The 57,090-nt window shown below is 69.2% G+C and carries 47 protein-coding genes and 1 pseudogene (1 of these 48 only partly in view); 23 read left to right on the top strand and 25 right to left on the bottom strand.

Features of this window, described 5'->3' with window-relative positions; translation table 11 throughout:
* The 3 genes from F7Q96_RS09955 to F7Q96_RS09945 all read right to left on the bottom strand — a co-directional run.
* Position 1, bottom strand: a 1-nt sliver of a protein-coding gene (locus F7Q96_RS09955; protein WP_053822232.1) for a GatB/YqeY domain-containing protein. Its footprint begins 449 nt before the window's first position; just 1 of its 450 coding nucleotides falls inside the window; its start codon straddles the left edge of the window (only 1 of its three bases is visible, at position 1); the stop codon falls past the left edge of the window.
* Between the two features lie 152 nt (positions 2 to 153).
* Positions 154 to 366, bottom strand: a complete 213-nt coding sequence (gene rpsU / locus F7Q96_RS09950) for a 30S ribosomal protein S21 (RefSeq protein WP_006576196.1) — start codon at positions 364 to 366, stop codon at positions 154 to 156.
* 70 nt (positions 367 to 436) lie between these two features.
* A complete protein-coding gene (locus F7Q96_RS09945; protein WP_151022581.1) occupies positions 437 to 1,678 on the bottom strand; it encodes a BaiN/RdsA family NAD(P)/FAD-dependent oxidoreductase in 1,242 nt (413 codons plus the stop codon).
* Positions 1,679 to 1,908: 230 nt separating this feature from the next.
* Here F7Q96_RS09945 and tsaD point away from each other — a divergent pair, with 230 nt between their 5' ends.
* Entirely contained in the window at positions 1,909 to 2,943 is a 1,035-nt protein-coding gene (gene tsaD / locus F7Q96_RS09940; RefSeq protein ID WP_053822233.1) for a tRNA (adenosine(37)-N6)-threonylcarbamoyltransferase complex transferase subunit TsaD, read from the top strand.
* Positions 2,944 to 3,088: 145 nt separating this feature from the next.
* Here the strand turns inward: tsaD and folE2 are convergent, their stop codons facing one another.
* The gene (folE2, locus tag F7Q96_RS09935) at positions 3,089 to 3,892 is read right to left on the bottom strand and encodes a GTP cyclohydrolase FolE2 (protein ID WP_053822234.1); all 804 of its coding nucleotides are present in this window, start codon (positions 3,890 to 3,892) and stop codon (positions 3,089 to 3,091) included.
* On the opposite strand from folE2, the gene F7Q96_RS26800 reads away from it, so the two are divergent.
* A complete protein-coding gene (locus F7Q96_RS26800) occupies positions 3,891 to 4,031 on the top strand; it encodes a hypothetical protein (protein ID WP_158507263.1) in 141 nt (46 codons plus the stop codon). The two genes, folE2 and F7Q96_RS26800, sit on opposite strands and share 2 nt — an antisense overlap.
* Before the next feature lie 67 nt (positions 4,032 to 4,098).
* Here the strand turns inward: F7Q96_RS26800 and dxs are convergent, their stop codons facing one another.
* From dxs to F7Q96_RS09920, 3 genes are all read right to left on the bottom strand, one after another.
* Positions 4,099 to 6,036, bottom strand: coding sequence for a 1-deoxy-D-xylulose-5-phosphate synthase (dxs, locus tag F7Q96_RS09930; protein ID WP_053822235.1), 1,938 nt, complete (start codon positions 6,034 to 6,036; stop codon positions 4,099 to 4,101).
* A 71-nt stretch (positions 6,037 to 6,107) separates the two neighbouring features.
* Positions 6,108 to 6,992, bottom strand: a complete 885-nt coding sequence (locus tag F7Q96_RS09925; RefSeq protein WP_053822236.1) for a polyprenyl synthetase family protein — start codon at positions 6,990 to 6,992, stop codon at positions 6,108 to 6,110.
* Positions 6,989 to 7,273 carry an exodeoxyribonuclease VII small subunit gene (locus tag F7Q96_RS09920; RefSeq protein WP_053822237.1) on the bottom strand — a complete coding sequence of 95 codons (285 nt, stop codon included), beginning with the start codon at positions 7,271 to 7,273 and terminating at the stop codon, positions 6,989 to 6,991. The genes F7Q96_RS09925 and F7Q96_RS09920 overlap by 4 nt, the downstream gene beginning before the upstream one ends.
* Positions 7,274 to 7,610: 337 nt before the next feature.
* Between F7Q96_RS09920 and F7Q96_RS09915 the strand changes: the two genes are divergently transcribed.
* From F7Q96_RS09915 to F7Q96_RS09905, 3 genes are all read left to right on the top strand, one after another.
* Positions 7,611 to 8,714 (top strand): aromatic ring-hydroxylating oxygenase subunit alpha, encoded by a 1,104-nt coding sequence (locus tag F7Q96_RS09915; RefSeq protein ID WP_053822238.1) that lies wholly within the window; start codon positions 7,611 to 7,613, stop codon positions 8,712 to 8,714.
* Between the two features lie 276 nt (positions 8,715 to 8,990).
* Positions 8,991 to 9,911 (top strand): DMT family transporter, encoded by a 921-nt coding sequence (locus F7Q96_RS09910; RefSeq protein WP_151022579.1) that lies wholly within the window; start codon positions 8,991 to 8,993, stop codon positions 9,909 to 9,911.
* Positions 9,912 to 10,094: 183 nt separating this feature from the next.
* Complete coding sequence (locus F7Q96_RS09905; protein WP_053822239.1) at positions 10,095 to 10,973, top strand: sulfurtransferase; 879 nt, start codon at positions 10,095 to 10,097, stop codon at positions 10,971 to 10,973.
* Between the two features lie 64 nt (positions 10,974 to 11,037).
* Here F7Q96_RS09905 and F7Q96_RS09900 read toward each other — a convergent pair whose 3' ends face one another.
* From F7Q96_RS09900 to polA, 6 genes are all read right to left on the bottom strand, one after another.
* On the bottom strand, positions 11,038 to 11,883 hold the full coding sequence (locus F7Q96_RS09900) for a ZIP family metal transporter (RefSeq protein WP_151022622.1): 846 nt from the start codon (positions 11,881 to 11,883) through the stop codon (positions 11,038 to 11,040).
* A 166-nt stretch (positions 11,884 to 12,049) separates the two neighbouring features.
* Complete coding sequence (locus F7Q96_RS09895; protein WP_053822240.1) at positions 12,050 to 12,505, bottom strand: hypothetical protein; 456 nt, start codon at positions 12,503 to 12,505, stop codon at positions 12,050 to 12,052.
* The gene (locus tag F7Q96_RS09890; protein WP_053823158.1) at positions 12,489 to 13,046 is read right to left on the bottom strand and encodes a nucleotidyltransferase domain-containing protein; all 558 of its coding nucleotides are present in this window, start codon (positions 13,044 to 13,046) and stop codon (positions 12,489 to 12,491) included. Before F7Q96_RS09890 ends, F7Q96_RS09895 begins: the two co-directional genes overlap by 17 nt.
* Positions 13,047 to 13,151: 105 nt before the next feature.
* Complete coding sequence (locus F7Q96_RS09885; protein WP_053822241.1) at positions 13,152 to 14,027, bottom strand: dienelactone hydrolase family protein; 876 nt, start codon at positions 14,025 to 14,027, stop codon at positions 13,152 to 13,154.
* Between the two features lie 217 nt (positions 14,028 to 14,244).
* Complete coding sequence (locus F7Q96_RS09880; protein WP_053822242.1) at positions 14,245 to 15,573, bottom strand: NAD(P)/FAD-dependent oxidoreductase; 1,329 nt, start codon at positions 15,571 to 15,573, stop codon at positions 14,245 to 14,247.
* A 127-nt stretch (positions 15,574 to 15,700) separates the two neighbouring features.
* Entirely contained in the window at positions 15,701 to 18,514 is a 2,814-nt protein-coding gene (polA, locus tag F7Q96_RS09875) for a DNA polymerase I (RefSeq protein ID WP_053822243.1), read from the bottom strand.
* Between the two features lie 4 nt (positions 18,515 to 18,518).
* On the opposite strand from polA, the gene F7Q96_RS09870 reads away from it, so the two are divergent.
* The 4 genes from F7Q96_RS09870 (at position 18,519) to F7Q96_RS09855 (ending at position 22,128) form a co-directional block, all read left to right on the top strand.
* Positions 18,519 to 19,487: an LOG family protein gene (locus tag F7Q96_RS09870; protein ID WP_151022577.1), complete on the top strand. Its 969-nt coding sequence runs from the start codon at positions 18,519 to 18,521 to the stop codon at positions 19,485 to 19,487.
* A gap of 178 nt (positions 19,488 to 19,665) precedes the next feature.
* Positions 19,666 to 20,106, top strand: a complete 441-nt coding sequence (locus F7Q96_RS09865) for a hypothetical protein (protein ID WP_390884864.1) — start codon at positions 19,666 to 19,668, stop codon at positions 20,104 to 20,106.
* 179 nt (positions 20,107 to 20,285) lie between these two features.
* Positions 20,286 to 21,269, top strand: coding sequence for a homoserine kinase (locus F7Q96_RS09860; RefSeq protein ID WP_053822244.1), 984 nt, complete (start codon positions 20,286 to 20,288; stop codon positions 21,267 to 21,269).
* Positions 21,270 to 21,336: 67 nt separating this feature from the next.
* A complete protein-coding gene (locus F7Q96_RS09855) occupies positions 21,337 to 22,128 on the top strand; it encodes a BPSS1780 family membrane protein (protein ID WP_053823160.1) in 792 nt (263 codons plus the stop codon).
* A gap of 80 nt (positions 22,129 to 22,208) precedes the next feature.
* Here F7Q96_RS09855 and F7Q96_RS09850 read toward each other — a convergent pair whose 3' ends face one another.
* A complete protein-coding gene (locus F7Q96_RS09850; protein WP_053822245.1) occupies positions 22,209 to 24,569 on the bottom strand; it encodes a UvrD-helicase domain-containing protein in 2,361 nt (786 codons plus the stop codon).
* 100 nt (positions 24,570 to 24,669) lie between these two features.
* Complete coding sequence (locus F7Q96_RS09845) at positions 24,670 to 25,368, bottom strand: TetR/AcrR family transcriptional regulator (RefSeq protein WP_158507265.1); 699 nt, start codon at positions 25,366 to 25,368, stop codon at positions 24,670 to 24,672.
* 369 nt (positions 25,369 to 25,737) lie between these two features.
* On the opposite strand from F7Q96_RS09845, the gene F7Q96_RS09840 reads away from it, so the two are divergent.
* Positions 25,738 to 28,605: a valine--tRNA ligase gene (locus tag F7Q96_RS09840; protein WP_151022573.1), complete on the top strand. Its 2,868-nt coding sequence runs from the start codon at positions 25,738 to 25,740 to the stop codon at positions 28,603 to 28,605.
* Positions 28,606 to 28,751: 146 nt separating this feature from the next.
* The gene (gene galU / locus F7Q96_RS09835) at positions 28,752 to 29,621 is read left to right on the top strand and encodes a UTP--glucose-1-phosphate uridylyltransferase GalU (RefSeq protein WP_006578933.1); all 870 of its coding nucleotides are present in this window, start codon (positions 28,752 to 28,754) and stop codon (positions 29,619 to 29,621) included.
* A 208-nt stretch (positions 29,622 to 29,829) separates the two neighbouring features.
* Here galU and F7Q96_RS09830 read toward each other — a convergent pair whose 3' ends face one another.
* The 6 genes from F7Q96_RS09830 to F7Q96_RS09805 form a co-directional block, all read right to left on the bottom strand.
* Positions 29,830 to 30,057, bottom strand: coding sequence for a sulfurtransferase TusA family protein (locus F7Q96_RS09830; RefSeq protein ID WP_006578930.1), 228 nt, complete (start codon positions 30,055 to 30,057; stop codon positions 29,830 to 29,832).
* A gap of 55 nt (positions 30,058 to 30,112) precedes the next feature.
* Positions 30,113 to 30,700: an NUDIX domain-containing protein gene (locus F7Q96_RS09825; protein ID WP_053822247.1), complete on the bottom strand. Its 588-nt coding sequence runs from the start codon at positions 30,698 to 30,700 to the stop codon at positions 30,113 to 30,115.
* 68 nt (positions 30,701 to 30,768) lie between these two features.
* The gene (locus tag F7Q96_RS09820; RefSeq protein ID WP_053822248.1) at positions 30,769 to 31,800 is read right to left on the bottom strand and encodes a threonine aldolase family protein; all 1,032 of its coding nucleotides are present in this window, start codon (positions 31,798 to 31,800) and stop codon (positions 30,769 to 30,771) included.
* A gap of 88 nt (positions 31,801 to 31,888) precedes the next feature.
* Entirely contained in the window at positions 31,889 to 32,077 is a 189-nt protein-coding gene (locus F7Q96_RS09815; RefSeq protein WP_006578927.1) for a 4-oxalocrotonate tautomerase, read from the bottom strand.
* A 54-nt stretch (positions 32,078 to 32,131) separates the two neighbouring features.
* A complete protein-coding gene (locus tag F7Q96_RS09810) occupies positions 32,132 to 32,917 on the bottom strand; it encodes a class II aldolase/adducin family protein (protein WP_053822249.1) in 786 nt (261 codons plus the stop codon).
* A gap of 109 nt (positions 32,918 to 33,026) precedes the next feature.
* Positions 33,027 to 34,253, bottom strand: coding sequence for a YbfB/YjiJ family MFS transporter (locus tag F7Q96_RS09805; RefSeq protein ID WP_249041664.1), 1,227 nt, complete (start codon positions 34,251 to 34,253; stop codon positions 33,027 to 33,029).
* 361 nt (positions 34,254 to 34,614) lie between these two features.
* Here F7Q96_RS09805 and F7Q96_RS09800 point away from each other — a divergent pair, with 361 nt between their 5' ends.
* Together F7Q96_RS09800 and F7Q96_RS09795 are read left to right on the top strand one after the other, a co-directional pair.
* Positions 34,615 to 36,165: an NfeD family protein gene (locus F7Q96_RS09800; RefSeq protein WP_151022569.1), complete on the top strand. Its 1,551-nt coding sequence runs from the start codon at positions 34,615 to 34,617 to the stop codon at positions 36,163 to 36,165.
* Positions 36,162 to 36,896, top strand: a pseudogene (locus F7Q96_RS09795) (slipin family protein); the annotation flags it as partial. The gene F7Q96_RS09800 and the pseudogene F7Q96_RS09795, both read left to right, overlap by 4 nt.
* Positions 36,897 to 37,051: 155 nt before the next feature.
* Here the strand turns inward: F7Q96_RS09795 and F7Q96_RS27375 are convergent.
* On the bottom strand, positions 37,052 to 42,415 hold the full coding sequence (locus F7Q96_RS27375; protein ID WP_053822251.1) for a DUF294 nucleotidyltransferase-like domain-containing protein: 5,364 nt from the start codon (positions 42,413 to 42,415) through the stop codon (positions 37,052 to 37,054).
* A 291-nt stretch (positions 42,416 to 42,706) separates the two neighbouring features.
* On the opposite strand from F7Q96_RS27375, the gene F7Q96_RS09785 reads away from it, so the two are divergent.
* Positions 42,707 to 44,302 (top strand): ankyrin repeat domain-containing protein, encoded by a 1,596-nt coding sequence (locus F7Q96_RS09785; protein WP_053822252.1) that lies wholly within the window; start codon positions 42,707 to 42,709, stop codon positions 44,300 to 44,302.
* A gap of 42 nt (positions 44,303 to 44,344) precedes the next feature.
* On the opposite strand, the gene ppa is transcribed toward F7Q96_RS09785, so the two are convergent.
* A complete protein-coding gene (gene ppa, locus F7Q96_RS09780; RefSeq protein ID WP_006577062.1) occupies positions 44,345 to 44,872 on the bottom strand; it encodes an inorganic diphosphatase in 528 nt (175 codons plus the stop codon).
* Positions 44,873 to 45,078: 206 nt separating this feature from the next.
* Here ppa and F7Q96_RS09775 point away from each other — a divergent pair, with 206 nt between their 5' ends.
* Positions 45,079 to 46,515, top strand: coding sequence for an aldehyde dehydrogenase family protein (locus F7Q96_RS09775; protein ID WP_053823161.1), 1,437 nt, complete (start codon positions 45,079 to 45,081; stop codon positions 46,513 to 46,515).
* The gene (locus F7Q96_RS09770) at positions 46,508 to 46,750 is read left to right on the top strand and encodes a hypothetical protein (RefSeq protein ID WP_006577064.1); all 243 of its coding nucleotides are present in this window, start codon (positions 46,508 to 46,510) and stop codon (positions 46,748 to 46,750) included. The genes F7Q96_RS09775 and F7Q96_RS09770 overlap by 8 nt, the downstream gene beginning before the upstream one ends.
* Before the next feature lie 112 nt (positions 46,751 to 46,862).
* Here the strand turns inward: F7Q96_RS09770 and F7Q96_RS09765 are convergent, their stop codons facing one another.
* Complete coding sequence (locus tag F7Q96_RS09765; RefSeq protein WP_006577065.1) at positions 46,863 to 47,033, bottom strand: rubredoxin; 171 nt, start codon at positions 47,031 to 47,033, stop codon at positions 46,863 to 46,865.
* Between the two features lie 213 nt (positions 47,034 to 47,246).
* Between F7Q96_RS09765 and hemL the strand changes: the two genes are divergently transcribed.
* The 4 genes from hemL to F7Q96_RS09745 all read left to right on the top strand — a co-directional run bounded on the left by hemL (position 47,247) and on the right by F7Q96_RS09745 (position 50,759).
* The gene (gene hemL / locus F7Q96_RS09760) at positions 47,247 to 48,539 is read left to right on the top strand and encodes a glutamate-1-semialdehyde 2,1-aminomutase (protein ID WP_053822253.1); all 1,293 of its coding nucleotides are present in this window, start codon (positions 47,247 to 47,249) and stop codon (positions 48,537 to 48,539) included.
* Positions 48,540 to 48,649: 110 nt separating this feature from the next.
* Positions 48,650 to 49,294 carry a LemA family protein gene (locus F7Q96_RS09755; protein WP_053822254.1) on the top strand — a complete coding sequence of 215 codons (645 nt, stop codon included), beginning with the start codon at positions 48,650 to 48,652 and terminating at the stop codon, positions 49,292 to 49,294.
* A gap of 98 nt (positions 49,295 to 49,392) precedes the next feature.
* The gene (locus F7Q96_RS09750; protein ID WP_151022620.1) at positions 49,393 to 50,214 is read left to right on the top strand and encodes a TPM domain-containing protein; all 822 of its coding nucleotides are present in this window, start codon (positions 49,393 to 49,395) and stop codon (positions 50,212 to 50,214) included.
* 11 nt (positions 50,215 to 50,225) lie between these two features.
* Positions 50,226 to 50,759 (top strand): TPM domain-containing protein, encoded by a 534-nt coding sequence (locus tag F7Q96_RS09745; protein WP_053822257.1) that lies wholly within the window; start codon positions 50,226 to 50,228, stop codon positions 50,757 to 50,759.
* 14 nt (positions 50,760 to 50,773) lie between these two features.
* Here the strand turns inward: F7Q96_RS09745 and F7Q96_RS09740 are convergent, their stop codons facing one another.
* Positions 50,774 to 52,039, bottom strand: a complete 1,266-nt coding sequence (locus F7Q96_RS09740; protein WP_053822258.1) for an MFS transporter — start codon at positions 52,037 to 52,039, stop codon at positions 50,774 to 50,776.
* A gap of 134 nt (positions 52,040 to 52,173) precedes the next feature.
* Between F7Q96_RS09740 and F7Q96_RS09735 the strand changes: the two genes are divergently transcribed.
* The 3 genes from F7Q96_RS09735 to F7Q96_RS09725 all read left to right on the top strand — a co-directional run.
* Positions 52,174 to 53,106: a LysR substrate-binding domain-containing protein gene (locus F7Q96_RS09735; protein ID WP_053822259.1), complete on the top strand. Its 933-nt coding sequence runs from the start codon at positions 52,174 to 52,176 to the stop codon at positions 53,104 to 53,106.
* A 906-nt stretch (positions 53,107 to 54,012) separates the two neighbouring features.
* Positions 54,013 to 55,389, top strand: coding sequence for a sigma-54 dependent transcriptional regulator (locus F7Q96_RS09730; RefSeq protein ID WP_053822260.1), 1,377 nt, complete (start codon positions 54,013 to 54,015; stop codon positions 55,387 to 55,389).
* 53 nt (positions 55,390 to 55,442) lie between these two features.
* Positions 55,443 to 57,090, top strand: a 1,648-nt coding sequence (locus F7Q96_RS09725) for a GtrA family protein (RefSeq protein WP_151022567.1), incomplete at its 3' end; no start/stop codon positions are given.

The following is a 57,090-nucleotide window of genomic DNA, read 5'->3' as shown; positions in this document are numbered from 1 at the left end:
TGGCAATCTTTCCAGGTGGACTCGTCAGCACAAAACGGCAACGAGCGAGGGCGAACAGGGAGGCGGAGCACCAACACAAAAACCCGCCGGAGCGAGGCCCACAGCGGGTCTGGATGCTGACGCGGAAAGGCGTTCAGCCGATCGACCGGTCGATCAGTACAGCTTCTTCGGCAGCATCTGGCTGCGAATGCGCTTGTAGTGGCGCTTCACCGCCGCCGCCTTCTTGCGCTTCCGCTCTGCCGTCGGCTTTTCATAAAACTCGCGCGCCCGCAGTTCAGTAATCAAACCGTTCTTTTCGATGGTGCGCTTGAAGCGACGCATCGCAACTTCAAACGGCTCGTTTTCTTTGAGGCGAATCGTGGTCATGTGCCAAAAAAGGAGTTAGCGGTTTTACGAAGACTTGGAGTCTAGCACGAAATTCGTCAAGCGTGCCGGTTTACTTCTCCGGTTTACCACCGAGAACCGGCCGCGTCCCGGAAGCCTCGGCGTCGCTCCGGGCGTTCTGCGCGACCGCCTTTCCCGCGGCCACGCCGGACGCCCAGGCCCACTGGAAATTGTAGCCACCGAGCCACCCGGTGACATCGACGACCTCGCCGATGAAGTACAGGTTCGGCACCGAGCGCGCCATCATCGTGCTGGACGACAGCGCGCGCGTATCGACGCCGCCGCGCGTGACCTCGGCCTTGCGATAGCCCTCGGTACCGGAGGGCACCAGCTGCCAGCGGTTCAGCGCCTCGCCCAGCTTGCGCAGCGCCTTGTCCGGCAGATCGTGCGGCAACTTCGCCGCATCGAGTCCGGCGGCGCGGCACCAGGCGTCGGCGAGCCGCGCCGGCATGCGCGCGGCCAGCAGATTGCCCAGATGCTTGCGGGTGCCGTTCTTGGCCTCGAGCAGCCACGCCGCCGCATCCTCGCCCTCGAACAGATCGATCGTGATCGGCGTGCCGGGACGCCAATAGCTCGAGATCTGCAGCACCGCCGGGCCGGACAGCCCGCGGTGCGTCCACAGCAGGTCCTCGCGAAAGGCGCCGGCCTCCTTGCCCTTGCCGGTCGCGATATCGACCTCCCTGGACAACCCGGCCAGCGGTGCAAAGGGCTGCCAGGCAGCGCCATCGAAAGTCAGCGGCACCAGCGCGGGCCGGGTTTCGACCACCGGCAGGCCGAACTGGCGGGCGATCCGGTAGCCGAAATCGGTGGCGCCGATCTTGGGGATCGACAGCCCGCCGGTCGCGACGACCAGGGCGCCCGCCCGCACCGGGCCGTCGGGCGTCAGCAACAAGAAATCGTCCCCTTCGCGCCGGACCTCGGCAACCGTGCAGCCGATGCGCCAGTGCACCTGGCCCGCACCACACTCGGCACGCAGCATCTCGATGACCTGCTCGGCGCTGTCGTTGCAGAACAGCTGGCCGCGATGCTTTTCGTGCCAGTCGATCTGATGGCGCCGCATCAGCGCAAGGAAGTCCTGGGGCGTATAGCGCGCCAGCGCCGAGCGGCAGAAATGCGGGTTGTCGGACAGGTAATTGGCCGGACCGGCGTGCAGATTGGTGAAATTGCAGCGCCCGCCGCCGGAGATGCGGATCTTCTCGGCGAGCCGCGTGGCATGGTCGATCAGCACCACGCGGGCGCCCTGCTGGCCCGCCACCGCGGCACACATCATGCCCGCCGCCCCGGCGCCGAGCACGGCGACGTCGTAACGTCCGGCCCCGGACGATGACGACGACGGCGACGGCCGGCGCGATAATGGGTGCGCCGCGGGCTGCGCTGCTGAGTGCGACTCTGACATGACGATCCTGCTGAAGAATCGGCGATTGTAGCGAAAAGCGCGCCGCGGCCCGCTGTGCTACCCTCGCAGGCTTTGCGCCGCAGCCGCTTGCGCTGGACTTCGGCGCCGCTTCCATCCCGCTCCACACCATGCTCGTTCTCGGCATCGAATCCTCCTGTGACGAAACCGGCCTGGCCCTCTACGACACCGAGGCCGGCCTGCTCGCGCACGCGCTGCACTCGCAGATCGCGATGCATCGCGACTACGGCGGCGTGGTGCCGGAGCTCGCGTCGCGCGACCATATCCGCCGCGTGCTGCCGTTGCTGCAGCAGGTGCTGGACGAAGCCGGACGCCAGCGCGGCGATATCGACGCGATCGCCTTCACGCAGGGCCCGGGACTGGCCGGCGCACTGCTGGTCGGCGCCTCGGTAGCCAACGCGCTGGGATTCGCCCTCGATGTGCCGATGCTCGGCGTCCACCATCTGGAGGGCCATCTGCTGTCGCCGCTGCTGACGCCGAATCCGCCCGCCTTCCCCTTCGTTGCGCTGCTGGTATCGGGCGGCCACACGCAGCTGATGGAAGTGCGCGGCATCGGCGACTACGCGCTGCTCGGCGAGACGCTGGATGACGCGGCGGGCGAGGCCTTCGACAAGACCGCCAAGCTGCTCGGCCTGGGCTATCCGGGCGGGCCGGAAGTGTCTCGGCTGGCCGAGTTCGGCCTGCCGGGCGCGTACGAGCTGCCCCGGCCGATGCTGCATTCGGGCAATCTGGATTTCTCGTTCGCCGGCCTGAAGACCGCCGTGCTGACGCAGGCGCGCAAGCTGGGCAATATCTGCGAGCAGGACCGCGCCAACCTCGCGCGCGCCTTCGTCGACGCGATCGTCGACGTGCTCGCGGCCAAGTCGATGGCGGCGCTGAAGGCGACCGGCCACAAGCGGCTGGTGGTCGCCGGCGGCGTCGGCGCCAACCGGCAACTGCGCGAGCGGCTCGACGAACTGGCGGCCAGGCGCCGCGCGCAGGTCTTCTATCCGGACCTGGCCTTCTGCACCGACAACGGCGCGATGATCGCCTTTGCCGGCGCAATGCGGCTGCAGGCCGCGCCGCAACTGGCGCAGCGCGAGTACGGCTACGGCGTCACGCCGCGCTGGGACCTGGCGGATCTGCGGCTGCCGGCGGCACATTGATCCGCGCGCTGGACACCTGACTACGCGGGACAAAACTACGCGGGACAAAAAAAACGCCACCCATGGGGTGGCGTCGTCGTTCCCGCGCATGCGGTCGTTTGAAATCCCCGGGTCGCCGCGTGCGCGGGGACGACAGGTTCGGCAACTAGCTCAGCCGCTTGTCGCGCTCGATCACCGCATACGCGCTGTGGTTGTGGATCGACTCGAAGTTCTCCGCCTCGAGCACGTAGGCCACGATGCGCTCGTCGGCATTGAGCCGCATCGCGATATCGCGCACCAGGTCCTCGACGAACTTCGGGTTCTCGTAGGCGCGCTCCGTCACGTATTTCTCGTCCGGACGCTTGAGCAAACCCCACAGCTCGCACGAAGCCTCTTCCTCGGCCATCCGCACAAGCGTCTCCACCGGCAGATCGGCGGCCAGCTCGACGCACATCGTGATGTGCGAGCGCTGATTGTGCGCGCCGTACTGCGAGATCTTCTTCGAGCACGGGCACAGGCTGGTGACCGGCACCAGCGCCTTCAGCCAGACCTTGGTGACGCCATCGCGCGCTTCGCCGATCAGCGTGACTTCGTAGTCCATCAGCGAAGCGACGCCGGACACCGGCGCGATCTTGTTGATGAAATACGGGAACGTGACCTCGATGCGGCCGGCCTGCGCTTCGAGCCGCTGCAGCATCTTGCCCACCAACGCGCGGAACGCGGCCAGGTCCAGCGGCTCGCGCTCGTCCTCGAGCAGCGCGACGAAACGCGACATGTGGGTGCCCTTCTGGTCGGCGGGCAGATGCACGTCGAGATTGAAGGTGCCGACGGTCGGATGCACGCCGCCGGGAGTACGCATCGTGAGCGGATAGCGCACGCCGCGCACGCCCACGCGCTGGATCGGGATCTGGCGCGTGTCCAGGCTCGATTGCACATCGGGCATCACGAAGGCCGGATTGATGTCATTCATGACGGATTTCCTCGGTTTCCTTTACGGTCGCGGCATCTTCGCAGTCACCTTGCCGCGCAACGAGTGTGAAACCACGGGCGCGCCGGAAAACACGGCGGCGCCAGCCCGCAGCTGCGAACACGAAAACCAGCGATTCTAAGGGAATTCGGGTGATGCCGCCCGCACCGGGCTTGCAGCCGCCGGTGCGGGGGCGTGCGGACGACCGCTCAGGCGGCCTTGGTCGCCGCCGCGGATGCGGTGGAAGCGGGGGCGGCAGCGGGCGCCGTCAGGCCGAATCGCTCGCGCACCGAGCGTTCGATGCCGGCCGCATCGAGGCCGCATTGCGACAGCAGGAAGGCGGGATCGCCGTGGTCGATGAAGTGGTCGGGCAGACCCAGCTGCAGCACCGGGATCTCGATGCCGGCCGCGGCCAGCGCCTCGAGCACCGCGCTGCCGGCGCCGCCCATCACCACGCCCTCCTCCACCGTGACCAGGTAGTCGTGCTCGCGCGCCAGCGTCTTGACCAGCTCCACGTCGAGCGGCTTGACGAAGCGCATGTTGGCCACCGCGGCGTCGAGCCTGTCGGCCGCCCCCAGCGCGGGATGCAGCATCGAGCCGAAGGCCAGCACGGCGACCCGCTGGCCGGCGCGCGCGCCGCAGCTGCGCCGCATCTCGCCCTTGCCGACCGGCAGCGTCTCCAGCGAGGCCGCCGTGGCCACGCCCGGGCCGGCGCCGCGCGGATAGCGCACCGCGGTCGGGCAGTCCTGCGCGAAGGCCGTGCTCAGCAGCTGGCGGCACTCGTTCTCGTCCGCCGGCGTCATCACCATCATGTTGGGGATGCAGCGCAGGTAGGCAATATCGTAGGCACCCGCGTGCGTCGCGCCATCGGCGCCGACCAGTCCTGCGCGGTCCAGTGCGAACACCACCGGCAGGTTCTGCAGCGCGACGTCGTGGATCAGCTGGTCGTAACCGCGCTGCAGGAACGTCGAGTAGATCGCGACCACGGGCTTCAGGCCCTCGCACGCCATGCCGCCGGCGAAGGTCACCGCATGCTGCTCGGCGATGCCCACGTCGTAGTAGCGGTCCGGGAAACGCTGCTCGAACTCGACCAGCCCCGAGCCTTCGCGCATCGCCGGCGTGATGCCGATCAGCCGCGGATCGGCCGCGGCCTGGTCGCACAGCCATTCGCCGAATACCTGCGTATAGGTCTTGCGCGCCGGCTTGGCGGCCGGGCGGATGCCCTCGGCCGGATTGAACTTGCCCGGGCCGTGATAGAGGATCGGATCGGCCTCGGCCAGCTTGTAGCCCTGGCCCTTCTTGGTGACGACATGCAGGAACTGCGGGCCGGCGCCCTCGAGCGCGCGGCGCCGGATGTTCTGCAGCGTCGGCACCAGCGAATCGAGATCGTGGCCGTCGATCGGCCCGATGTAGTTGAAGCCGAACTCCTCGAACAGCGTCGCCGGCACCACCATGCCCTTGGCATGTTCCTCGAAGCGCTTGGCGAATTCGAGCACCGGCGGCGCGACCGACAGCACGCGCTCGATGCCCTTCTTGGTTGCCGCATAGAACTGGCCGCTGAGCAGGCGCGCCAGATGCCGGTTCAGCGCGCCGACCGGCGGCGAGATCGACATGTCGTTGTCGTTCAGCACCACCACCAGCGGCAGGTCCTTGTAGACGCCGGCGTTGTTCATCGCCTCGAACGCCATGCCGGCGGTCATCGCGCCGTCGCCGATCACCGCGATCGACACGCGCTGCTCGCCCAGCGTGCGGGCGCCCAGCGCCATGCCGAGCGCGGCCGAGATCGAGGTCGACGAGTGCGCGGTGCCGAAGGTGTCGTACTCGCTCTCGCTGCGGCGGGGAAAGCCCGAGATGCCATTCCACTGGCGCAGCGTGTTCATGCGCTCGCGCCGCCCGGTCAGGATCTTGTGCGGATAGCTTTGATGGCCGACGTCCCACACCAGCCGGTCCACCGGGGTGTCGAACACATAGTGCAGCGCGATCGTCAGCTCGACCGTGCCGAGATTCGACGACAGGTGGCCGCCGGTCTGCGAGACCGACTCCAGCACGAAGGCGCGCAGTTCGTCGGCCAGCGTGGTCAGCTGGCGGCGGTCGAGCTTGCGCAGGTCCGCGGGGTCGTCGATGGTATTGAGCAATGCGTAAGTCATGGTATCCGTCCTGCCGCCGGATTCTCCCGTCCGGCTCGTCGTTTTACGGCGATCGGTCGCGCGGCGCGCCGTCAATGCGTGCGCAGCACGATCAGGTCGGCCAGGTCCGCCAGCCTTGCCGCGCGGTCGCCGAATTCCGCCAGCGCCTTGCGGGCGTCGTCGCGCAGCCGGGCGGCCAGCTCGCGGGCCGGTTCCAGGCCCAGCAGCGACACATAGGTCGGCTTGTGCTGCTCGGCGTCCTTGCCGGCGGTCTTGCCCAGTGTGGCGGTATCGGCGGTAACGTCCAGAATATCGTCTACCACCTGGAACGCCAAACCGATCGCGGCGGCGTAGCGGTCCAGCGCCGCCAGTCCTGCCTCGTCGATGCGGCCGCACAGCGCACCCATGCGGATGCTGGCGCGCAGCAATGCGCCGGTCTTCATCCGATGCATCGTCTCGAGCTGATCCAGCGACATCGGCTGCCCGACATGCTGCAGATCGATGGCCTGGCCGCCGGCCATGCCGGCCGACCCCGAGGCGCGCGCCAGCTCGCCGACCAGCCGCAGCCGCGCCGCGGGCTCGAGCGTATCGGTCTCGGCCAGCACGATGAACGCCTGGGTCTGCAGCGCATCGCCGACCAGCAGCGCGGTGGCCTCGTCATAGGCCTTGTGCACGGTCGGCCGGCCACGGCGCAGGTCGTCGTCGTCCATGCACGGCATGTCGTCGTGCACCAGCGAATAGGCGTGGATCATCTCGACCGCGCAGGCCGCCGCATCGCAGGCGCTCGGGTCGGCGCCGCCGACCTCGCCGGCCGCATGGACCAGCAGCGGGCGCACCCGCTTGCCGCCGCCCATCGCCGCGTAGCGCATCGCCTCGTGCAGGCGCGCCGGCAGCCGCTCCGCCGCCGGCAACGCGGCCGCCAGCGCCGCCTCGGTACGGGCGGCGCGGTCCTGCATCCACTGCGCGAAGGCGGTCATTCGGTGTCTGCCTGGCTGGCCGGGTCGGCCAGGGGCTTGAGCGCATCGCCCTCCAGCACCTTGACCTGCTGCTCGATGCGTTCGAGCATCTGCTGGCAATACTTGACCAGTTCGGCACCGCGCCGGTAGGCCGCCAGCGATTCCTCGAGCGGCAGCGCCCCGCTTTCCATGCTGGTGACCAGCGCTTCGAGCTCGGCCATGGCGGCCTCGTACGAGGCCGGCGGCGCGCTGGCGGGAAGCTGGTCGCCGTCGCCGGCCGGCACGGTGGTTGTCTTTGGCATATGGGGTTTCGATCCAGAAACCGCGATTTTACGGCAAATCGCCCGGCCCAAGCCCGAACCGATGGAGGGGTCGGCGCGGCGGGGTCGGCACACCGGGCCGCACTCGCTCCGCATGAGGATAAAACGCCACTTTATAGCCGACCAATGTTTGCGGTCGCGCCAAAAAGGCAAAAAAATCAGGCCCTTATCCCCCGGCTGGGGTACAATCCCCGGTTCGTCAGCGGAAACCGGGGCACCATGCCCGCGGGCCACGGTCTGACCGTCTTTCCCATATCGATTTCAATTTCGATGGTTGGGTTGTTCACTGCTTTCGCCTGTTTATTAGGGAGTGGGGATAATGTCCAATCTCAGCACCGCGCTGAAGCTGGCGCCGGCTGATACACAGCTGCCCGTCCGTGCGTACTTCGACGAGGCCTTGCATCAACAGGAACTGGATCTGCTGTTCAAGAAGGGCCCCGCCTATGTCGGCCATGAGCTGATGGTGCCCGAAGTCGGCGACTACCATACGCTCGCCGCCGAGGAAGAGGGCCGCATGCTGGTGCGCAACCCGGAGGGCATCGAACTGATGTCCAACGTCTGCCGCCATCGTCAGGCCATCATGCTGAACGGCCGCGGCAACGCCTCCAATATCGTCTGCCCGCTGCACCGCTGGACCTACGATCTGAAGGGCGAGCTGCTCGGCGCCCCGCATTTCGCCCAGCAGCCCTGCCTGCACCTGAAACGTTCGCCGCTGCAGAACTGGAACGGCCTGCTGTTCGAGGGCGAGCGCGACGTGCGCGCCGATCTCGCGCGCCTGGGCGTCTCGCAGGACCTGAACTTCGACGGCTACATGCTGGACCACGTCGAGGTACACGACTGCGACTACAACTGGAAGACCTTCATCGAGGTCTACCTCGAGGACTACCACGTCGTGCCCTTCCACCCGGGCCTGGGCAGCTTCGTGTCCTGCGACGACCTGAAGTGGGAGTTCGGCGAACAGTACAGCGTGCAGACCGTGGGCCTGCACGCCGGCCTGAAGCGGCCCGGCAGCGCGACCTACCAGAAGTGGCACGACGCCGTGCTGCGCTTCAACAACGGCGAGCTGCCCAAGCATGGCGCGATCTGGCTGACCTACTACCCGAACGTGATGGTCGAGTGGTACCCGAACGTGCTGGTCATCTCGACGCTGCACCCGATGGGCCCGCGCAAGACCCGCAACGTCGTGGAGTTCTACTACCCCGAGGAAATCGTGCTGTTCGAGCGCGAGTTCGTCGAGGCCGAGCGGGCCGCCTATATGGAAACCTGCATCGAGGACGACGAGATCGCCGAGCGCATGGATGCCGGCCGCCTGGCGCTGATGAAGCGCGGCGAGAACGAGGTCGGCCCGTACCAGTCGCCGATGGAAGACGGCATGCAGCACTTCCACGAGTGGTATCGGCGCGCGATGGGGTCGGTGGCCTGAACGACCGGCGGGCTGTCCTGCCGCCGTGCCTGAATGAAGACGGACCGCCGCGGCGGTCCGTTTTTCATTGCCGCCGCCCGGGCGCCACCGCTTCGCACGCCGCCTTGCAAGCTGTTGGGCGATGACCGCCCATCGGGCTTTGGTGCATTGCATCAGCACTGCTACAATCGGCTCGCCAAGCGGCTGTCACCTCACTTGCCGCCCGGCACGCTGCCGCGCCCGACTGGCGCGGCGCCGCGGATACCGACTTCCCCGCCGTTCTCGCCTTCCCTCGCCATGCAATCGCTCTGGATGCTGTTCGCCGCCTTCTCGTTCTCGTTGATGGGGGTGGGCGTCAAGCTGGCTTCCGAGATGTACACCACCGGCGAGATCGTGTTCTACCGCAGCCTGATCAGCATGCTGATCATCTGGGCGATCCTCGCCTCCGGCGGCACCTCGGTGCGTACGCCGCATATGACCACACATATCAAGCGCAGCCTGTTCGGCGTGACCGCGCTGATGCTGTGGTTCACGTCGATCAGCCTGCTGCCGCTGGCCACGGCGATGACGCTGAACTACATGTCGCCGGTCTGGATCGCGCTGATCGTCGGCGCCGGCGCGGCGCTGGCCGGCACCGCCGGCGGCGCGGACCGCAAGCTGATCGGCGCGATCGTGATGTCGTTCGCCGGCGTCATCTGCCTGCTGCAGCCGTCGGTCGGCAAGGATCAGCTGACCGGCGGCCTGGTCGGGCTGATCTCGGGCATGTTCACCGCGCTGGCCTATGTCGAGGTCAGGCAGCTGGGCCAGCTGGGCGAGCCCGAGGGCCGCATCGTGTTCTATTTCTCGCTGGTCGGCACGCTGGCCGGAGTGGTCTGGATGATGTTCTCGGGCGTCAGCAGCCATACCTGGCAAGGCGCCGGCCTGCTGCTGGGGATCGGCATCCTGGCCACCCTCGGCCAGACCGCGATGACGCGCGCCTACAAGCGCGGCAACACGCTGCTGACCGCCAACCTGCAATACGCCGGCATCGTGTTCTCGAGCCTGTGGGGCATGATCATCTGGAACGATGCGCTGAACTGGCTGTCGTGGCTCGGCATGGGCCTGATCATCGCCAGCGGCATCGCCACCACGCTGACCCGCGCGCGCGAAAGCACCAGCCAGCCGACGGCGGCGACGCCGGTCAAGTCGGCCGAGGCGGAGGTCCACCCCGAGGTGTAGGCCCCAGGGCCCTGGAACTCCCCTCTCCCGCAAGCGGGAAAGGGGGAACACCAGGCCGGCACCGGCGGCACGGCGCGCCACCAGAACCCGCCCCGCGTCAGCCTCGCTCCGATGGCGGCAGGCGCCACTTTCGGCGATCATCGAGATTCCTCGACGATCCGTCGCCACTAGACAGGTTTTACGATGCCCCAAGCCGTTTGGACCACGCTGATCTCGTGCCCCGACCTGCATGCGCTGCGCCAGGACACGGGCCGGCACAGCGTGCTGATCGATTGCTCCTTCGACCTGGCCGATCCGGCCGCCGGCCGCGCGGCCTACCATCAGAGCCATCTGCCCGGCGCCTTCTACCTGCATCTGGACAACGAGCTGTCGGGCGAGAAGACCGGCCGCAACGGCCGTCATCCGCTGCCCGATCCCGACGCGCTGACCGCGCGCCTGCGCGCGCTGGGCGTCAACGACGACAGCCAGGTGGTGGTCTACGACGCGCAGGGCGGCATGTATGCGGCCCGTGCCTGGTGGCTGCTGCGCTGGATCGGCCACGAAGCGGTGGCCGTGCTCGACGGCGGCAAGCAGGCGTGGATCGCCGCCGGCCTGCCGCTGGAGAGCGGCACCACGCCGGAGCCCGAAGCCCATGCCGGCGGCAACCTGACCCGGCGCCCTTCGCTGGTCGGCACCGTCGACGCGGATACGCTGATGGCCAATCTGCAGTCGCCGTCGCGGCTGGTCGTCGATGCCCGCGCGCCGGATCGCTTCCGCGGCGAGAACGAAACGCTGGACCCGGTCGGCGGCCATATTCCCGGCGCGGTCAACCGCTGCTTCAAGGACAATCTGCAGCCCGACGGCCGCTTCAAGCCTGCCGCGGCGCTGCGCGGCGAATTCGGCGGCGTGCTGGGTGCGACGCCGGCCGAGCGCGCGGTGATGCAGTGCGGCTCCGGTGTCACCGCCTGCCACAACCTGCTGGCGCTGGAAGTCGCGGGACTCTCGGGCGCGGCGCTTTATCCCGGCTCGTGGAGCGAGTGGTGCGCCGATCCGGCGCGGCCGGTCGCGACCGGGGACCGGTAGACCGCAGGCGGCAGGCCGCCGCTGGCGCAATCAGCCGCCCGCGTGGCGCCGCGGCCGGTTCCACTCAATGGTCGGCGTGCGCATGCGCATGGCCGGCCCCGCCATGGCCGGCCTCGCCGTGGCCGTGGTGATCGTGGACGCCGTCGGTCACCCAGACGATCGCCGCGATGCCGGCGGCCACCAGCACCACCTGCACGATCGACTCGCGCCAGCGCGGCTTGCGCTGCATCTGCGGCATCAGGTCGCTGACCGCGATATAGAGGAAGCTGCTGGCGGCGATCACCAGCACATACGGTACCCAGCCGCTCATCTCGTCGAGCAGGAAGTACCCCACCAGACCGCCGGCCACCGCGGCCAGGCTCGACAGCAGATTGAAGGCAAACGCGCGCGCCTTCGAGAATCCGGCGTTGAGCAGCACGATGAAGTCGCCCACTTCCTGCGGGATCTCGTGCGCGGCGATCGCCAGCGCGGTGACGATGCCGATCTTGGGATCGGCCAGGAACGCCGCGGCGATCACGATGCCGTCGGCGAAATTATGGAAGGTGTCGCCGACCAGGATCGTCAGGCCGCTGCGGCCGGCCTCCTCGCGATCATGCCCGTGATGGTGATGATGGCCGTCGCCCTCGTGGTGGTGCGAATGGCGCAGCAGCGAGATCTTCTCCAGCAGGAAGAAGCCGAGCAGGCCCGCCAGCAGCGTGCCGAACAGCGCGCGCGGGTCGGCGCCCGAGGCGAACGCCTCCGGCAGCGAGTGCAGCAAGGCGGTCGCCAGCAGCACGCCGACCGAAAAACTGACCATGCGCTCCACCGCGCGCGACGCCGCGGTCAGCGACAGCAAGGCGGCACCGAGAATGCTGCCCACGCCGGAAATCGTGGTGGCCAGCAGGATCAAGACGAGCGTGGAAAAGATGATGGGCTCCCGGAGGGTTCGCCCCTGCCTGTGTCGTCGCCGGCCACGCGGCCAGGCCGCATCCGTCCGTATAAACGCAACACTGTTGCAAGAGGCGCAAAGCCCGCATTGTACGGAGGTCGGGGGATTTTGCAATGGGCCTGCGGCACGCTGGCAGTTCGTCGCCTCGCTATTGCTGTGCACCCCCCGCTGTGCCGGTCAAGCGCTGGGCCGCTTTCAAGTACTTGTCGAGTATCGACAGCAGGGCTGTTGCCTGACTCGCCGAAATGGGAGGAAAGGGAGAGGTATAGCTGGTGCCATTGCGCCGCATGTGGGCGTTGACCACGAAAGCGAATTCAGCGTTGGTCATTCCCAGGTCCGCACAGACGCGCTGAATCGCCATATTGCGACCGGCATCGCGAATCCGTACCTCGTGGAATTCCAGCACTGCCTGGACTACCTGGAAAAACCCTTCGTATGCGATGGAAAAGACCGGCATGGGCGCTTCGTCGGCATCCAGTTGCCGGCCGGCAGCCAAATAAGCACGTGCATTGGCCAAATAGGCCTCGAGCGCGCCCGGCGTTCGCGGTTGTTCGGCAAAGCAGTTGAGACGAATCAGATTTTGATATTCATGTGGCCGGGACATCAGGGAGCACCCTCACGATCGAACCGGCGGCAATTCGCGCAACGACGGGGTCCTTGCTCACGAGATCCGCCCATTCGGCAGGAGAGTACGCATTCAGATGTACAGGGCGACCAAGTTCCACCTCGATTTTCAGCATTGCGTCCATTAGCGCCATCATCGGCGCCGTCCCAATCACCATCAGATCGATATCGCTGCGATGGCTGTCCTCTTGCCGCGCTACGGAGCCAAAGAGGAAGGCTTCCGCGATTTCGCCGGCTAACGGCCGCAAGGCAGCCCGTATCGGTTCGACCAGGCCAAACGACTTGCTGCAGATGCTCTGCAGCTCGGGATAGAGCGCAAACGCGGTATTGGCGCGAATGACCCGTTGGTTGCCGCGTCTTGGCTGCTCCGACAGCACGCCGGCATCGATCAGCCGCTGGACGTGGCGCTGGCTGTTGCCGCGCCCTCCTCCGGCATGCTCGATCAGTTCACTGAGTGTGAAAGTGCGTGTCGGCTCGCCGTACACACGTGCCAACACCCGCTGAACCGCGGGTGCGAACATGAAATCGGCCAGTCCCACTATATCCCCAATTTAGGTACGATCGTACCCATTATAGGGATTCGCGAGCGAAGCGTCGCGCCGAAGGCGAGATGCCTGGCCTATGCGCTACGCCACCCCATGCTCCTTGAACCAGGCCAGGCACTTCTGCCATCCGTCCTTCGCGTCCGCCTCGCGATAGCTCGGGCGGTAGTCGGCATGGAAGGCGTGGCCGGACTCGGGATAGACGATGAACTGCGAGGCGCGGGCGGCCGGATTGTTGGCCGCCGCCAGCGCCGTCTTCATCTTGTGGACGGCTTCGAGCGGGATGCCGGTGTCCTTGCCGCCGTACAGGCCAAGCACAGGCGCCTTCAGCTGCGCGGCGATATCGAGCGGATGGCGGGGCTGCAGCGGCGTGGTGTCGCCGCTGAGCCGGCCGTACCAGGCGACGCCCGCCTTCAGCTGCGTGCTGTGCGCGGCGTAGAGCCAGACGATGCGCCCGCCCCAGCAGAAGCCGGTGATGCCGAGCTTGCCGACATTGCCGCCATTGGCGCCGGCCCATGCGACCGCCGCATCGAGGTCGCCCAGCACCTCGCTGTCCGGCGTCTTGGCGATGATCTCGCGCTGCAGTTCCTGGATCGTGCCGAAGCTGGTCGGATCGCCCTGGCGCGCGAACAGCTCCGGCGCGACCGCCAGATAGCCCTGCTTGGCCAGGCGCCGGCAGGTGTCGGCGATGTACTCGTGCACGCCGAAGATCTCGCTGATCACCAGCACCACCGGCAGATCGCGCTTGCCTTGCGGCATCGCGCGGTAGATCGGCATCTTGAAGTCGCCGGACGGGATCGTGACTTCGCCCGCCGTCAGCCCTTCGAAATCGGTCTTGATCGCCTGCGCGGTGACCGGCAGCGCAGCGGCGGCGAAGGCAGAGCCGAGGGCGGTCTTGACGAAGCTGCGCCGGTCGAACGTCTGGCCGGGTACGAGGCTTTCCACTTCGGGCTTGAGCATGCGGGTCTCCTGATGTTGGCGAACGGACGGACGCTGCGCCAGCGGACGAGCCGGAGCATCAGGAAGGCGATTCTAAGCAAACATGGTGTCCAGCGCACGCTGCAGGGCGGCGGCCCGCGGGAGCCGCGCCGTCGCCTCGCTGTGCCTTGTCGCGCCTTGTCGCGCCTTGTCGCCCTGCCGCACCCCGCCGCACCTTGGCCAAGCGGCGGCGAATCGCTCAGTGCAGCTTCACGCGCGGATGGGTCTTGCTGCGCAGCCAGTGGGCCACCGTATCGAGCGCCATGCGCACGGCGCCATGCAGCGCCATCACATGCATCCGATACAGCGAGGTGTACATCAGCCGCGCCATCAGCCCCTCGATGAACATCGAGCCGCCGATCAGCCCGCCCATCAGATTGCCGACCGCGGTAAAGCGGCCCAGCGACACCAGCGAGCCGAGATCCTTGAACTGGAATTCCGGCAATGGCCGCCCTTCCAGCCGCGCGCGCAGCGCGTCGTACAGGAAGCTGGCCTGCTGGTGCGCGGCCTGCGCGCGCGGCGGCACCGTGGTCTGCTTGGCGGGCCACGGGCAGCTGGCGCAATCGCCGAACGCAAAGATGTCCGGGTCGCCCTCGCTCTGCAGCGTCTGCTTGACGACGATCTGGCCCTGCCGGCTCAACGGCAGGTCGAGCGTCTTCAGCACCGGCGGCGCCGTGATGCCCGCCGCCCAGACCGTCAGCTCGGCGGGGATCCGCTTGCCGCTGGCCGTCAGTACCGCATCGGGCGCGATCTCGGTGACACGCTCGCCGACCAGCATGCGCACGTCCAGCTTGCCCAGCAGCTCGGCGGTTTCCTTCGACACCCGCTCGGACAGCGCCGGCAGGATGCGCGGGCCGCCCTCTATCAGCGTGATATGGATGTCGCGGCGCGGGTCCAGACGATGCAGCCCGTAGGCGTTCAGCACCTGCGCGGTATTGCGCAGCTCGGCGGACAGCTCGACCCCGGTCGCGCCGGCGCCAACGATCACGACATCGACGTCGGGGCGTCCATCGCCATCGTCGTCGTCCCGCGCCAGCCCGTTCTGGGCCCGCACGCAGGCGGAAATCAGCCGGCGGCGGAAGCGCTCCGCCTGCTCGACGGTATCGAGCGCGATCGCATGCTCGGCCGCGCCCGGCGTGCCGAAGAAATGCGTGATCGATCCGATGGCCAGCACCAGCGTGTCATACGGAATCTCGCGCGCGGGCAGCAGTTCGATGCCGTCCTGATCGACGCAGGCGGCCACCGAGATAGTCTTGCGCGCGCGATCCAGGCCCGTCAGTTCGCCCTGCTGGAACTCGAAATGGTGCCAGAGCGCCTGCGCGGCATATTCGAGCTGGTGGGTGTTCTGATCCATGCTGCCGGCGGCGACCTCGTGCAGCAGCGGCTTCCAGATGTGCGTGGGCGAACGGTCCACCAGCGTGACATGGGCGGCGCCGCGCTTGCCCAGCTTGTCGCCGAGACGCGTTACCAGTTCCAGCCCACCTGCTCCACCGCCGACTACGACAATCCGATGCGCGCTTGTTTGCATGTTCTATCCGTTCTGGATGGTCGGACCGCCGGCTCGCCGGCGGGTACTGCCGCTTGCATTCTTCTGCGTCAGTTTGCTGCAATGCAGCAAACTTGGCAAGACGGGGCCGGGGTGAGGCCCCTTTCGCTCAGTGCGCTTCTTCCCAGTTCGCGCCGACACCGGTCTCGGCGACCAGCGGCACGCGCAGCTCGGCCACGCCGCACATCAGTTCCGGCAGGCGCGTGCGCACCAGCTCCAGTTCGGCGGTCGGCACCTCCAGCACCAGTTCGTCGTGCACCTGCATGATCTGGCGCGTGCCGAGCGACTCGCGTTCGATCCAGTCCTGCACGGCGATCATCGACAGCTTGATCAGGTCGGCCGCCGTGCCCTGCATCGGCGCGTTGATCGCCGCGCGCTCGGCGGCCTGGCGGCGCGGGCCGTTGCCGCCGTTGATGTCCGGCAGCCACAGGCGGCGGCCGAACACGGTCTCGACATAGCCCTGCTCGCGCGCCGTCTGCCGGGTTTCTTCCATGTAGCGCGCCACGCCCGGATAGCGCATGAAATAGCGGTCGATATAGTGCTTGGCCGCCTCGCGTTCGATGCCGAGATTGCTCGCCAGTCCGAACGCGCTCATGCCGTAGATCAGGCCGAAGTTGATGACCTTGGCATAGCGGCGCTGCTCGCTGCTGACCGCATCGGCCGCCACGCCGAAGATCTCGGCCGCGGTGGCGCGGTGGATGTCGTCGCCGCGCGCGAAGGCGCCGAGCAGGTTCTCGTCGCCCGAGATATGGGCCATGATGCGCAGCTCGATCTGCGAATAGTCGGCCGACACGATCGCATGGTCCGGCGACGCGATGAAGGCCTCGCGAATGCGCCTGCCCTCTTCGGTACGCACCGGGATGTTCTGCAGGTTCGGCTCGGTCGATGCCAGACGGCCGGTCACCGCGGTGGCCTGGCCGTAGCTGGTATGCACGCGGCCGGTGGCCGGATTGACCATGCGCGGCAGCTTGTCGGTGTAGGTCGACTTCAGCTTGGACAGCGCGCGATAGTCGAGCAGCAGCCGCGGCAGCGGATAGTCCTCGGCCAGCTTCTGCAGCACCTCTTCGTCGGTCGACGGTGCGCCGCTGCTGGTCTTCTTGACGACCGGCAGCTGCATCCGCCCGAACAGGATCTCGCCGATCTGCTTCGGCGAGCCCAGATTGAACGGCTGGCCGGCGGCCTCGTAGGCGCGCTGCTCCAGTTCCATCATGCGCTGACCCAATTCGGCGCTCTGCGCGGCGAGGCGCGGCGCGTCGATCAGCACGCCGTTGCGCTCGATCTTCTGCAGCACCACCGACACCGGCATCTCGATGCGCTCGTAGACGTAGCGCAGGCCGTCGGCCGCCTCCAGCTGCGGATACATCTTGCGATGCAGGCGCAGCGTCACGTCGGCGTCCTCGGCCGCGTACTCGGTCGCGCGCGCCAGATCGATCTGGTCGAAGCACAGCTGGTTGACGCCCTTGCCGCAGACCTCTTCGTAGGTCAGCGTCTTCAGGTTCAGCAGCCGTTCGGCGAGGCTGTCCATGCCGTGATTGCGGTGCGAGGCCAGCACGTAGCTCTGCAGCATCGTGTCATGGCGAATGCCGCGCAGCGCGATGCCGTGGTTGGCGAACACATGGACGTCGTACTTCAGATGCTGGCCGACCTTGTAGCGCGCCGGATCTTCCAGCCACGCGCGCAGCCGCGCCAGCACGACGTCGCGCGGCAGCTGGCCGCGGCCTTCCATGCCGGCCACGTCGGGCCCCTGGTGCGCGACCGGGATATAGCAGGCGATGCCGGGCTCGACCGACAGCGAGATGCCGACCAGCTGCGCCTGCATCGGATCGATCGACGTGGTCTCGGTATCGATGCAGGTCAGCTCGGCGCGTTCGATGCGGCGCGCCCATTCCTCGAGCGCCGATTCGGTGACCACGGTCTCGTAGCGGATCTCGGCTGGCGGCGCTTCGGCCGGCGCCGCGTCGCCCGCTGCCGCGCCGGGCCCATCGAACAGGCTGCCCTGGCCCGCACCGTTGCGCGAGGCCGCGGCGGCGGCCTGCGCGCGCGCGTCGGGCAGCTTTTCGCCGGTCAGCTCGCGCAGCCACGTCTTGAAGCCGTAGCGCGAGAAGAACGCAACCAGCTTCTCCTTGTCCTCGCCCATGTCGCGCAGCGCATGGAAATCGGGGATCGGCTCGGACAGGTCGCAGTCGATCTTCACCGTCACCAGCTCGCGCGCACGCGGCAGCCACTCGAGCGTATTGCGCAGGTTCTCGCCGACCACGCCCTTGATCTTGTCCGCGTTGGCGATGATGCCGTCGAGCGTGCCGTATTCGGTCAGCCATTTGACCGCGGTCTTCGGGCCGACCTTGGGCACGCCCGGCACGTTGTCGACCGCATCGCCGATCAGCGACAGATAGTCGACGATGCGCTCGGGCGGCACGCCGAACTTGGCCAGCACGCCGGCAGGATCGAGGATTTCGCCGCTCATCGTATTGACCAGCGTGACGCTGTCGTTCACCAGCTGCGCCAGGTCCTTGTCGCCGGTCGACACCACGGTGCGGATGCCTTCGGCGGTGGCCTGGCAGGCCAGCGAGCCGATCACGTCGTCGGCCTCGACACCATCGACGACGACGATCGGCCAGCCCAGCGCGCGCACTGCCTCGTGGATCGGCTCGATCTGCCTGGCGAGATCGTCGGGCATCGAGGGGCGATGTTCCTTGTATGCGGGGTACAGCGCATCGCGGAAGGTCTTGCCCTTGGCGTCGAACACGCAGGCGCTATACTCTGCCGGGTAATCGTTGCGCAGCTTGCGCAGCATGTTGATCATGCCGTAGATGGCCCCCGTGGGCAGGCCTTCGCCGTTGCGCAGATCCGGCAGCGCGTGATAAGCGCGATACAGATAGCTCGACCCATCGACGAGCAGCAGTGTTTTAGGACTATCCGACATTCCCATGGACTCGAAATTGACTGGTGCCGCGGCAAGCGGTGATTCCACCGCCCCCGACCACGCCAACGGTGTGGCCGGCAGCCGCAGCAACCCCGTGACCGCGGCGGTCCGTGCCAACGAAGGCAAGATCACCACGGCTGCGGATATGGATGTGAACGTTACCGTCGGCCCCGCCGACGATGGCCCGGGCGATACCGCCTCGCCCGCCGATGCACCGGCGTCCGCCAAGGCGGCGCGGTCCAACCCGCGCAAGATGATTCCCAGCCTGCGTGCGCTGGCCGACGAAGACCGCGCGACCGCCAAGAAAGCGCGCGCCTCGTGGCAAATGTTCACGATTATGGCAGAGTTCATCGAGGCGACCGAGTACCTGTCCGAGGTCCGGCCGGCCGTCTCGATCTACGGCAGCGCGCGGCTGCGCGAGGATTCCCCGTACTACCAGCAGACCATCGACATCGCCCGGCTGTTCTCCGACGCGGGCTTCGCCGTGATCTCCGGCGGCGGCCCCGGCATCATGGAGGCGGCCAACAAGGGCGCGCACGCGGGCAAGTCGGCGAGCGTCGGCCTCAATATCGAGCTGCCGCACGAACAGCAGGGCAATCCGTACCAGGACATCGCCATGCGCTTCCGCCATTTCTTCACGCGCAAGGTGACCTTCGTCAAGAACTCGGACGCCTTCATCGTGATGCCGGGCGGCTTCGGCACGCTCGACGAACTGGCCGAGGTGCTGACGCTGGTGCAGACCGGCAAGTCGCGCGCGGTACCGGTGGTGATGGTCGGCAGCCGCTTCTGGAAGGGCCTGCTCGACTGGTTCCGCTTCACGCTGCTGCCGATGGGCCTGATCGCCGAGCACGACCTCGATCTGATGCAGATCGTCGACGAGCCGCACGAGGTGCTGGAAGCCGTCTACGACTACTACGAGCGCCGCGGCGGCGATACGCCGATCCCGCCGAAGGAAGAGATGTTCTACCTGTGAGTGGCGCCGGCGGGCCGCCGCCCGCTTGTTCCGAGTGCCCGAACCGCCTCGCCACGGGCCCGCGGGCGGCAGGAATTGCTAGAATGCAAGCCTGATGCCCGAGTCGCGCCCGGCCCCGCCGCGCGCGGCGCCCATTCGGATGCGCCGGCACGCCGCGCGCATCGCACAGGAGCCCGAGATGACCTCCCATTCCTTTCCGGCCGCCAGCGCGGACGAGCCGGAGCCCCTGCCCGGGGTTGCGCGACGCGGCCTGACGCTGGCCGCGACGGTGCTCGCGCTGATCGCCGCGCCGGCCGCGCTGGCACAGCAGTCCGCACAGCAGGCCGCCGACGACAACGGCGCGCTGACCCAGCAGGAACTGAACGAGATCAACAACCAGCCCATCGCGCCGTCGGCGAAGACCCAGCTCAATCATCCGCGCGAGCCGAGCTTCCAGCTGAACGAGGCCGATGGCACGCAGGTGCGCGAATACCGCGACCGCCGCGGCCAGCAGGTCGATATCGAAGTGAGGTCCGGCGCGGGCACGCAGTACCAGATGAGCCGTCCCGAGGACAGCTCGCCGCGCATCCGCGAACGGGAAGTCAATCGCGTGCCTTCGGTGCGCGTGCTGCAGTTCTGAGCCTGCCGCGGACGGGGCCGCCCCGTCCGCGCGCGCCATCCGACGTTTCACCGCTCCCGGCCCGGGGGTTCGCTTCCGGGCCGCGCCGGACGCCGCTGCCCGCGGCGCCACGGCATGCCGCGGGCCCTGCCCGCCGGCGCCATCCGGCTTTACATCCGGTTCCAACCAGACAAGACAGTATGGCTGTATTCACCACGGTCTCGCACGACGAGATCGCGCAATGGCTGCTCGACTACGACCTCGGTTCGCTGCGCGCGCTGCGCGGCATTCCCTCGGGCATCGAGAACAGCAATTTCTTCGTGACGATGGAGCGGGACGGCCAGACGCGCGACTACGTGCTGACCATCTTCGAGCGCCTGCATTTCGAACAGCTGCCGTATTACCTGCACCTGATGGCGCATCTGGCCAAGCGCGGCATCCGCGTGCCGGCGCCGATGCCGGGCAAGGACGGCGAGATCCTGCGCACGCTCAAGGGCAAGCCCGCCACCATCGTCACGCGGCTGCCGGGCAGCTCGCAGCTGTCGCCGAACGCGCAGCAATGCGCCGAGGTCGGCGACATGCTGGCGCGCATGCACCTGGCAGGCCGCGGCTATCCGCGCCAGCAGCCGAACCTGCGCAGCCTCGCGTGGTGGCGCGAGACCGAGGGCGAGATCCTGCCGTTCCTGGACGACAGCCAGCGCGCGCTGCTGCAGGACGAGCTCGCGTTCCAGAGCGCGTTCTTCGGCGGCGCCGACTATGCCGCGCTGCCGGGCGGCCCCTGCCATTGCGACCTGTTCCGCGACAACGTGCTGTTCGAGGATGCCGGCAACGGCCAGTCGAGGCTGGGCGGCTTCTTCGATTTCTACTTCGCCGGCGACGACAAATGGCTGTTCGATCTGGCCGTGACCGTCAACGACTGGTGCATCGACCTGGCCAGCGGCGAACTGGACGCGCCGCGCGCGACGGCGCTGCTGCGGGCTTATCATGCGGTCAGACCGCTGGACGCGGTCGAGGCCGCGCACTGGCAGCACATGCTGCGCGCCGGCGCGCTGCGCTTCTGGGTCTCGCGGCTGTGGGACTACCATCTGCCGCGCGAGGCCGACATGCTGCAGCCGCACGACCCGACCCACTTCGAACGCATCCTGCGCCGGCGCATCGCCGCCACCGCGCTTCCCTGGACCTGACGGGCGCCGCCGCCGGCAGCCCCGCTTGTCGCACCTGATCGCCGCACTGATTCGGACCCGATTCGTCATGCAACTACTGGAAGTCCCCGCCAAGGAAGGCTACGTCTGGTTCCGCCAGGGTCTGTGGCTGTTCCGCAAGAACCCGCTGACCTTCCTGATGCTGCTGTTCATTTATCTGATCGCCGCGCAGATCGCGATCTTCATTCCGCTGATCGGCATCGTCGCGCTGCTGGTGCTGACGCCGGGCCTGTCGGTCGGCATCATGACCGCGTGCCGCGAGGTGATCCAGAACCGCAAGGTGATGCCCACCGTGCTGCTGGCCGGCTTTCGCAGCAACGGCAAGCAGGCCGCGCGCCATCTGCTGATCCTGGGCGGCATCTATGCGGGGCTGGTGTTCGTGCTCAGCCTGATCGCCGGCACGCTGGTCGACATGCGCGCGCTGCTGCCGGTGCTGCTCAAGGAAGAGCCGCCGACCGAGGAGGCGATCCGCCAGCTGTATTACGCGCTGCTGATCGGCGCGGCGCTGTACACCCCGATCGCGATGTTGTTCTGGTTCGCGCCGCTGCTGGCCGCCTGGCACAACGTACCGCCGGTCAAGGCGCTGTTCTTCAGCTGGACCGCCTGCTGGCGCAATCGCGGGGCTTTCTTCACCTATGCGCTGCTGTTCGCGCTGCTGCTGGTGGCGGTGCCCTTCTTCCTCGAAGCGATCTTCAGCGCGTTCGGCGCCGAAGGCGTGCTGTCCTTCCTGGTCACGCCCTATTCGCTGCTGATGCTGGCGATCCTGTACTGCTCGTTCTACGCGACCTATCGCGGCTGCTTCAACATCGCGCCGCCGAACGGGGACACGCCGGCGGCCTGACACCCTGGGTCGCCTCCCCTCTCCCGCGCGGCAGAGGGGCCGGAAGAAAGGGGGCAAGCCGCGCTCGCCCCCCTCCACGCTCAATCGATCGCGTCCAGCTTCGCCACCGACAGCGCCAGCCACTTGGCGCCGTGGCGCTTGAACTCGATATTGGCGCGCGCGTCGGCGCCCTCGCCTTCCAGCGCCTTGATCACGCCCTCGCCGAACTTGTTGTGGAAGACCTGCTGGCCGATGCGCCAGCCCGATTCGGCCTGCCGCTTCTGGTCGGCGTAGCCGTTGCCGGTATCCATGCCGCCGGTCGCGCGGCTGCCGGTATAGGGCACGTCCTCGGCCCGCTTGTACCAGTCGCGCCCCCACGCGCTTTCGGATGACTGGCGCCGCTGCGCGCCGTAGCTCTGCGCCGGCGGCGTCAGCCACTTCAGGGCGCCCTCGGGCAGCTCGTCGAAGAAGCGCGAACGGATGTGGTAGCGCACCTGCCCATGCAGCACGCGGCTCTGCGCGAACGACAGGTACAGCCGCTCGCGCGCCCGCGTGATCGCCACATACATCAGCCGGCGCTCTTCCTCGAGGCCATCGGCGTCGAGCATGCTGTTCTCGTGCGGGAACAGCCCTTCCTCCAGGCCGGTGATGAACACCACATTGAATTCGAGCCCCTTGGCCGCGTGCACGGTCATCATCTGCACCGCGTCCTGTCCGGCCTGGGCCTGGTTGTCGCCGGCCTCCAGCGACGCGTGGGTCAGGAAGGCGACCAGGGGCGTCATCACCTCGGGCAGCGCCTCGGGGTCCAGCACCTGCTGCTCCTGGTCGCCCTCGGCCAGCGCGGGCAGCGGACGATCGAGGCTCTGCCGGCGGCTGACCGGGATCGCATTGGCCGGCGCGTCGAGGCCGTAGCCCTCCTCGACCACGAAGGCCTGCGCCGCGGTCACCAGTTCGCGCAGGTTCTCGATGCGGTCCTGGCCTTCCTTCTCGGCCTGGTAATGCGTGATCAGCCCGCTGGTATTGATCACGTATTCGACCGTCTCGGCCAGCGTCATCTGCCGGGTCTCGAAGCGCATCTGGTCGATCAGCCGCACGAACGACGCCAGCTTGCCGCCGGCCGCGCCGGCGACATAGGCGACCGCCTCCGACAGCGCGCAGTTGTACTGCCGCGCGGCGTCCTGCAGCGACTCGATCGAACGCGCGCCGATGCCGCGGGCGGGGAAGTTGACCACGCGGGCGAAGGCGGCGTCGTTGCGCGGATTCTCCAGCAACTGCAGATAGGCCAGCGCGTGCTTGACCTCGGCCCGTTCGAAGAAGCGCAGCCCGCCATAGACGCGGTACGGAATGCCGGAGGAGAACAGCGCGTGCTCGATCACCCGCGACTGCGCGTTGCTGCGATACAGGATCGCGATCTCCGCGCGGCTGGCCCCCTGCGCGATCTGGTCGCGGATCTCCTCGACCAGCCAGCTGGCCTCCTGCCCGTCGGTGCCGGCCTGGAACACCCGCACCGGCTCGCCGTGGCCCGCGTCGGTGCGCAGGTTCTTGCCGAGCCGGCGCGCGTTGTGGGCAATCAGGTGGTTGGCCGAGTCCAGGATATGGCCGTGCGAGCGGTAGTTCTGCTCCAGCTTGATCAGATGGCGCACGCGGAATTCATGCTCGAAGTCGCGCATGTTGCCGACATTGGCGCCGCGGAACGCATAGATGCTCTGGTCGTCGTCGCCGACCGCGAACACCGCCGCCGCATTGCCGGTGCCGAAGCCCGCCAGCAGCTTCAGCCACTGGTACTGCAGCACGTTGGTGTCCTGGAACTCGTCGACCAGCACATGGCGGAAGCGGTGCTGATAGTGCTGGCGGATCGCGTCGTTGTAGCGCAGCAGCTCGTAGCAGCGCAGCAGCAGCTCGGCGAAATCGACCACGCCCTCGCGCTGGCACTGCTCGTCGTAGGCCGCATAAAGATCGACGAAACGGCGGTTGAAGTCGTCGTTGGCCTCGACGTCGGCCGCGCGCAGGCCCTGCTCCTTCGCGCTGTTGATGAAGTACTGCAGGTTCTTGGCCGGGTACTTCTCGTCGTCGACATTGAGCGACTTCAGCAGGCGCTTGAGCGCGGACAGCTGGTCCTGGCTGTCGAGGATCGAGAAGGTCTGCGGCAGGCCGGCATCGCGGAAATGCGCGCGCAGCATGCGGTTGCACAGGCCGTGGAAGGTGCCGATCCACATGCCGCGCGTATTGATCGGCAGCATCGACGACAGCCGCGTCTGCATCTCCTTGGCGGCCTTGTTGGTGAAGGTCACCGCGAGGATGCCCGCCGGCGACACCCGGCCGTTCTGGATCAGCCACGCGATCCGCGTGGTCAGCACCCGCGTCTTGCCGCTGCCCGCGCCCGCCAGGATCAGCGCCGGTTCGTCCGGCAGCGTGACGGCGGCAAGTTGTTCGGCGTTCAGATTGGCAAGCAGGTCGGACATCGGGAGGGGCCTTGAGGAATCGGGCCATTATAACGGCGCGCCCCTCTCCGGCCCCCGCCACCGCTGCCCGTCGCGCCGGGCCGCGGCCCTGCCCTGCGCCCTATGGCACCGCCGCGCCGTCGCGCCCGCGCGGCTCGAAGCACGGCGCCAGGCAGGCCTTCAGCAGGCGCCGGGCCTCGGCGTGGATGCGCTCGCGCACGGCCTCGTCCTCGCCCTCGCCCAGGTCCATCAGCGCGGTCAGCACCTCGATCGCGCAGCGCGCGGTAAGCCGCGCGTCGTCCTCGGCGACCTGCTGGTTCTGCATCAGCCAGCGCGCCAGCAGTTCGGCGACCTCGCGGCTGGTGGCATCGTGGATGCGGCGCAGCTCCGGCGACGACTGCATGGCCCGGCGCAGCGCGATGCTGCCCGGCTGGCGGCTGCGCGCGCTGCGCACCTGGTCGAACACCGCATCGACCACCGCGCGCCAGTCCGCCACCGTCCCCGCCGACGGCAGCACCGACAGCGAATCGGCCGCGCGTTGGCGCATCTGGTGCTCGAACAGCGCGTTGATGACCGACAGCTTGTTCGGAAAGTACTTGTACAGCGTCGCGATATTGATGCCCGCGCGGCTGGCGATCAGATTGGTGGTGATCCGCTCGACGCCGACCTCGTCCAGCAGCGACGCGGTGGTATCGAGAATGCGTTCGAAGGTGACCCGGCCGCGCGCCCGCACCGGAGCCCGGCGCAGGCGCAGCAGCAGCGGCGCCAGGCTGTGGCCGGCGGCGCCTCCCTGATTGTGTTCGTTTTCGTTCTGGCTCATGTCCACGACCCGGCCGTCGGCCGACTGCACCGCCGGGCCCGCCCGCGCCCCGGCAACCCGCCCGGACCGCCATGCGGCGTCCCCTGCCCGAGCCCCCAACGCAGACGATAGGGCCCGCGGCGTGCCGCGACCGTGCTCTAGCGAACGCATCGGCGGTGTCGAAGCGGCGATACTGCGGTTCGTCCTGCGGTGGATATGAGGCGGCGCGCGGCGGGCAGGCGCGCCCCGCATGGGCATTTTGGGCGTCACCGAGCGGGCTCCCCTATAATTTAGGGCTTGTCTCCCTTTGGCCGCGCCCGCCAGGCGCGCACCAGACCGCGAGAGCCGCACCGGCTCGCTCGGCCTTCACGCATCGATCGACATCCCAGCATGACCGCCCAAGACCAGTCCCTAGCCAAGAGCTTCGAACCCGCCGCCATCGAGGCCAAATGGGGCCCCGAGTGGGAAAAACGGGGCATCGCCAAGCCCACCCTCGACCCGGACCGGCCCGATTTCGCCATCCAGCTGCCGCCGCCCAACGTCACCGGCACGCTGCACATGGGACACGCGTTCAACCAGACCATCATGGACGGCCTGGCCCGCCACGCGCGCATGCGGGGCGCCAACACGCTGTGGGTCCCCGGCACCGACCACGCCGGCATCGCGACGCAGATCGTGGTCGAGCGCCAGCTCGACGCGCAGGGCGTCTCGCGGCACGACCTCGGCCGCGAGGCCTTCGTGCAGAAGGTGTGGGCCTGGAAGGAGGAGTCGGGATCGACCATCACGCGGCAGGTGCGGCGCATGGGCGCGTCGATCGACTGGAGCCGCGAATATTTCACGATGGACCCGAAGATGTCGCGCGTGGTCACCGAGGTCTTCGTCCGGCTGCACGAGCAGGGGTTGATCTACCGGGGCAAGCGGCTGGTCAACTGGGACCCGGTGCTGGGCACCGCCGTATCGGACCTGGAGGTCGAGAGCGTCGAGGAGGAAGGCTCGCTCTGGCATATCCGCTATCCGCTGGTCGAGCCCGACACGCGCACCGGCCAGACCCATCTGACGGTGGCCACCACGCGTCCGGAAACGATGCTGGGGGACGTCGCGCTGATGGTCCATCCCGAGGACGAGCGCTACGCGCACCTGATCGGCAAGATGGCGAAGCTGCCGCTGACCGATCGCGAGATCCCGGTGATCGCCGACGACTACGTCGACCGCGAATTCGGTACCGGCGTGGTCAAGGTCACGCCGGGTCATGACTTCAACGACTATGCGGTCGGCCTGCGCCACAACCTGCCGCAGATCTCGGTGCTGACGCTGGACGCGAAGATCGCCGACAACGCGCCGGCGCAGTACGTGGGCCTGGACCGCTACGAGGCGCGCCGCCGCATCGTCGCCGACCTCGACGCGCAGGGCCTGCTGGTCGAGGTCAAGAAGCACAGGCTGATGACGCCCAGGAGCGAGCGCACCGGCAGCGTGATCGAGCCGATGCTGACCGACCAGTGGTTCGTCGCGATGAGCAAGCCGGCGCCCGAGGGCACCTTCTACCCCGGCCGCTCGATCGCCGAGGTCGCGCTCGATGCCGTGCAGAGCGGCGAGATCCGCCTGATCCCGGAAAACTGGGTCAGCACCTACAACCAGTGGCTGGCCAATATCCAGGACTGGTGCATCTCGCGCCAGCTGTGGTGGGGCCACCAGATCCCGGCCTGGTACGACGAGGCCGGCAACTGCTACGTCGCGCGCACCGAAGAGGAAGCGCGCGCGCAGGCGCGGGCGGCCGGCTTCGAAGGAACGCTGCGCCGCGACGAGGACGTGCTGGACACCTGGTTCTCGTCGGCGCTGGTGCCGTTCTCCTCGCTGGGCTGGCCCGAGCAGACGCCCGAGCTGCAGCACTTCCTGCCGTCGTCGGTGCTGGTCACCGGCTACGACATCATCTTCTTCTGGGTCGCGCGCATGGTCATGATGACCAAGCACTTCACCGGCCAGGTCCCGTTCAAGGACGTGTACGTGCACGGCCTGGTGCGCGACTTCGAAGGCAAGAAGATGAGCAAGTCCGAGGGCAACACGCTCGATCCGGTCGACCTGATCGACGGCATCGAGCTGCCCGAACTGCTCAAGAAGCGCACCACCGGCCTGCGCCGGCCCAAGGATGCGCCGAAGATCGAAGCCAAGACGAAGAAGGAATTCCCCAACGGCATTCCGGCCTTCGGCGCCGACGCGCTGCGCTTCACCTTCGCCTCGCTGGCCACGCTCGGCCGCAACATCAACTTCGACACCGGCCGCTGCGAGGGCTACCGCAACTTCTGCAACAAGCTGTGGAACGCGACCCGCTTCGTGCTGATGAACACCGAGGGGCACGACTGCGGCATGGGGCCGTGCAACCAGGACTGCGGCCCGGACGGCTATCTCGACTTCTCGCAGGCCGACCGCTGGATCGTGTCGCTGCTGCAGCGGGTCGAGGCCGAGGTCGACAAGGGCTTCGCCGAATACCGCTTCGACAATATCGCCAACGCGATCTACAAGTTCGTCTGGGACGAGTATTGCGACTGGTACCTGGAGCTGGCCAAGGTGCAGATCCAGAACGGCACGCCGGCGCAGCAGCGCGCCACGCGCCGCACGCTGCTGCGCGTGCTCGAGACCGTGCTGCGTCTCGCGCATCCGATCATCCCGTTCATCACCGAAGAGCTGTGGCAGAAGGTCGGCCCGCTGGCCGGCCGCGGCAAGGGCGACGGCAGCGAGTCGATCGCGCTGCAGCCCTACCCGCTGGCGGCCGCCGCGAAGATCGACGAAACGGCCGAGGCCTGGGTCGCGCAGCTCAAGGCGATGGTCGATGCCTGCCGCAACCTGCGCGGCGAAATGAACATCTCGCCGGCGCAGCGGATCCCGCTGTACGCGCACGGCGACAACACGTTCCTGCACGCGGCGAAGGACTATATCCAGGCGCTGGCGAAACTTTCCGAGGTCCGCGTCTTCGAAGACGAGCAGACCCTGATGGCCGAAGGCGCCGGTGCCCCGGTCGCCATCGTCGGCGGCAGCCATCTGCTGCTGAAGATCGAGATCGACGTCGCCGCCGAACGCGTGCGCCTGGGCAAGGAGATCCAGCGCATCGGCGGCGAGATCGCCAAGGCCCGCGGCAAGCTGGCCAACGAGAGCTTCGTGGCCAAGGCGCCGGCCGCGGTGGTCGAACAGGAAAACCAGCGGCTGGCCGATTTCGAGCAGACGCTGGCCAAGCTGCAGGACCAGTTGCAACGGCTGCCGGCATGAGGTCGGCCGCCGGCGTCGGTGACGGCGTCGGCGGCGATCTCGATGTCGGTGTCCGGGCCGGCCTCGAGGCCGGCAGCGTGGTTCAGGGCATGCGCCTTGCTTTGACGCAAGGCTGACGACATCAAAACTGAGAAGGAGCCTCTTTTATGGAAACCCGCGTCACCAAGGCCGTATTCCCGGTAGCCGGGCTCGGCACCCGTTTCCTGCCCGCTACCAAGGCGAGCCCCAAGGAAATGCTGCCCGTGGTGGACAAGCCGCTGATCCAGTATGCGGTCGAAGAGGCGATGGCTGCCGGCATCACGGAGATGATCTTCGTGACCGGCCGCTCCAAGCGTGCGATCGAGGACCATTTCGACAAGGCCTACGAGCTCGAGGTCGAGCTGGAGGCGAAGAACAAGCAGGCGCTGCTCGAAGTCGTCCGCTCGATCAAGCCGTCGCATGTGGAATGCTTCTATGTGCGCCAGCCCGAGGCGCTCGGGCTGGGCCATGCGGTGCTGTGCGCCGAGAAGCTGGTCGGCGACACGCCGTTCGCCGTGATGCTGGCCGATGACCTGCTCGACGGCCAGCCGCCGGTGATGAAGCAGATGGTCGACCTCTACAATCATTACAACTGCTCCATCCTAGGTGTGGAAGAAATTGCACCCGAGCAGAGTAAATCTTACGGCGTGGTCGATGGCCGCGAGTGGGACGAAGGCGTGATCAAGGTCGCCGGCATCGTCGAGAAGCCGGACCCGGAAGTGGCACCGTCGAACCTGGGCGTGGTCGGCCGCTACATCCTGACCCCGCGCATCTTCGAACATATCCGCAACCTGAAGCCCGGCGCCGGCGGCGAGTTCCAGCTGACCGACGCGATCCAGTCGCTGCTGGGCCAGGAGCAGGTGCTGGCCTACCGCTACCAGGGCGTGCGCTACGACTGCGGCAGCAAGCTCGGCTATCTGAAGGCGATGGTCGAATTCGCGCTGAAGCATCCCGAAGTCCGCGACGAGTTCGGCAGCTATCTGCGCGAGCGGATCTGAGGCGCCCTTGCCCTCTCCCCCCGCAAGCGGAAGACGGGAGAAAACCAGCGGTTCCTGCCATCGCACACTGGGTACCGGGTTCTCCCTCTCCCCTCACGGGGAGAGGGCCGGGGAAAGGGCCGAGGAGAAGGGTGGTATCGCGCGCCACGCCGGAGCACCAAAACAAAAGCCGCCCGAGGGCGGCTTTGTCGTTTGCGACGCGGTCTGCTTACCGGCGCTTCATGTAGAACACGAAGACCTTGTCGACCTCCTGGTGCGACAGCAGCTCGTTGCCGGTCTGCTTGGCGAAGGCCTGGAAGTCGCGGGTCGCGCCCGGGTCGGTGGCTAGCACCTTCAGCACTTCGCCGCTCGCCATATCGGCCAGCGCCTTCTTGGTCCGCAAAATCGGCAGCGGGCAGTTCAGCCCGCGCGCGTCCACTTCCTTCTGGAACTCCATGGTCTCTTCCTTGCTTCCTTGGTATGGGCGATGTCGGCAAGCCTTCCGTGAGGCTTCATGGCCGGTATTGTAGCGTCGCGCCGGTGCCCTCCGCCCGCGCAGCCTCGCGCGGGTCGGGGATGTCCTCGCCGGTCTGGCGGTCGAAGAAGCGCACCGGATAGCCGCGCGCCGCCAGCCAGTCGGCCACCGCGAAGCCGGTGCCGGCACTCCAGATCCGCATCTTTTCCGGCGCCACCAGCTTGTAGTCGGCCAGCTCCTCCGACAGCGCGATGGTGCCGGTGGCGCGCACGTGATAGGCGATGATCAGTTCGTTCTTGCGCATGAATTCGTAGACGCCGATCAGCGACACCGACTGCGCATCGAGATTGGTCTCTTCCTTCAGCTCGCGCGCCACGCCGGCCTCCGGCGTTTCGTCGCGCTCCAGAAAACCGGTGACCAGCGCGTACATCGACGGCGGCCACGCGGCATTGCGTGCCAGCAGCAGCTTGCCCTCGTACTCGACCACGGCGGCCAGCACGGGCAGCGGGTTGTCCCACTGGACGAACTGGCAGCCGTCCTGCACGCAGGCCATGCGTTCGCGCCCGGACATCGGCAGCGCCACCAGCGGCGTGCCGCAATGGGGACAGTAGCGATAGGAGGGCATGGCTCGATTCCTGTTTGCGGTTTGCTCAATGCTGTTAGAAGGCGCAGCGCGCCGGAGTCAGACCGCGATCACGCGGCGCAGACCTGGCGCATGTCCGCCGCCAGCGCCTCGACGGTCTCGGGCTGCAGATCCCACGAGCACATGAAGCGGCAGCCGCCGGCGCCGATGAAGGTATAGAAGCGCCAGCCGCGCGCGCGCAGCGCCTCGATCGCAGGCAGCGGCAGCTCGGCGAACACGGCATTGGCCTGGGTCGGGAACATGATGCGCACGCCGGGAATGCTGGCGATGCGATCGTGCAGCAGCTGCGCCATCGCATTGGCATGGCGCGCGTTGGCCAGCCACACGTCGTTCTCCAGCAGGCCCAGCCACGGCGCCGAAATGAAGCGCATCTTCGAGGCCAGCTGGCCGGCCTGCTTGACGCGATAGGCGAAGTCCTCGGCCAGCTTGCGGTCGAAGAACACCACCGCCTCGCCGACCGGCAGGCCGTTCTTGGTGCCGCCGAAACACAGCACGTCGACGCCGGCGCGCCAGGTGATCTCGGACGGATGCACGCCGAGCGACGCCACCGCGTTCGCAAAGCGCGCGCCGTCCATATGGACCCGCAGCTGGCGCCGCTTGGCGATCGCCGAGATCGCGCGCACTTCCTCGACCGTATAGACGGTGCCGACCTCGGTCGACTGCGTCAGCGACACCACCTTGGGCTTCGGATAGTGGATGTCGTTGCGGCGCGTGACCAGCGCCTCGACCGCGTCCGGCGTCAGCTTGCCGTTGGCGCCCGGCGCGGTCAGCAGCTTCGAGCCGTTGGAGAAGAATTCCGGCCCGCCGCATTCGTCGGTCTCGATGTGCGCGAGCTCGTGACAGATCACGGAGTGATACGACTGGCACAGCGCCGACAGCGCCAGCGAATTGGCCGCCGTGCCGTTGAACACGAAGAACACTTCGCAGTCGGTCTGGAACAGGTCGCGGATCCGGTCGCAGACCTTCTGCGTCCACGAATCGTCGCCGTAGGCCTGCTCGTGCCCGCTGCCGTTGGCTTCGAGGAAGTACTTCAGCGATTCCGGGCAGAAGCCGGCGTAATTGTCCGAGGCGAAATGCTGCATGACGGTTCCGTACAGGGGCGCGACGCGCCGGTTCGTGGATGCCCGGGGAAAGAAACGAGGATGGCGATGATGCCGAGGATTGCGCGCGTTACTTCTTGTCGGCCCACAGCTCGCCGCCGGTGGCCCAGTTCTCGCGCTTGACGTCGGTGATGATGATGTCGACCGCGCCGGCCGAGCAGCCGAGGGTTTCGCAGGTGACGCGGGTCACTTCCTCGACGAACTTGCGCTTCTGCTCGACGGTGCGGCCCTCGAACATCTCTACGTGGAAAGTCGGCATGGATGGCTCCTGTTGTTATCGATGGATGGTGCGCGGACTGCGGCGGTCGCGGCCTCAGTCCCGAAAGGAAGGATCGATTTTATCGAGTTTGCGCAGCAGCGACGGCCATTCCAGCGCGCCCTCGACGGCGCCGCCGTCGTCGAGCTGCGCCGAGGTCCGCGTCGCGACCTCGACCGTGGGCAGCACCACGCGCGTCGCGGTCAGCGCGCCGAGCTGGATTTCGCAGGCCTTGATCAGCGTGGCCATCAGCACATAGGCCTCGGCCACGGTACGGCCGACCGTCAGCGTGCCGTGGTTGCGCAGCAGCATCGCGGGATGGCCGCCCAGCGAGGCGGTCAGCCGCGCGCCCTCGGCCGGCGTGAAGGCCAGGCCCTCGTAGTCGTGATAGGCGAGCCGGCCGTGGAAGCGCATCGCATGCTGCGACAGCGGCAGCAAGCCGTCGGCCTGGGCCGATACGGCAACGCCGGCGGTATTGTGCAGGTGCATCACGCAGACCGCGTCCGGACGCGCGGCGTGCACTGCCGCGTGCAGCGCAAACCCGGTCACGTTGACCGGGTGCGCGCTGTCGCCGACGACCTCGCCGCGGCCGTTGATCTTGACCAGGTCGGACGCGCGGATCTCGTCGAAGGCATGGCCGAACGGATTGATCAGGAAGTGATCGGGCTCGTCCGGCACCGTGGCCGAGATATGCGTGTAGATCAGGTCGTCCCAGCCGGCCAGCGCGGACAGGCGATACGCCGCGGCCAGGTCGACGCGCACGCGGCGCTCCGCGTCCGACATGGCGGCCGGAGCGTTGGCGGAAGCGCCGGTGGCGCGGGCGGGTTGCAGGGCGAAGGACATCGATGGCTCCTTGCGCGCTCGGCGATGCCGGCCCGGAAGCCGGCCGCCGATGGCGGCGAAGGCGATACTGTAGCCGAAGCGCGCGGGCCCGTGGACCGCCCCCGCGGACTCAGGCCTGCGGCGCCGCGGCGGACGGCAACGGGGCGACCCGGCGCAGCCACAGATAGATCAGCGCGCCGACCAGCAGCGCCAGCGCCGCCCCCGCCAACGACGCGGCAAAGCCGCCGGTGCGGGCCACCAGCGCGGTCGCGAACGGCGGCCCGACGATCTGCCCGAGCCCGTAGGCGGCCGTCATCAGCCCGATCAGCCGCGGCGCCTGGTCGCCGGCGAGCCGCCGCGCCTCGTGCATGGCGAACAGCACCAGCGCGGTGAACGGCAGGCCGGCCAGCAGGCTGCTCAGCGCGAAGCCGGCCAGCGTCGGCCATACCGCCGCGATCGCGACGCCCGTCGCCTGCATGCCATAGGCCAGCGCCAGCAGCACGCGGTTGTCGTGCCGCACGCCGATGCGCACGGCCGTCAGCGCGCCAAGCGCCACCGCGACGCCGAACAGCGGCCAGAACAGGTCCGCCCACAGCGAGCCGGGCATCGCATCGCGCGCGATCACCGGCAGGAAGGTCGCGGTGATGATGTAGCCGAAGCCCGCCAGCCCGTAGGCCACGGTCAGCGCCCAGGCCTCGCCCGACATCGCCGCCATCCGCGCCGGTGCGGCGGCGGCCGAGGCCGACGCCGGGGCCGTGCGGGGCGCCGCGTCGGGCCGGAAGATGCGCCATACGGCCGCCACCAGCAGCAGCGCCAGCACGCCGAACGCGATCCAGCCCCAGGCCGCGCTCCAGTTCATGCCGACCATGCCGAAGGCCGATACCCCGGTGGCGACGATGCCGATGCCCGGCCCGCAGAAGATCAGGCCGCCGAGCGCCGGCTTGCCCGCCTCGGCCAGCCGCTGCATGCACCAGGCCGCGGTATAGACCAGCACGAACGCGCTGGCGACGCCGGCCGCGGCCCGCCACAGCGACCACGACAGCATGCCCAGCGGCAGCGCCATCGCCAGCGTCAGCGCGACGGTGGCGGCCAGCCCCCAGCGCACCATGCGCGCCGCATCGGGGCGGATCAGCAGGCAGGCCAGCGCGCCGGCGAAATAGCCGATGTAGTTCCAGGTCGCGATCCAGCCGCCCTGATGCAGCGTCACGCTGCCGTCGTGCAGCATCATCGGCAGTAACGGGGTGAAGGCGAAGCGGCCGATGCCCATGGCGACGGCCAGCGAAACGAGGCCGCCGAGCGCGACCGCCCAGGCGCCGGGACGGCCGGCCTGGCTGCCGGCGAGCGCGCCGTCGACCAGCTCGGGATTGCGGGAAGGCGAGACTGACACGATGCGGATTCTCCGTTCTGGCGCGTCGGCAATCCCGCCATCGTACCCGCAGCCGGCAAGGCGCGACGGCTGCGCCGCCAAGACCACGCCACCGTCCCGGGCAAGCGGTGTCGTGTCGCCTACACTGAAATCGGCGCCGCAACGTGCCCTGGACGGCTGACGCACCTCGTCGTCCCCGCGCATGCGGGAGCCCAGCGACGTTCGACGACGCTGGATTTCCGCCTTCGCGGGAAAGACAGGCCGGTCGTTGAACCGCTGTCGCGCTTTCGCGCAGCGTTGGCACGGCGTAGCCGCGGTGTCCACGCTCCTTCCCATTCGCGCGCGCAGACCCATGAACGCACAGGCAAGCTTCGCGCGGCGGTTCGCCGCCGCCCTGCTGCTGATCGTCGGCATGACGCTGGCCCTGGCGCAGCCAGGCGGCACGGCGGACCGCGCGCGTGCGCAGCCCGCGGCGGCCGCGCCGGTCTACCTGATCCCGCTCAAGGGCGCGGTGGGCCCGGCCAGCGCCAGCTTCGTGCGGCGCGGCTTCGAGCAGGCCCGCCAGGCCGGCGCCCAGCTGATCGTGCTCGAGATGGACACGCCCGGCGGCCTGGACCCGTCGATGCGGCAGATCATCCAGGACATCCTCGCCAGCCCGGTACCGGTGCTCGGCTACGTCTATCCGGGCGGGGCACGCGCCGCCAGCGCCGGCACCTACATCCTGTACGCCAGCCATCTGGCCGCGATGGCGCCGGGCACCAACCTCGGGGCGGCCAGCCCGGTGCGGCTCGGCATCGGCGGCCCGGAGCGGGAGCGGGAACGGGAGCTGGAGCGGCGCCAGCGCGCCGAGCGGCCGGCCGATCGCGGTCCGGCTTCCGCGGGCGCCGCCAGCGCGCCGGCCGGCGCCGCCTCGGACCGCAAGGACAAGGACAGCAAGGAAGACGACAGGCTCGACACCCTCGAGCGCAAGCAGCTGCACGATGCCGCCGCCTATATCCGCGGCCTGGCGCAGCTGCGCGGGCGCAATGCCGAATGGGCCGAGCGCGCGGTGCGCGAGGCGGTCAGCCTGTCGGCCGACGAGGCCGCGGCGCAGCGCGTGGTCGACCTGATCGCGCCAGACGTGCCGGCGCTGCTGCGCGCGGTCGACGGGCGCGCCGTGGTCGCGGCCGGCGCGTCGCGCACGCTGCGCACCGCGCAGGCCAGCGTGGTCGAGCTCGAACCCGACTGGCGCTATCGGCTGCTGGCCGTGCTGACCGAGCCGAGCGTCGCGCTGATCCTGATGATGATCGGCATCTACGGGCTGATCTTCGAGTTCTCGACACCCGGCATGGTGCTGCCCGGCGTGGCCGGCGCGATCTGCCTGCTGCTGGCGCTGTTCGCGCTGCAGATGCTGCCGATCAATTACGCCGGCCTGGCGCTGATCGCGCTGGGCATCGGCTGCATGGTCGCCGAGGCCTTCCTGCCGAGCTTCGGCGCGCTCGGCCTGGGCGGCATCGTCGCATTCGCGCTGGGCGCCGTGATGCTGATCGACACCGACATCCCCGGCTTCGGCGTGCCGCTGTGGATGATCGGCACGCTGTCGCTGGCCGCCGCCGCGCTCAGCTTCGGCGTGTCGGCGGCCGCCGTGCGCGCGCGCCGCCAGCCCGCGGTGATCGCCGACACCCGCGTGGTCGGCAATGCCGGCCGCGTCATCGACGACGGCTGGGCCGAGGTGCAGGGCGAACGCTGGCGCGTGCGCAGCGCGGCGCCGCTGCAGACCGGCCAGGCCGTGCGCGTGACCGGCCGCCAGGGGCTGGTGCTCGACGTCGAGCCCGTCGACAGTCTGGCCGCCGATGCATCGCCGACGCGGCCGCCGCCGCCCTCCCCCACGTCCCCCACGTCCCCACAAGGAGACCGACCATGATCTTCAGCCTCAGCGCCGGCACCCTCGTCATCCTGCTGGCCCTGCTGATCTTCTCCGCCTTCCGCGTGCTGCGCGAGTACGAACGCGGCGTGGTGTTCATGCTGGGCCGGTTCTGGCGCGTCAAGGGCCCGGGGCTGGTGCTGGTGCTGCCGGTGATCCAGCAGATGGTGCGGGTCGATCTGCGCACCGTGGTGATGGACGTGCCGGCCCAGGACGTGATCTCGCGCGACAACGTCTCGGTCAAGGTCAACGCGGTGGTCTACTTCCGCGTCGTCGATCCGCAGAACGCGATCATCCAGGTGGCCAACTTTCTCGAGGCCACCAGCCAGCTTGCCCAGACCACGCTGCGCGCGGTGCTCGGCAAGCACGATCTGGACGAGATGCTGTCCGAGCGCGAGAAGCTGAACCTGGACATCCAGAAGGTGCTGGACGCGCAGACCGACGCCTGGGGCATCAAGGTCTCCAACGTCGAGATCAAGCATGTCGACCTGAACGAATCGATGGTGCGGGCGATTGCGCGCCAGGCCGAGGCCGAGCGCGAGCGGCGCGCCAAGGTGATCCACGCAGAGGGCGAGCTGCAGGCCTCCGAGAAGCTGCTGGAGGCGGCGCAGATGCTGTCCCGGCAGCCGCAGGCGATGCAGCTGCGCTATCTGCAGACGCTGACGCAGGTAGCGGGCGATCGCAGCTCGACCATCGTCTTTCCGGTGCCGATCGAGATGATGGAGGCGTTGCGGCCGCATCTGCGCACCACGGGCACGGGCGCGGAGCCGGCCGCGGCGACGGGCACCGGCGCGGCGGCGAGCCCCGCCACCCGTGCGGCGGACAGCAACGAGCCGCCGCATTGAGCCGGCGCGGCCAGCCCCGCACCGCTAGCGCTACCGCACTGCTACCGCGACGCGGCATCGCGCTGCGCCCACCGCGCGACATCGTCGCGCGAAGGGATGGCAATCAGGCTGCCCAGCGCGGCCGCCGCCGCGATGCGGCTGTCCTCCCTGCCGGCCGCAGACAGCGCCGGCAGCAGCATGGCGATACCCAGCGCCGGCTGCGAATCGGTGGCATTGCCGATCAGCGTGGCGGCGGCCTGGCCCGCCTCGCGCTGCGCCACGCTCTCGCGGCCCAGCAGCGCCGCCTCGGCGGCCTCGCGCAGCCGCCGCGGCGTGCTCGCGTCGCGATAGACCCGGTTCAGCGCCTGCACCGCCCGTTCGCGTTCGCGCAGCCACTCGTTGACCTGCCGGACCACGTAGCGCGGCATCGGCCGGTAGGCGCCGCCGTCGGGCCGGGACAGCGACTCGCGCAGGCGCGCGAGGCCACGTTCCGTCCAGCCGTCCCATGGCCACGCCAGCAACCAGGGATGCGCCTCGCATAGCGCCGCATGGCGCAGCTGGCCGCAGCCCGCGAGCTGCACCTCGTCGAGCGCGGGGTTGTCGCGCGCCAGCGCGCGCAGCGCCGGCTCGGGCAACGCGATGCATCCGCGCGCGTCGAGCCGGCTCAGCCGCCGTGCGCCATCGAGCCGCAGTTCGCGCAGCGCCGCGCAGCCGTCCAGCCGCAGCACCCGCAGTGCCGGCGCGTCAAGCCGCACGGTCTGCAGCGCGCCGTTGTCGCGCAGATCGAGCGCCTCGAGCGCGGGCAGATGCAGCAGCGGCGATTGCGGCGGGCCGGGCTGCGCGACCAGCGGCGCGGCGGCGCGCTCGGCGAGCGTCGGATCGCCCGGCATCCAGTCGCCCGGCATCCGCATCGCGCGCACGTCCAGCGTACGCAACGCCGGCGCATACGCCTGCACGTGACGCAGCGCCTGCGGCGTCAGCCGCGAGCAGCCGCTCAGGTCCAGCCGACGCAGCGACGCGCCGGTGCCGGCCAGCAGCGTTTCCAGCAGCGCGTCGGTCAGCGCCCCGGCGAAGGGGCTCAGATCCAGGCAGGCCAGCGGCGTGCCGGCCAGCGCCGTCAGCAATCGGCGCTGGTCGTCGACCGCGATGGCGCGCGCATCGGCATGCAGCGCCATGCCGATCGCGTCGAACGCCGCGATGCGCTGGCGCGCCGGCAGCGTGGCGAAGGTCCGCGCGGCGCCATCGCGTCCGCCCAGCACGCCGAGCACGATCGCGGCAAGATCCCGCGCGGGCGCCTGGGCCAGCCGCGACAACGCGCGGATGGCCGACATGGTGCCGCCCGGCGCGGTCTGCATCGCATCGGACGGCCGCCACGGCAACGGCTGGGGCCGCGGATGGATCGCCGTCAGGGCGAAGCGGGCGGCATGCGTGGCCGCATCCGTGCCGCCATAGCGTCCATGCGCGTCTCGCCGCGCAAGCGCCTCATCAATACTGGCAAAACGCAGCCCCGGCGCCGCCGGCTCGCTGGCGCGCACCGGATGGCGCTCGAACGCCGCCACATAGGGCGCCGCCAGTTCCGGCTCGAGACTGCGCAACCATGCCAGGCCGGTGGGCGCAATGCGCAGGCGCGCGGCCAGGGCCGCCATGCCGACGACGGTCTCGACACGCTGCCGCAGCTCTGGCAGCGCGTCCGCCGGAATCGCGCCGACCAGGCCCGCGTGCGGCCACACCTCGTTCCCCCCTCTACCATCCGTGCCGGGAAACAACGCCCCGAGGTCCTGCTGCAGGCGGGCCGCATCCTCGAGCCAGCCGCGCAGCACCGCGTCCGGCTGCAGCCGGCCCACCTCCTCGAGCACCGCCAGATCGAGCGGCTGCATCATCTGGTCCAGGCACAGCAGATGGGTGCGCACCGGCAGCGCGCTCCGCCCGGGTGCGGCCAGCCCCATCGCGGCCAGTGCGGCCGGCCCGTTGCCGATCCGCTTCAACGAGTGCCGGGAGCCGCGCTCGACCACGACATGGTCATCCGCTGGATCGCCGGCCTGCTCGCCGGGCCCGCCGACCAGTTCGCGCAGCAGCGCCCGCGTGAACGAGGCGGGATGGATGGCGCGCAACGCGGTGGGCTCTTCGCGCAGCAGCTGTGCCAGCGAGCGGCCCGCGACGTCCTCGATGACCTGCACGTCGAAGATCCGCGTGCCGCTGCACAGCTGCATCGGCACGCTGGCCGGCATGCCCCGCCCACCGGTCACGCGTCGATCCAGCGCGTGCCATATCGCCTCGCTGCCGGCCGTCTGCACATCGAACTTGACCCAGTGGACGTGCTCGCGCCCTTCCGCCTCGAAGCGGACCGGCAGCACGCGGTGCGCGCCCGGCTGGCCGGCGGGCTTCGGCAGGACATTGCCGTGCTCGTCGAACAACTGGCGCGAGATCTGCGGCGCCAGCGTGCGTACCACGATGCCCTGCGACGCTGCGATACGCACCTGCACGGCATCCCATGCGGCGCCCCACACCGCCCTTGCCTGACTGCCGCCATCGACCAGCCAGCCGTCCAGGCGCGCGCGAAACGCGGCCTGCCGTTCCGCCCATTGCGCACGCCAGCCGTCGGGCCACGGCACGATCCCGAGCGTGCGCATCCGTCCTTCGTTGCCGGGCACCGCGCACAGCGCATCGCGCCATACGCCCCAGCGCCGCATGGCGTCCTCGCGCGGCACTCCTGCCATCGCGGCCTCGTAATGACGGCGCAGTTCGGCCGCCGGGGCACGCCGCACCGCCAGCGTGGCGGCCAGGCTTCGCGTTGCCTCCAGCGACAGCGGCCGGGCCGCCCCACCGGGCACGAGCGGATGCAGTGCCGGATCGCAGTCGTCGAGCCGGCGCAGCGCACGCACCGCCGCGCCGACCGGCCACGAAGGAACCTGACCGATGCCGGCGAGCACCGACAGCGCCGCCCGCAGCGGCCGCACCACGCGGTCCTGCACCGCCTGCAGCAGGTGGCGCTCCGACTGGCTCCATGCCGCATCGGCCAGTTCCTCGCGCCGGCGCGCCTGCAGTTGCAGCCGGCAGCGCAGCGTCTGCACCACCGCGATGGCCCAGCGCCAGTCCGCCAGGAACGGCGCCGAGAACCGCTTGAGCGCATCGAGCCGTGCCAGCGCCGTGCGCGGTGGCGCTTGATGGTGGCCTGACAGCAGCGCCAGCGACGTCAGCGTATGCACCAGCGGCCCCCGATAGCCATGCTTGAGGTCGAAGCCGCTGACGGCGGGACGCGCCGCCGCCTCGCCGAGCCGCATCATGTCGGCCTGCAGCTGTCGCAGCGCGAGATCCTCGCGCGCGCACAGCTGTCCGGGATCGTCCGCGCGCAACGGCACGTCGAGCACGGCCGCCATCGCCGCCGACAGCCGCCGTATCAGCGCGGGCTCGCCATGCGCCAGGCAGGGCGTCAACAACGAGAAATACAGACCCTGGTCCGCATCCGGATGGGCGTTGGCGTTGGCCGTGCTGCGCTGGCGCAGCGCGTCGGCAAGCTGCTCCGGCGTGCCGGCCCAGGCCAGCCCCGACGCCGCCACGCGCACGCCTGCATCGATCTCGAATCCGCCCGGCGCCGGCAACGGATGGTCGGCGCCCGGCGCCGTTTCACCGAGACTGCAGACCGCCAGGTCGAACAACCGCCGGAACCGGACGAACCAGGCGTGCGCGAGGCTGTCGGCCGGCGCCGGCTCGGCCAGCAGCAGCGCATATTCGAAGTCGGAATACGGACTCATGTCGCCGCGGCTCATCGAGCCCAGCCCGACGATCGCGAACGCGCACGGCGGCTCGGCCATCATCCAGTGCCGGCAGGCGCGCGCGATCTGCGCGACCAGCGTCCTGTAACGCGCGGTCAGCCGTTCCTGCAGCGCCTCGATGGGCAGCGGGGTCTGCCAATCGCACAGTGCCGCGCGATCGCTTGCCTCGGGCAGTTCCACCTGCGCCAGATCGGCCGCTGCCTGCGCCCGCAAGGCATCGAGGCTGTCGCGCAGCGCGCGCCACAGCGCCCGCGGCGGCTCGGCGGGCGCGGCCAATGCCGCCGAGCCGCTGCGCAAGGTCTGCGCCATGGCCCGATGCGCCCCGCAGTCGTAGCTCTTGAGCGCGGCCACGCACTCCTCCTGCACGACGTTGCGCACCACGCTGTCGCACCACGCCGCGCCGTGCGCATGCAGGCCGATCGCGCCGGCCGATTCCGCCAGCAGCAGCACGCGCTGCGCGACATCGATGAATTCGGCCGCCCCCTTGGCGGTCCGGCGCAGGCCGTCCAGCGCCGTGGCAATCGCGCCGGACAGTTGGCGTGTCGGCAGGGCCTCGCGCGGGTCTTCCTCCGGCGCGAGCGCCATGCCGTGCACGGCCATCAACGATTCCATGCGCGCGAGCGCCTGGAACAGGCAATGCGCGCGCTCGAGCATGCGTATCGGCGCGGCCGCCGACGCGCATTGCGTGCCGAGATCGAACAGCGCGGCACGCAGCAGCACCTGCGCCCGTGGCGTCCACTGCGACAGATGCTCGCGCACCATTGCCGCTTCGAGCCGGTCGATCGCGGCATCGAGTACCGCACCGCCGTGCGCGCCGGCGGGCAGCAGGCGCCGCGCATGATGCGCGTAGCAATAGCCCTCGTTCCAATGGCTGCCGCGCATCCACACCCGCACCAGCGCCTCGTACAACGCCACCATGTCGTCGCGGCGGGTCCGGTCCAGCGCCGGGTACCGCTGCAGCAGCAGGCGCAGGCAGGACAGACAGGACTTGGCGCAGTCGGCATCGGCGTCCCGATACAGCGCGGACAGCCTGCGCAGCAGCCACGCCTCGCCAACAGCCGGTTGCACTGGCGCGCGCAGCATGGCCGCGATGCCGTGCAGGCCTTGCTGGACGGTCATGCCGTCGCCGCCGGCCGCGGCGCCCTCGTCGATGGGGCCCTCGGCATCGGCAGCCTCGCCGGCGATGTCCTGCTCCGCACGCGCATCGCCGGCACGCAGCGCGCCCAGCACTGCCGGGTCGTACGGCACCTGCGCGGCGAGATCGAGCGGGGTCAAACCCTGCCGGTTCCTGGCCGTGCAGTCGGCACCCGCCTCCAGCAGGCAGGTCACGATCACGCGCCAGTCGTCGGCGTCGTGGCGCGCCGCGGCGCGCACCGCCCAGTGCAGCGGCGCGTCGCCGTCGTCGTCGGCGGTGCATGCCAACGCGGGCCTGCCGGCCAGCAGATCCTTGACGCGCCGCCGGTCGCCGGCGAACACGGCTTCGCGCAGCGCTTGCGGCTCGCTGTCGCGGCCCGGGTCGCGCGGGAAGTCGCGCTGGAGCTCGCGCTGGATGCTGCGCGGCAGGTTGTTCTGAATCTCGCGCTCGATGTCTCGAGCCAGGCCGGCCCCGAGCTGGACCAGCGTGCCGATACGTGTGCTGACGGTGCTCAACATGGCGATGGACCCTCCCGGACCCGCTCGGTTTGCCGTTGCTTGCGCCGGCCTGCGGGAACCGGCGGCGCAGCGAACGGTAGGCGATGCCGCCGCCGGCAACCAGTTGGCACTGACCATTCGCGACAGAGACGATGCCAATTCCGACAGGGCGGCACGCATGGCCCGTTAGATTCGGACCCCATTCGGTCGCGTCCGCGTTGAGCGCGCCCGCATTGCGCCAACGTATTGCGCCAACCTGTTGCGCCAACGTACTGCATCAACGGATTGCGTCCGTCTCAGCCGGAGATCGCCATGCTGTCCATATCCGCTTACAACGCCCTGAGCGCGCGCGCCGACGCGCTGATGCAGCAGATGGCGCAGGCCGCCATCGCCCATCATCCGGTGGTGTCGCCGATCGAGGAACTGGAGCGATGGCTGAGCCGGCGCTCGCAGGTGCTGCATCTTCAGCTGGCGCTGCTGCGCGATGCCGATGCCGCCGAAGGGCCCGCCATCGGCGCGCAACAGACGCAACAGACTGAGCAGACGGAGCAGACGGACCGGACCGAGCAGGCGCAGCAGGCCTTGACGCAGCGCTACCTCGCCGAACTGGACGCGCTGGCCGCGACGATCGCGGCGCGCTATCGCGAGACCATCGAAGCCCGCATGCCGGATACGAAGATCGCCCGGGTGGTGGCCGAGGACGGCAGTGGCCTTGTCCCGCTCGACGCCGGCGAACTGGCACGCCGCGTCGCGCGCTTCGGCCAACGCCTGGACGACGAGATGGCCGTGCACCGGCGCTTCGCGTTCGGACCGCCGCGGAGGTGGGCAGCGTTGCGCGCGGACCTCGAGCACGAGTGGAGCGCGCTTGAAGCGATGCTGTACGAGCTGAAGGAGCAGCTCGATGCGTTGAACCTGCCTACGGTCGAGCAGCAGGCGCACATCGCGCAGGCGGTAGCGCGGCTGCGCGGCGAGCGCCATGCCGGCGTGGTCGATGCGGGTCTGCACCAGGGTTGGCTGCAGGCCTGTCGCGAGGGCCGGCTCGATGTGGTTCTGGCGGTGGTGCAGACGGTCCCGCCAGGCGAGCGCCTGGCCTTTGTCGACCGTCCCGGCCCCGACGGCCGCACCGCCTTCCATCTCGCCTGCGAGCATCACGAATTCGCGCTCGCGGTATCGCTGTTGAAGCTTGGCGCCGATCCGCACCGGCGCACCGAGGCCGGCCGCCTGCCGATGCAGCTGGCCACGCACGAGGACCACGGCGAACGCACGCGCACGCTGCTGGCGTGGCTGAAGATCCAGGGCGCCGACCCCTTGGCGTGCGACGACAATGGACGCAGCGCGCTGAACGAGGCCGCCTATCACGGCAACCGCGCGGCGATCGGCTGGCTGCTGCAACAGGGCGCGAGCCTGGCCGAGCGCGACCGGCAGCAGCGCACGCCGCTGCATGCGGCCGCCGCCGCGGGCCATGCCGCCACCGTGTCGCTGCTGCTCGCGCTCGGCGCCGACCCGCGGGCGCGCAACGGCGCGGGAGAGCGGCCGATCTTCGAGGCCTGCAGGGCGGGACGGGTCGAGGCGATGCGGGCCTTCCTCGACGCCGGCCTGTGGCTCGACGCGGACGAGCGCCGGCAATTGCAGCAAGGCGGGATGGTGGGCGAGACCGCGGTCGCGCAAGCCTGCGGGGCGCCGCTGCGGGCCGCGCTGGCGCAGACGGTGCCGGCCGTGGATGCCCGAGTCCATGCCGCGGTCAACGCAGCCGCGATGGGCACCGACGGGGCAACGGCAGGGGAAGGAATGAAAGGGAAGGCGGAGCAGCGGGCGGCAACGGCGGCCGCTGCCGCGGACCTGACCTCGAAGGCGAGGCCGGTGCCGCGTCTGCCGCCGGCGCTGCGGCGCCTGCGGCAATGGTTCTGATCGCCGCGCGCCGGGAGAGCGCGCAGCCTGAACAGGGCGGGCTTACTTCTTGTAGTTCGCCACGCCGTCGGTGATTTCCTTGTGCGCTTCCTCGATGCCGCCCCAGCCTTCGACCTTGACCCACTTGCCGGCCTCGAGCGCCTTGTAGTTCTCGAAGAAGTGCTTGATCTGGTCCAGCGTGTTCTGCGGCACGTCCGACAGGCCCTTCATGTAGGCCGTGGCCGGCGACAGCTTGTCGACCGGCACCGCAACCAGCTTGGCGTCGACGCCGGCTTCGTCGGTCATCTTCAGCATGCCCAGCGCGCGGCAGCGCACCACCGCGCCGGCCAGGATCGGGAACGGGGTGATCACCAGCACGTCCACGGGGTCGCCGTCGCCCGACAGCGTCTGCGGAATGAAGCCGTAGTTGGCCGGATATCGCATGCCGGTGCCGATGAAGCGGTCGACGAACAGCAGGCCGGTTTCCTTGTCGGCCTCGTACTTGACCGGATCGCTCTGGGCCGAGATCTCGATGATCACGTTGAAGTCGTTCGGGATGTCCTTGCCCGGCGGGACGAGATTGAAGCTCATGCGGTTCTCCAGATGCCTGTGTTCGGCCGGTATTTGGCCAAGGTTTGACGATGGCCGGCATTATAGCGGCTCGGTCTGACCCGGAACTGACAGGCGGACGGCACGCGGGAGGCGGCCTGCGGCGGCCCTCGCCGGCATCGCACGTTGCGGTCGCGCGGCCCGGCTGGGCGATAATGCCGGCTTGGAATTTCAGCCGGAGCATGACGATGCACGCCCAGCACTTCGTTGCCAACCGCCTGATGGCGCCGGATTCCGGCATGCGCATCAAGGTGTTCGATCCCTCCACCGGCGCGCCCTTCGCCGAGATCGCGCGCGGCAACGCGACCGATATCAATGCCGCGGTCTATGCCGCCCGCCAGGCCTTCGATGGCGCCTGGGGCGCGCTGTCCGCCGCCGAGCGCGGCCGGCTGCTGACCGACCTGGCGCGCAAGCTCGCCGAGCACGAGGCCGAACTGGCCGCGCTCGAGGCGCGCGACACCGGCAAGCCGCTGAGCCAGGCCCACGCCGACGCGCGCGCGATCGCCCGCTATTTCGAGTTCTACGCCGGCGCGGCCGACAAGCTGCACGGCCAGACCATCCCGTATCAGAACGGCTATACGGTGCTGACCGTGCGCGAGCCGCACGGCGTCACCGGCCACATCGTGCCGTGGAACTATCCGCTGCAGATCTTCGGACGCAGCGTCGGCGCGGCGCTGGCCGCCGGCAACGCCTGCGTGGTCAAGCCCGCCGAGGACGCCTGCCTGTCGCTGCTGCGCGTGGCGGAACTGGCCGCCGAAGTCGGCCTGCCCGAGGGCGCGCTGAACGTGGTGACCGGCTATGGCCACGAGGCCGGCGCGGCGCTGGCGCGCCATCCCGGCATCGACCACCTGTCGTTCACCGGCTCGCCGCAAACCGGCAGGATGGTGGCGCAGATGGCGGCCGAGAACCATGTGCCGGTCACGCTGGAGCTGGGCGGCAAGTCGCCGCAGATCGTGTTCGCGGACGCCGATGTCGATGCGCTGGTGCCGGTCGTGGTGCGCGGCATCGTGCAGAACGCCGGGCAGACCTGCTCGGCCGGCAGCCGGCTGCTGGTCGAGCGGCCGCTGTACGACGCGCTGCTGGACCGGCTGGCGATGGTGTTCGAGTCGCTGCGGGTCGGCCCCGCCGAGCAGGACCTCGAATGCGGACCGCTGATCAGCCGCAAGCAGCAGCAGCGGGTCTGGGACTTCGTCTCCGACGCGCAGCACGCCGGCATCCCGGTGATGGCGCAGGGCCAGATCGTCGCCGAGGCGCCGGAGACCGGCTACTACCAGGTGCCGATGCTGCTGCGCGACGTGCCGGCGACGCACCGGCTGGCGCAGGAGGAGGTATTCGGCCCGCTGCTGGCGGCGATGCCCTTCGACGACGAGCAGGATGCGATCGCGCTGGCCAACGGCACGCCCTATGGGCTGGTGGCCGGCATCTGGACGCGCGACGGCGCGCGCCAGCTGCGGCTGGCCCGCAAGGTGCGCGCGGGCCAGGTCTTCATCAATAACTATGGCGCCGGCGGCGGCGTCGAATTGCCGTTCGGCGGCTCCGGACAGTCGGGCCACGGCCGCGAAAAGGGTTTCGAGGCGCTATACGGCTTCACCACCCTCAAAACCATCGCCATCCACCATGGGTAACATCAATTTCCTCTCGGTCGCCTTCGCCATCTTCTTTTTCTGGATGGCCTGGCACGTCAACCACAAGCGCGCGACCAATCCGTCCGGCATGCCGCGGCTGCAGGTGTTCAAGCGCAAATGGGGCGAAACGATCGGCGACCGGGTCCACTGGTGCCTCTATGTGGCGCTGCCGTTTCTGCTGGCGCTGATGATGGTGGCCAATGCCCTGCGGGGGCGTGGGCCGTTCTCGGGCTAGGCCGGGCGCGGCCGGACGGTGGCGGCGATGGCCGCCGCCGGCTGGTTTTTCTTGTGCGGGGATGCGTGCGAAATACCGGACGAATATCAGACGCGGGAACGTCGAGCTTCCCTCAGATCGCCACCATCTCGAAGTCTTCCTTGCGGGCGCCGCATTCGGGGCAGGTCCAGTTGATCGGCACATCCTCCCATTTCGTTCCGGGCGGGATGCCGTCTTCGGGCGCGCCGGCGGCTTCATCGTAGATCCATCCGCAAATCAGGCACATCCAGGTCTTGTATTCCATAGGGTGGTGACGTCTCGATTAAAATTCAGCGCAGATGGTACCGAATCGACGCGCGGCGCGCCACCGGCATCCCGGCGGCATTGCGGTTTTGGCGCCGAAATCGATGGCGATTGACGCGGATTGCAGCCGATCGCATACGGTTCGCGCGAATTGGCGTCCGCCCGCCTCTCCCCGGCAGCGCCACTCCCCTCCCTCTTCCAGGCAGATCACGACATGTCACGAAACCAGCAGCTTTTCGACCGCGCCCAGCAGACCATTCCCGGCGGCGTCAATTCGCCGGTGCGGGCGTTCCGCTCGGTCGGCGGCACGCCGCGCTTCATCGCGCGCGCCGAAGGCCCCTATATGTGGGACGCGGACGGCCAGCGCTATATCGACTACATCGGCTCGTGGGGCCCGATGATCGTTGGCCATGCGCACCCCGACGTGGTGCGCGCGGTGCAGCAGGTCGCTGCCGGCAGCTTCTCGTTCGGCGCGCCGACCGAGGCCGAGATCGAGATGGCCGAGGAAATCTGCAAGCTGGTGCCGTCGATCGAGCAGGTGCGGCTGGTGTCGTCGGGCACCGAAGCGACGATGAGCGCGCTGCGGCTGGCGCGCGGCTTCACCGGGCGCGATCTGATCATCAAGTTCGAGGGCTGCTATCACGGCCATGCCGACAGCCTGCTGGTCAAGGCCGGCTCGGGCCTGCTGACCTTTGCCGACACCACGCAGAACGCGCCGTCGTCGGCGGGGGTGCCGGCCGACGTCACGCGCCACACGATGGTGCTCGAGTACAACAACGTCGAGCAGCTCGAACAGGCCTTCGCCACCCACGCCGGCGAGATCGCCGCGGTGATCGTCGAGCCGGTGGCCGGCAACATGAACCTGGTGCGCGCCAGCGATGCCTTCCTGCAGACGATGCGCAAGCTGTGCAGCGCCGACGGCGCGGTGCTGATCTTCGACGAGGTGATGACGGGCTTTCGTGTCGCGCTGGGCGGCGCGCAGGCGCACTACGGCATCACGCCGGACATGACGTGCCTGGGCAAGGTGATCGGCGGCGGCATGCCGGCGGCGGCCTTCGGCGGCCGGCGCGACATCATGGCCAGGCTGGCGCCGCTGGGCGGCGTCTACCAGGCCGGCACGCTGTCGGGCAACCCGCTGGCCGTCGCGGCCGGCATGGCGACGCTGAAGCTGATCCAGGCGCCACGCTTCCACGAACGGCTGGCCGCCCAGACCCGCAAGCTGACCGATGGCCTGGCCGAGGCCGCGCGCGCGGCGGGCGTGCCGTTCGCCGCGGATTCGGTAGGCGGCATGTTCGGGCTGTATTTCCGCGAGAGCGTGCCGGCCAGCTTTGCCGAGGTCACGCAATGCGATACCGCGCGCTTCAACCGCTTCTTCCACGCGATGCTCGACAACGGCGTCTACCTGGCACCGTCCGCCTTCGAGGCGGGCTTCGTCGGCGCGCAGCATGACGACGCGATCCTCGAGGCGACCTTCGAGGCCGCGCGCCGGGCCTTCGCCGCGCTGTAAGGGCCCCGAAGGTGGTACCCGAGGGCCCTGCCCCAGGGCCGGCTCCGTGGATCCTTCAAGCGGCTGGTGCGCTACACTGCTGGCGTTCCGATGATCCACGGAGTTTTCCGATGCGCGCCTTCCTTTCTTCGTCGCCGACCTTCGCCTCGTCGCGGTCTTCCCTGTCGTCGCTGCGTCCGCTGCGCTGGCTGCTGCTGGCGTGGCTCGCGAGCCTGCTGAGCGCCTGCGGCTACAACGACTTCCAGGCCAAGGACGAAGCCGTCAAGGCAGCCTGGGGCGAGGTCGTCAACCAGTACCAGCGCCGTGCCGATCTGATCCCGAACCTCGTCAATACCGTCAAGGGCTACGCCTCGCATGAGCGCGAGACGCTCGAGGCGGTGACCAAGGCCCGCGCCACCGCGACCAGCATCCAGGTCACGCCCGAGACGCTGAACGATCCGCAGGCCTTCCAGCGCTTCCAGCAGGCACAGGGCGAACTGAGCGGCGCGCTGTCGCGGCTGCTGGCGGTGGCCGAGAACTACCCGCAGCTGAAGGCCGACGCCGCCTTCCGGGACCTGCAATCGCAGCTGGAAGGGACCGAGAACCGCATCACGGTCGCGCGCCAGCGCTATATCGCCGCGGTGCGCGACTACAACGTGCTGGCGCGCAGCTTCCCGACCAATCTGACCGCGATGATCTTCAACTACGAGGTCAAGCCATCGTTCACCGTCGAGAACGAGAAGGCGATCTCGACCCCACCCGCGGTCAAGTTCTGATCCTCGTGCCGATGATCTTCGCCGCAGGACTCCGGCGCTGGCTGCGCGCATCGCCGGCGTCGATGCTGATGCCGATGCTGATGCCGGTGCTTGCGCCGATGCTCGCGCTGGCGATGCTGCTCGGCGCATCCGGCGCGGCGCAGGCGCAGGCGCAGGGCGACGGCTTTGTCGCCGTGCCCGCGCTGACGCAACGCGTCACCGACCTGACCGGCACGCTGGCGCCGGCGCAGCGCAGCGCGCTGGAAAACGTGCTGGCCGAATACGAGCGCACGCGCGGCAGCCAGATCTTCGTGCTGATGGTGCCGACCACCGATCCGGAAACGATCGATGCCTACGGCATCCGCGTGGCCGACGCCTGGCGTGCCGGCCGCCAGGGCATCGACGATGGCGTGATCGTGCTGATCGCCAAGGACAATCCGCCCGGGCTGCGCAAGATGCGGCTCGAAGTGGGCCGCGGCGTGCAGGGCTCGCTGACCGATGCGATGTCCAAACGGATCCTGCAGGACATCATGGCGCCGCATTTCCGCCAGAACGATTTCTATGGCGGCCTGGCGGCCGGCATCTCGGCGATCCAGGCGACCATCGACAAGGAAGGCTTGCCCGGGCCGCAGGCGCGCAAGCAGGCTCGGCAGGGCGGACTGGACGACTGGCTGCCGGTGCTGTTTCCGCTGCTGATCATCGCCTTCTTCCTGTTCTCGGCGACGCGCGGACGGCGGCGCCAGATCGTCGTCGGCCGGCGCGGCTGGGATACGGCTGCCGGCACGCTGGGGGGACTCGGCGGGCTCGGAGGCCTCGGTGGCGGCTGGGGCCGCCATCATGGCGGCGGCGGCTTCGGTGGTGGCGGTTTTGGTGGCGGTGGCGGCTTCGGCGGTGGAGGCGGCGGCGGCTTCGATGGGGGCGGCGCCTCCGGCAACTGGTAAGGGAACGACTCATGCCCACCCCTTCCCGCTCACCTTCCCCCTCGCGCGGCCTGCGGCGCGCGCTGCGCCATGCGCTGACCCCTGTCTCGTTCGCGCACCGGCACTTCCCGCCCGATGCCTTGTCGCGGCTGCAACGCGCGGTGCGCGACGGCGAGCGCCAGCATCGCGGCGAAGTGCGCGTGGTCATCGAATCGAGCCTGCCGGCGACGCAGGCCTGGGCCGGCGTGACGCCGCGCGAGCGCGCCCGCGCGCTGTTCGCCGCGCTCGAGGTCTGGGACACCGTCGACCACACCGGCGTGCTGCTCTATATCAACCTGGCCGATCACGCGGTCGAGCTGCTGGCCGACCGCGGCATCGATGCGCGCGTCGCGCACGAGACCTGGGCCGCGCTGTGCCAGTCGCTGGCGCACGGCCTGGCCGCCGACCTGTCGATCGAACCGGTGCTGGCCACGGTGGCGCAGGTCCACGCGCTGCTGGCCCGGCATTTCCCGCAGCACGGCGACGGCAATCCGAACGAGCTCGACGACCGGCCGATCGTGCTGTAGCGCGGCCCGCCCTGCTAGGGCGCGGGCGCGCCGCGATGCCGCCGCGCGCCCATCCAGTACCAGATCGCCGCCAGCACCTGCAATCCGACCAGCACCGCCCAGGCGGCCAGATGGGCGCGCACCGGATAGCGGCCCTGCACCGCCGGCCACAGGTCCAGCACCATGCCGATGCCGAGCTGGCAGACGAAAATCGCCAGGAAGACGGTCAGCGTCAACGCGGTGGTCGCACGTCCGATCATCGCGCCGTCGAACTGCCGCGCCAGCACCGCGTAGGTCAGGATGCCGCTCGAGCCGAACACGCCGTAGCCCGCCCACAGCAGCCACGCCGGCAGCGGCGCGCCGGCCATCAGCAGCGCCTGCACCACGATGAACATCGTCATGCCGGCTCCGGCGAACGCATAGAGGCTCAGGCCGAGCCGCTCCAGATGACGCGCTGCCCAGCCTGTCGCCACGCAGCCGCCCATCATCGCAAAGCCGATCAGCGAGACCAGTCGCGCGGCCTCGCCCGGCCCCACGCCGCCGACATCGCGCAGGAAGGCGCCGACCCACAGGCTCTGCACCGCCAGGAACACGCCCTGGTTCAGCAGTGTCAGCGGCACCACGCGCCAGAACGGCGCGCTGCGCAGGATCGCGACGGTGCCGCGCCATTGCGCGCCGAGGCTTTCGCGCGCGCCGGGCCGCGCGGCCTCGGGCGCACCGAACCACAGCAGCAGCGCCATCGCCAGCGTGACGCCGCCCAGGCCCATGCAGACCGTGCGCCAGTCGACCAGCGACAACAGCCAGTCGAGCGGCGTACCGACGACCACCGCGCCGAGGCCGCCGATCGCCATCACCAGCCCATTGAGCAGCGGCATGCGCGACAGCGGAAACCACATCGACAGCGCCTGGATCGCGGCGCCCAGACAGACCGACACGCCGACGCCGATCAGCATGCGCCCGGCCGCCAGCGCCGCCATGCCCTCGCCCAGCGCGAACAGCAGCGTGCCGGCCGCCGCCACCAGCAGCAGCGCAGCCTCGGTACGGCGCGGGCCGAAACGGTCCAGCAACAGGCCGGCCGGCAGTTGCGCGCAGGCGAAGCCGAGGAAGTAGCAGCTGGTCAGCAGGCCGAGGTCGCCGGCCGACAGGCCCAGCTCGCGCGACAGATACGGCGCGAAGCCGAAATTGACGCCGCGGTAGACGTAGGAAACGAAGAAGCCGAGCGAGAAGATCGCCAGCACGCGCCAGCGCAGGCCGCGGGCCGCGGCGGGAAGTCCGGAGGGAGAAAGCGTTGCGGTGGTCATGCGCGGATTGTCCGCGCTCCGGCTTGCCCGCACCAACGAAGAATTCCCGCCCGGATTGTGAGTAGAATTTGACGGCCGGCGTCCGATTGTGGCGCTTCCTCCATCTCTTGCCTGCTCGTCCTTCCATCGACCCCATGGCCCAGGTTCCGCATCTGCCCCCGTTGCAGGCGCTGCGCGCGCTGGAGGCGGCCGCGCGCCATCGCAGCTTCTCGCGCGCCGCCGAGGAGCTGGCGCTGACGCACAGCGCGATCAGCCACCATGTGCGCGCGCTGGAGCAGAGCCTGGGCACCAAGCTGTTCCAGCGGGCCGGCGCCCGCATGCTGCCGACCAGCGTCGGCGCCCGGCTGGCCGAGCGGGTCCGTGCGGCGCTCGACGGCCTGCAGCAGGCGCTGAACGAGGCCGGCGGCCAGGGCGAGCAGCCCGCGGTCCGGCTCGAGGTCAGCGTGATGGCGGACCTGGCCAACGCCTGGCTGATCCGCCGGCTGCCGAGCCTGTACGAGGCGATGCCGATGCTCGACGTGCACCTGCGGCTGCACACCGAAATCCCGCCGCCGGACCCGTATTCGGTCGACGTCGGCATCTGGCATCAGCGCGTCGATCTGCCCGGCTTCGAATGCCACCGGCTGATCGAGGACACCGTGATCGCGGTGGCCAGCCCCGCGCTGCTGGCCCGCTATCCCGGCTTCACGGTGGCCGACCTGCCGCGCCTGCCGATGCTGCGCTTCGCGCTGCGCTCCTGGCGCGACTGGCTGGAGCAGGCCGGCCTGCCGACCCACGAGCCGGAGCGCGGGCCGATCTTCCAGGATGCCGGCATGCTGCTGCAGTCGGCGGTCGCCGGCGTCGGCGTGGCGACGGCGCGCGCGCTGCTGGCGCACGACTACCTGGTCAGCGGCGCGCTGGTGCAGATCGGCGCCACGCGGATTCCGTCGACGCTGCAGTACTGGATGATCTGGCGCGAAGGCCATCCGCACGAAAGCGCGATCCGGCGCATGCATGGGTGGCTGCGCCAGCAGATCGAGGCATCGCGCCTGCCCGATGCCGGTGCCGACGCCGGTGCGGTGGACTGACACAGCGGCGTATCGCCCGAAGGGCATCAGGTAACCCTTCGGCGTCGCGATGTTTCAGAACCTGAACACTTTGGCCAGCCGTGTTCCCTCGGCCTCGTAGGCGCGCCGCCTACGCCAAACGGATGAGTCCGGCTGGCATGGATGCCGGTCAGAGGCAGCCGGCGCCCCTTCCTTTCCCTGCCGCCGCCATGCAAGGACCGCCCATCCGGACGATGCCGCGAAGACGTGCCGCATGCAGCGTCCGGCGTCGCCGTTTCACCAGTGGCGCAGCGGTGTAAAGCAAATGCAACCGTTTGGCACACCGATCCCGCCCGCTGTCACATCGGAGAAAACCCTTCCCCGCTGCCAGTGCGGATGAAGTCATTCGCCATGCACCGCGTAGAAACGGCCTCGTACGCCACTTTTTGGGCGAAGAATAAGAATCGTTCGCCTCATCCTTCGCAGCTTATGCATTGGAGTGCATCGCCTCGCGGCTGGCCCTCGTTCCAGGTCGGATACATCGTGTTACAAGATTTCGCCGATGTAACAAGTGCGCCGAAATAAACGCAATAAAAATCAACAACTTATATCGCGTGGCACGCTCGTCGCTGAGTGAGTCGTTACAAAACGCGTGCGGCCTCATGCAAGGCACGCCGCCACGCCGGGCAAGCCAAGGCGGCACCACGACCGCCATGCCCGGCGCCACAACACAGGCGATGCGCCACTGGCCACTGGTCATTTCGAAGCAGCGGCCGGGCAATGGGAGGGTCTGCTCATTGCCTGGTTGGGGATGGGCGTCTTCCGCGCAAGCGGGGAACGGCGACAGGCGCGTCTGTCTGGGACGGCCTGCCGCCGGCCGGCACCGTGGCGGGCGCGGGACCTTTCCCGCGTCTGCCTCGGCAATAAGAAGAATCCGGGGGAATCATCATGAGCGGCTCCATCACCCGCCCGCTGCTGTTTGTATCGCAGCACCACGAGGCCAATCTTTGCCGCCTCCTCAGCCAGCGAGGCTGGAAGCTGCTGTTCGCCACCGATGCGCACGAGGTCCAGGCGCACCCGCTCGACGAGCAGCCGATCGCCGGCCTGCTCGATTTGACCGGCGAGATCGACGACGTCGAACTGGAGGCGCTCGAGCCCTGGTTCGCGCAGCCCAACATCGCGTGGATCGCGATGGTCGACTGCCGCGACCGCCTGACCCCGACCGCGCGCCGGCTGCTGGGGCTGTATTTCATCGACTATCTGACCGCCCCGTTCGAATCGGTGACGCTGGCGCAGCGGCTGGGCCACGGCTGGGGCATGGTGCAGCTGCGCCAGGACAGCGCGTCGCCCAATGCGCGTGCAGTGGGTCCGGCGGGCATGGTCGGCGAATGCGAGGCGATGCAGACGCTGTTCCGCGGCATCGCCAAGGTCGCGCGCTGGGATGCGCCGGTGCTGATCGGCGGCGAATCGGGGACAGGCAAGGAACTCGCCGCGCAGGCGATTCATCGCGCCTCGGCGCGTGCCGCGCAGCCCTTCGTCGCGCTGAACTGCGCCGCGATCCCGCCCGCGCTGCTGCAGTCCGAACTGTTCGGCTACGAGCGCGGCGCATTCACCGGCGCGCTCAAGCGCAAACCCGGCCGCATCGAGCTGGCGCAGGGCGGCACGCTGTTTCTCGACGAGATCGGCGACATGCCGCTCGAGAGCCAGACCAGCCTGCTGCGCTTTCTCGAGACCGGCTGCATCGAGCGGCTGGGCGGCACCGAGTCGGTCGCCGTCGATGCGCGCATCGTCTCGGCGACGCACGTCGACCTCGAGGCCGCCGTGGCCGCCGGCCGTTTCCGCCAGGACCTGTATCACCGGCTGTGCGTGCTGCGCATCCGCCAGCCCGCGCTGCGCGAGCGCGGCAGCGACATCGTGCTGCTGGCCGAGCATGTCCTGGCCGAGATCCGGCGGCAGTCGCCGGCGCGCATCAAGGGTTTTTCGAACTCGGCGATGCGGGCGATGGCCGTGCACCGGTGGCCGGGCAATGTGCGCGAGCTGATCAACCGCATTCGCCATGCCGCGGCGATGTGCGAGGGCGGCGTGATCCGTCCCGCCGATCTGGACCTGCAGCGGCCCGCCGAGACGCATCCCTGCACGCTGGCCGCGGTGCGCGAGGCCGCCGAGTGCAACGCGATCCGAGAAGCGCTGCAGCGCCATCACGAGCGGCTGATCGACGTCGCCGCCGAACTCGGCGTATCGCGCGTGACGCTGTTCCGGCTGATGCGCGACTACAAGCTGCAGGTACGCCGGCAGGACATCGGACTGGTGGCGCGCGAGGGCTGAGCGCCCTCCCGCCATCGCGCCCGTTACCCGATCGAGCCTCGAGGCTGCCCCGCATGCCATCCGCCACCACGCGGCCGCACGCCGCCGTCCGCCATACCGGCCTGTGCTACCTGCTGGTCGGCGCCAGCAATTCCGCGCTCGGCTTCGCCGCGATCTGGCTCGCGCTGCGCGGGCTGGACTGGCCTCCGGCCGCGGCCAATGCAGCGGGCTATGCGGTGGGCTTCCTGTGGAGCTTCGCGCTGAACCGGCGCTGGACGTTCGCGCATCGCGGCGATGTGCCGGCCAGCCTGTGGCGGTTCGGCATCGTTTGCGCGCTCGGCTACGCGGCGAATCTGGCGACGGTGCTGACGTTGTCCGGCGTGCTGGGGCCGCGCAGCCTGCTCGCGCAATGCGGCGGCATGGCGGTCTATACCGTGCTGACGTATCTGGGCGCACGGCATTGGGCGTTCCGCGAGGCGCGGATGCCGGGGCAGACGCCGGCGGACAGGCAAGCGCCCGGCCCTCTCCCCGACTCTCTCCCCGGCCCTCTCCCGCAAGCGGCAGAGGGGCTGGGGCTGAGGGCAGCAGGCGTTCGCCGCACCGGCACCGCTCGCCTTCGCGCCATCGCCAACCGGCTGCCGCTGCTTCTCGTCGTCGCCGCCGGCGCCACGCTCCCCTGGCTCGCACCGTATCCCGCGATGATCGACCTGCCGCAGCATGCCGGCCAGGTTGCCGCGCTGCGCGAGCTGCTGGCCGGCACCTCGCCATGGCGGCAGGAGCTGCGCATCAATCCGTTCACGCCCTATCTGCTCGGCTATGGCGCGGCGCTGGCGCTGTCGTGGTGGATGCCGGTGGCGGCCGCGCTGAAGCTGCTGCTGTCGCTGGCCTACCTTGCCTTTGTCGCCGCCGGTATCGCGCTGCGCCGGCGCATCGGTGCCGATGCGCGGCTCGACTGGCTGTTCGTGCCGGGGTTCTTCGGCTTCGCCTATGAATGGGGCTTCCTGACCTTTCTGCTGGCGGTGCCGCTGGGCCTGCTGTTCCTGCTGCCCGCATGGCGCCACGCAGGTGCGCCGACGCTGCGAACGGCCGCCGCGATCGTGCTCGCCGGCGCGCTGCTGTTCGTCGCGCATGGGCTGGTGTTCCTGTTCGCCTGCGCGGTGGGCGCCGCCTGTGCGCTGTTCGGTTCCGCCCGCGATGACGGCTCGCGGCCGGCGCCACCGACGCCGCGCATCGTGCGGTTCGCGCTGCTGCCCTACGCGCTGCTGGCGCTGCTCGCGCTGCTGTACGCCGGCCACGCGCAGCGGCTCGAAGCCACGCTCGACTACGCATGGCCGGCCATCGAATGGCGCTGGGACTGGATGCGGTTGCCGCTGCTGCTGGTGTCGCCCTGGGGTGCGTGGTCGACGCATCTGCCGTTCGCACTGGCCACGCTGCTGATGCTGGCCGCGCCCTGGGCGATGGGGCTGCGGCCGCGCTGGCATCTGCCGCTCGCCTGGCTGCCCCTCGCCGCCGTGCTGCTGATCTGGCTGTGCGTGCCGCACTACGCGGTGCGCACCGCCTTCCTGTTCCAGCGCTTCGGCATCCTGCTGCTGCCCTGCTATGCGTTGCTGTTCGCGATGCCGGCCGGCACCGCCGGCCCGACGCGCGCGACGCGCGCGCGTTGGTGCGCGGCCGCGCTGTGCGCGGCGTGCGCGCTGCACCTGGGCTGGCAGGCGCGGCGCG

The organism is Cupriavidus gilardii, from assembly GCF_008801915.1.
Lineage (GTDB): Bacteria > Pseudomonadota > Gammaproteobacteria > Burkholderiales > Burkholderiaceae > Cupriavidus > Cupriavidus gilardii.
The sequence above is the reverse complement of the archived record's forward strand: the minus strand, read 5'-3'. Positions and strand labels throughout refer to the sequence as shown.

Bases quoted from the DNA above. Each gene is read 5' to 3' on its own strand.
- rpsU (WP_006576196.1), bottom strand. From the start codon at position 366: ATGACCACGATTCGCCTCAAAGAAAACGAGCCGTTTGAAGTTGCGATG.
- tsaD (WP_053822233.1), top strand. From the start codon at position 1,909: ATGCTCGTTCTCGGCATCGAATCCTCCTGTGACGAAACCGGCCTGGCC.
- F7Q96_RS26800 (WP_158507263.1), top strand. From the start codon at position 3,891: ATGACGGATTTCCTCGGTTTCCTTTACGGTCGCGGCATCTTCGCAGTC.
- folE2 (WP_053822234.1), bottom strand. From the start codon at position 3,892: ATGAATGACATCAATCCGGCCTTCGTGATGCCCGATGTGCAATCGAGC.
- dxs (WP_053822235.1), bottom strand. From the start codon at position 6,036: ATGACTTACGCATTGCTCAATACCATCGACGACCCCGCGGACCTGCGC.
- F7Q96_RS09925 (WP_053822236.1), bottom strand. From the start codon at position 6,992: ATGACCGCCTTCGCGCAGTGGATGCAGGACCGCGCCGCCCGTACCGAG.
- F7Q96_RS09920 (WP_053822237.1), bottom strand. From the start codon at position 7,273: ATGCCAAAGACAACCACCGTGCCGGCCGGCGACGGCGACCAGCTTCCC.
- F7Q96_RS09915 (WP_053822238.1), top strand. From the start codon at position 7,611: ATGTCCAATCTCAGCACCGCGCTGAAGCTGGCGCCGGCTGATACACAG.
- F7Q96_RS09910 (WP_151022579.1), top strand. From the start codon at position 8,991: ATGCAATCGCTCTGGATGCTGTTCGCCGCCTTCTCGTTCTCGTTGATG.
- F7Q96_RS09905 (WP_053822239.1), top strand. From the start codon at position 10,095: ATGCCCCAAGCCGTTTGGACCACGCTGATCTCGTGCCCCGACCTGCAT.
- F7Q96_RS09895 (WP_053822240.1), bottom strand. From the start codon at position 12,505: ATGTCCCGGCCACATGAATATCAAAATCTGATTCGTCTCAACTGCTTT.
- F7Q96_RS09890 (WP_053823158.1), bottom strand. From the start codon at position 13,046: ATGTTCGCACCCGCGGTTCAGCGGGTGTTGGCACGTGTGTACGGCGAG.
- F7Q96_RS09885 (WP_053822241.1), bottom strand. From the start codon at position 14,027: ATGCTCAAGCCCGAAGTGGAAAGCCTCGTACCCGGCCAGACGTTCGAC.
- F7Q96_RS09880 (WP_053822242.1), bottom strand. From the start codon at position 15,573: ATGCAAACAAGCGCGCATCGGATTGTCGTAGTCGGCGGTGGAGCAGGT.
- polA (WP_053822243.1), bottom strand. From the start codon at position 18,514: ATGTCGGATAGTCCTAAAACACTGCTGCTCGTCGATGGGTCGAGCTAT.
- F7Q96_RS09870 (WP_151022577.1), top strand. From the start codon at position 18,519: ATGGACTCGAAATTGACTGGTGCCGCGGCAAGCGGTGATTCCACCGCC.
- F7Q96_RS09865 (WP_390884864.1), top strand. From the start codon at position 19,666: ATGACCTCCCATTCCTTTCCGGCCGCCAGCGCGGACGAGCCGGAGCCC.
- F7Q96_RS09860 (WP_053822244.1), top strand. From the start codon at position 20,286: ATGGCTGTATTCACCACGGTCTCGCACGACGAGATCGCGCAATGGCTG.
- F7Q96_RS09855 (WP_053823160.1), top strand. From the start codon at position 21,337: ATGCAACTACTGGAAGTCCCCGCCAAGGAAGGCTACGTCTGGTTCCGC.
- F7Q96_RS09850 (WP_053822245.1), bottom strand. From the start codon at position 24,569: ATGTCCGACCTGCTTGCCAATCTGAACGCCGAACAACTTGCCGCCGTC.
- F7Q96_RS09845 (WP_158507265.1), bottom strand. From the start codon at position 25,368: ATGAGCCAGAACGAAAACGAACACAATCAGGGAGGCGCCGCCGGCCAC.
- F7Q96_RS09840 (WP_151022573.1), top strand. From the start codon at position 25,738: ATGACCGCCCAAGACCAGTCCCTAGCCAAGAGCTTCGAACCCGCCGCC.
- galU (WP_006578933.1), top strand. From the start codon at position 28,752: ATGGAAACCCGCGTCACCAAGGCCGTATTCCCGGTAGCCGGGCTCGGC.
- F7Q96_RS09830 (WP_006578930.1), bottom strand. From the start codon at position 30,057: ATGGAGTTCCAGAAGGAAGTGGACGCGCGCGGGCTGAACTGCCCGCTG.
- F7Q96_RS09825 (WP_053822247.1), bottom strand. From the start codon at position 30,700: ATGCCCTCCTATCGCTACTGTCCCCATTGCGGCACGCCGCTGGTGGCG.
- F7Q96_RS09820 (WP_053822248.1), bottom strand. From the start codon at position 31,800: ATGCAGCATTTCGCCTCGGACAATTACGCCGGCTTCTGCCCGGAATCG.
- F7Q96_RS09815 (WP_006578927.1), bottom strand. From the start codon at position 32,077: ATGCCGACTTTCCACGTAGAGATGTTCGAGGGCCGCACCGTCGAGCAG.
- F7Q96_RS09810 (WP_053822249.1), bottom strand. From the start codon at position 32,917: ATGTCCTTCGCCCTGCAACCCGCCCGCGCCACCGGCGCTTCCGCCAAC.
- F7Q96_RS09800 (WP_151022569.1), top strand. From the start codon at position 34,615: ATGAACGCACAGGCAAGCTTCGCGCGGCGGTTCGCCGCCGCCCTGCTG.
- F7Q96_RS27375 (WP_053822251.1), bottom strand. From the start codon at position 42,415: ATGTTGAGCACCGTCAGCACACGTATCGGCACGCTGGTCCAGCTCGGG.
- F7Q96_RS09785 (WP_053822252.1), top strand. From the start codon at position 42,707: ATGCTGTCCATATCCGCTTACAACGCCCTGAGCGCGCGCGCCGACGCG.
- ppa (WP_006577062.1), bottom strand. From the start codon at position 44,872: ATGAGCTTCAATCTCGTCCCGCCGGGCAAGGACATCCCGAACGACTTC.
- F7Q96_RS09775 (WP_053823161.1), top strand. From the start codon at position 45,079: ATGCACGCCCAGCACTTCGTTGCCAACCGCCTGATGGCGCCGGATTCC.
- F7Q96_RS09770 (WP_006577064.1), top strand. From the start codon at position 46,508: ATGGGTAACATCAATTTCCTCTCGGTCGCCTTCGCCATCTTCTTTTTC.
- F7Q96_RS09765 (WP_006577065.1), bottom strand. From the start codon at position 47,033: ATGGAATACAAGACCTGGATGTGCCTGATTTGCGGATGGATCTACGAT.
- hemL (WP_053822253.1), top strand. From the start codon at position 47,247: ATGTCACGAAACCAGCAGCTTTTCGACCGCGCCCAGCAGACCATTCCC.
- F7Q96_RS09755 (WP_053822254.1), top strand. From the start codon at position 48,650: ATGCGCGCCTTCCTTTCTTCGTCGCCGACCTTCGCCTCGTCGCGGTCT.
- F7Q96_RS09750 (WP_151022620.1), top strand. From the start codon at position 49,393: ATGCTCGCGCTGGCGATGCTGCTCGGCGCATCCGGCGCGGCGCAGGCG.
- F7Q96_RS09745 (WP_053822257.1), top strand. From the start codon at position 50,226: ATGCCCACCCCTTCCCGCTCACCTTCCCCCTCGCGCGGCCTGCGGCGC.
- F7Q96_RS09740 (WP_053822258.1), bottom strand. From the start codon at position 52,039: ATGACCACCGCAACGCTTTCTCCCTCCGGACTTCCCGCCGCGGCCCGC.
- F7Q96_RS09735 (WP_053822259.1), top strand. From the start codon at position 52,174: ATGGCCCAGGTTCCGCATCTGCCCCCGTTGCAGGCGCTGCGCGCGCTG.
- F7Q96_RS09730 (WP_053822260.1), top strand. From the start codon at position 54,013: ATGAGCGGCTCCATCACCCGCCCGCTGCTGTTTGTATCGCAGCACCAC.